A 57671-nucleotide genomic window follows, 5' to 3' on the forward strand; every position below is an offset into this window, starting at 1 on the left:
GCCTCAGCCAACTCGGCGCGCGTGTGGACGAGCTGTGTCATGCCGCCACCTCCCGACCGCTGTCGGCCAAAACGCCCAGCAGCGACTGCGCGTCCACCGGCCGCAGCCGGCCGGCGGCGATCGCCCGGTCGGCGGTACGTCGGGCCAATGCCAGGTACGCGGGAACGGACTCCGGTGCGGTGGCGGCCAACCGGGCCAGGTGCTGCTGGACGGTCCCCGCGTCGCCACGGGACACCGGGCCGGTCAACGCGTCGTCACCCAGCCGCAGCGCGTTCTCCAGGGCGGCCCGCAGCAGCGGAGCGAGCACCTTCTCCGGCCGGTCCACCCCGGCGTCGCGCAGCCGGTCCGTCGCCTCGTTCACCAGGGTCACCAGGTGGTTCGCGCCGTGGGCCAGCGCGGCGTGGTACAGCGGGCGGTCCGACTCGGCCACCCACTCGGGCACGCCGCCCAGGTCGGCGACCAGCCGGGCAGCAAACGGGCGCAGCTCCGCCGGGGCGGTCACGCCGTACGAGATGCCGACCAGCCGGGCCAGGTCGTCCGGCGTACCGGTGAAGGTCATCGCGGGATGCAGGGCGAGCGGCCGGGCACCGACCTCGGCGGCCGGCCCCAGCACGGCCAGGCCATGCGCACCGGAGGTGTGCGCGACCACCTGGCCCGGGCGCAGCGCGCCCCGATCGGCGAGGTCGGCCACCACACCGGCCAGCGCGTCGTCCGGCACAGCGATCAGCAGCAGGTCGGCGGCGGCGTGAGCCACGGCGGCGACCGGGCGACGGGGCACCTCGGGCAGGAGCAGCGCGAGTCGAGCGCTGCTGGCTCCGGAACCGCCGGTGACCGCGACCACCCGATGCCCGGCGGCGGCGAGTGCGGCCCCCAGCACGGCTCCGACCCGACCGGCACCAATGACACCGACGGTGAGCAGACGGGGGGCGACGAAGGCGCCGATGTCGGCGCGATCCCGCGAGGCGGCGGGCCCGTGCGGGGCGGCCGGACGCGGGCGCAGCGGTGCGCTCATGACGACGATCCAGTCCTCGAGAAGGGGTACCGGTCGATCGCAAGTATGCGCCCGGCCTACCGAACCGGGACAAGCATGTGTGAAAACGTTCACCACCGAAGGAAGGGCCTCGTGTCAACGTCTCCCTGGGGCCGACGTGATCGCGCGTAGCTCGGTGGCCACCTCGGCGATCAGGTCGGCGAGCGAGGCGTCGAGCGCGGGGATCACGAGTCGTCTCACAACCGGTGACCGTAGGGTCGGCACGGTGACGCACCCTGAGCTCGGAGTGAACTGATGTCGATCCTGTGGCGGGACGCGATGAGCCGGGCCCTCTACGGGCCGGGCGGCTTCTTCGTCGCCGGTACGGGGCCGGCCGACCACTTCCGAACCAGCGTGCACGCCTCGCCAGCCTTCGCCACCGCGCTCCTACGCCTTGTCGCAGAGGTGGACACAGCCCTGGGCCACCCGTCGCGGCTCGACGTGGTCGACGTCGGGGCTGGGCGGGGGGAGCTGTTACGTGCCCTGCTCGGGCTCGTCGCGCCCGCCGACACCGCGCCCGCCGGCGCCGTCGGGCTTGCGGAACGGGTGCGGTTCACTGCAGTCGAGTACGCGACGCGCCCCGAAAACCTGCCTCCGGAGATTGGGTGGGTGTCCGAGATTCCTGCGGGGATCAACGGGGTGTTGCTGGCGACCGAGTGGTTGGACAACGTTCCGTTGGACCTGGCGGTACATACCGAGGACGGCTGGCGATACGTGTTGGTCGATCCCGCGAGCGGTTCGGAGACCGTTGGTGAGCTGGTCGGTCGTGCTGATCTCGACTGGCTGACGACCTGGTGGCCCAGCTTCACAAACGCTCGCAGCGCGGACCACGACCCGGGCCGGAGGCCGACCTGGACTGACGCGACCAGCGGGAGCGACTCGGGTTTCCGGGCAGCCCCCCACAGCGACCACATACGAGCCGAGATCGGCCGGACCAGGGACGAAGCGTGGGGGGCCGCGGTGCAGAAGATCGAGCGGGGCATGGCGGTGGCCGTGGACTACGGGCATCTGCGGGACGGGAGACCTGTCGACGGCACGTTGACCGGGTATCGGGGTGGGCGGCAGGTGCCGGCGGTGCCGGACGGATCGAGTGATGTGACCGCGCACGTTGCCATGGACTCGGTCGCCTCCGCTGGTGCGGCGGTCGCCCGGTGCGCGTACTCCCTGGGCTTGCAGCGGGAGGCACTGCGGGCGCTCGGGGCCGACGGCGGCCGACCGCCGCTGAGCCTGGCCGGCACGGACCCGGCGGGGTACGTGCGGGCGCTGGCCGCTGCGTCGGCGGTGGCCGAGCTGACCGACCCGGCCGGGCTCGGTGGGCACTGGTGGCTGCGCCAACCGGTCGGCATCCCGCTCGGGCCGGCCGTGGCACGATGACGGGCATGACCACCGACGCCGGGGACCTCCGCGAACTGACCGTCGGCACCGGGGCGGGCCTGGTCCCCGGCACCGGCGACCAGCAGCTCGGCACGGACATGGTGCTGAACATCGGTCCGCAGCACCCCTCCACGCACGGCGTGCTGCGACTGAAGCTGGTGCTCGACGGCGAGCGGGTGGTCACCTGCGAGCCGATCATCGGTTATATGCATCGAGGCGCGGAGAAGCTCTTCGAGGTGCGCGACTACCGGCAGATCATCGTGCTGGCCAACCGGCACGACTGGCTCTCGGCGTTCTCCAACGAGCTGGGTGTGGTGCTCGCCGTGGAACGCCTGATGGGCATGGAGGTGCCGGAGCGGGCCACCTGGCTGCGAATGGCCCTGGCCGAGCTGAACCGGGTGCTCAACCACCTGATGTTCCTCGGCTCGTATCCGCTGGAGATCGGGGCGATCACGCCGATCTTCTACGCCTTCCGGGAACGGGAGACGATCCAGGCGGTGATGGAGGAGGTCTCCGGCGGCCGGATCCACTACATGTTCAACCGGGTGGGCGGCCTCAAGGAAGAGGTGCCGTACGGGTGGACCGGCCGGGCCCGCGCGGCGATCGGCGAGGTACGCCGGCGGTTGCCCGACCTGGACCACCTGATCCGACGCAACGAGATCTTCCTGGCTCGGACCGTGGGCGTGGGTGTGCTCTCCGCCGCGGACGCCGCCGCGTTCGGCGCGTCCGGGCCGGTGGCTCGCGCCTCCGGGCTCGACCTGGACCTGCGCCGCGACGACCCCTACCTGGCGTACGACGAGCTGGACGTGCCGGTCGTCACCCGGACCGCCGGGGACTGCCACGCCCGCTTCGAGGTGCTGCTCGACCAGGTGTACGCGTCACTGGACCTCGCAGAGCAGTGCCTGGACCGGGTGGATCAGCTGACCGGGCCGATCAACACCCGACTGCCGAAGGTGCTCAAGGCGCCGGAGGGGCACACCTACGCCTGGACCGAGAATCCGCTCGGCATCAACGGCTACTACCTGGTGTCCCGGGGCGAGAAGACGCCGTGGCGGTTGAAGCTGCGCACGGCCTCGTACGCGAATGTGCAGGCGCTGGCCACCCTGCTTCCCGGCTGCCTGGTCCCGGACCTGATCGCGATCCTCGGCTCGATGTTCTTCGTGGTCGGCGACATCGACAAGTGACGCGGGCGGCCTGACGCGTCAGCGCCAGCGGTCGCCGGGCGGCGTGCCGCCAGCGCGCGGTCCATCGTCCTGCGGCGGGTAGCCGTAGCGCTCGTCGACCCGGCGCCGACCGGCCCGCTCCGGTGCGGGTTCCGCCTCGTGACCGCGCTGGCGGGGTGGGCGCCACTCGTCCGGCACCGGGACGCCGCCCATCGGCAGCGCCGGCCGGTCCGCCGGCTCGGCCCGCCAGCCGCCGTCGCGATCGTGCCGGCGCGCCGGCTCGTCCCGGTGGTACGACTCGCGCTCCTCGTGGCGGCGCGGCTCCTCGTGGCGGCGCGGCTCCTCGTGGCGGACGGCTGCCCAGCGGTCGGCCACCCGGTACTCGGTGCCGGTGGCGTCGGCGTGCACCTCGGCCCGGCGTTCGCCGACCCGCAGCTCACGGCCGTTCTCGTCGTCGCGGACGGCGGCCCACCGGTCGCCGGCCCGCAACTGTGACCAGTACTCGCCGGTGTCATCGGCCCGCAGGGGCGGCCCAGGCTGCGGCGCGGCGGCGCTCGCCCGGTCGCGCTGCTCCGACCAACCGCGATCGTCCGGGCTGTCCCAGGAGCCCGAGGCCGACCTCTCCGGCGTGCGCTGCGACCGGGCCGCCGAGCCGCGCTCGTCGGGCTGGGCGTAAGCGTCGCGCGGATCGGTCCACTCCGGCTCGTCGCGGCGACCCGTCCAGCCCGGCTCGCCCCCATCGAGGTCAGCCTCGTTCCGTTCGGCACCCCAACCCGAACCGTCCCGCGCGCCGCTCCACTCGGGCTCGCCTCGGGTCGCGGGCTGCGCCCCCCGGGTGCGGTTGTCGCCAGAGCGGGCCCGGTCGTCGCCAGAGCGGGCCCGATCGTCACCAGAGCGGGCACGGTCGTCGCCGGGGCGCCGGTCGTCGCCGTACCCGGCACGGGGGCGCTCCTCCGGCTCGCTCCTCGCTCGGCCGGCCGGGCGGGAACGCTCATCCGCACCGCCGTGCCGGGTCCACTCCTGCGCCGGCGCGGTCCACTGGCCGGCGTACCCGCCGCCATAGCGCGCAGCCGGCTCGGCGGGACCGCCGTCCACCACGGTGTGCCGGGTGGTGACGTGCACGGTTTCGGTGTGCCGGACCACGCCGCCCGGTCGGTGCGTCGGTTCCGGGCGGTCGTGCTCACGAGGACGGGCTGAGCCGTACGCGGTGGCGGCCGGCCGATCCGCGCCGTACGTTCCGCGGTCGCCGCCGGCTCGGCGGACTCCCGTGGGTACGCCGGCTCGTCGTCGTCCGCGTGCTCGGAGCGACCCCACCGGGCCGCGTCGTCCGGGCTGGACACCCGGGCGCGACCGGCGGGTGCGTCACCCTGCACCTGGACCCGGCTACGGGCCACCGGGGCGTTGTCCACCGGCGGCTCGACGGCCGGCACGCGCGCCCGGCCAGGTCCGGCGGGCTCGCCAGCGGGGACGGCACCGGCGAGGGCGGCACCGCTGGCGTCGAGACGGCGGCGGACCGCGGCAACGCCCTCCTGGGCCCGTTGCGCCTGGTCGAGCGCCTGGTTACCGCGCTGCGCGGCGGCCACGATCTCGGTGCGCAGCTCCCGACGGAGCTCCTCGATCTCATCCAACAACTCGTCGGCCCGCGCAGAGGCGCCCTCGCCGTCGGGACGAAGCGCGATGGAGAGGCCGATCAGCACCACCGCGAGGATGGCGAGCACCGCGGCGAAACGCAGCGGGCCGTTACCGTCGGCAACCAGCAGAATGAGCGCCGCCACCGGCGCGAGTGCAACGCCCGCCCAGAAGAGCACGGTCAGCAGCGGTGATTGACGCCGCGCGTCAGAGGTGGCCGGGGCTGGCATAGGTGCGGAGCCTACCGAGGTTCTCCACCGGAGGGAACGGGGTCCTGGGATGCGCGAACGCCCCCGCCCGGTCGGGGCGGGGGCGTTCTCGGCAGATCAGTAGAGAGAGATCAGCTGGTGGCGAAGGCGCCGTCCGAGGAGAAGATCAGGCCCACGCTGATCGAGCCGTCGCGCAGCCCGCTCTTGGTCAGCGGTCCGCCCTGGTCCAGCGAGGAGAACTTGCCCACCGACAGCCCGTACGTCTTCTCCAGACCCGGCTTGCAGAACGGACGCTGCTCGCACTCCGGCGGGCCGCCCAGCACCGTCGCACTGCCGGAGCACTTCGCGGCCAACTCGGAGAGGGTCCGCACGCCGTACTTGTCGGCGAAGGCCTGGGTGACGGCGAAGGCGTTCTGGTCCTGTGCGGCGGCCGGGGCACCGAAGGTGATGCCGGCCTTGTCGCCCTCGGCCTTGAGCGCCGTCACCGTCGTGTTGATGTCGGGCGAGGAGACCGGCTGGGCCTTCGCGCCGTTGACCTTGGTGTTGAGGAACTCGGCCATGGTCGCCGCGTACTCCGGGACGACCTGGATCTCGCCCTTCTCCAGCGCCGGCTCGTAGAGCTCCCGGTTGCCGATCTGCTGCACCTTGACCTGGTAGCCGGCGGCCGTGAGGGCAATCTTGTACAGCTCGCCGAGCGTCTGGCTCTCGCTGAAGTTGCCGGCGCCGACCACGATGTCGCCGCCCGGGCCCTTGGCGATGCCCTCGGTGAGGTTGTTGGCGGAGGCGAACTCCTCGGCCGCCACCTTGGGGGTCTTGCGATCCGCGTCGACGGCCTTGTTGAGCTGGACCAGCTTCGGCGTGTCGAGCGCGGCGGAGACCTTGTCCAGTGCGGCGATCAACTGCGGGTTGGCCGCCTTGCTGTTGACCGCCGGGATGACGTTGTCGGAGTTCTGGAGCTTCTTGTCGTCCTGCAGAGCGATGAGCTGCTGGCCGGCGACCGGGGCGCACCCGGCGCCGGAGGCGCCCTGCTGGGGCGCGTCGGTGCCGGACGAGCCGGCGTCACCACACCCGGTGAGGAGTGCTGCCCCGGCGACGGCGCTGACAGCGCCGATAGCCAGACGTGTACGTGCGCGCATGTGCCCGCCTTCCGTGTCCCGGCGCGGCCCGTCCCGGGCCGGCCGCGTGTCCGACGGGCGATCCTGACTGTCGGTCGCCCGCGAATATCCACCCAACATGCTCCGCAACCGACCGACAACTTGGGATGGACTTCGTCACCGCATCGTCACCGATTGGCTCACCGTCGGTCGCCGGCTCGACGGAATGCTCACCCGGATGAGTCGCCCACGAGAACGCGGGTCAGGCGCTCCCGGTGGCGTCGGCGGGCCGCGGTCGCCCCGTGCTCTGCCGCCCGCGCCGTAGCGGACGGGGTGTGACCAGCCGTTCGACGCCACCAAGGACCACCTCGGCGAGCAGCGCGAGCCCGGCCACCAGCACTCCGCCGGCGACGATCTGGCCCCCGCCGGCCGCGATACCGATGCCGAAACCGGTCCGGATGATCTGGCCGAGGCCGCCGCCGTTGACGAACGAGGCCAGTGCGGCGGTCGCGATCACCTGGACCGCGGCGGTGCGGAACCCGGCAGCCAGGTAGGGCACCGCCAACGGCAACTCCACGCGACGCAGCAACTGCCCGCCGGACAGGCCCATCCCCCGCGCCGCGTCGCGGGCCTCCGGGTCGACCTGCCGCACCCCGGTGTACGCGTTGGCCAGCAGTGGCGGGACGGCGAAGACCGCCAGCGCCACCACGACCGGCGTCCGCCCGAAGCCGCTGGCGAAGACCACCGGCAGGATGGTCAGCAGCGCCAGGGTGGGGATGGCCAGGGTGGCGTTGGACACCAGCACCACCAGGCCGCCGCCCCGGCCGACGTGACCCAGCCAGAGACCGAGCGGCCACGCCACCAGGCAGCCGAGCGCCACCGCCAGGGCCGAGATCGTCAGGTGCTCGCCGAGGCGGTCCAGCATGCCCCCGGGGTTGGTCCAGTTCAGTGGGTCGTTGAACCAGACGACTGCCTGGCCGATCGGGTTCTCCGCGACGGTCACCGTGCCCTCCGGGCGGACCAGGGGGTCACCAACCGGGCGACCAGGACGAGCAGCAGGTCGAGCACGACCGCGAGTGCCACGCAGAGCAGAGCGCCGGTCATGATCTCAGCCTTGTAGAGGTTGTTCTGGAAGCCAGCGAAGATCAACTGACCAAGGCCACCATGCCCGACCAGCACCCCGACCGTGACCAACGCCACAGTGGAGACGGTCGCCAACCGCACACCGGTCACGACGCCCGGCAGCGCCAGCGGCAGATCGATCCGGAACAGCCGCCCCCACCGGCCGTACCCCATTCCCTCGGCAGCCTCGCGAACCTCCGGAGGCACCTGGTTGAGGCCGGCCACCACATTGCGCACGATCAGCAGCAGTGCGTAGAGGACCAGCCCGACCAGCACGGTGGTGGCCCCGGTGCCCAGGTAGGGCGCGATGAACGCGAAGAGCGCCAACGACGGGATGGTGTAGACCACCCCGCTGACGGCGAGGATCGGGCCGGCGAGCGGGCGGACCCAGTACGCCAGCACGGACAGCGGCAGGGCGATCAGCACCGCGATCAGCACCGCACGCCCGGTGAGGGAGGCGTGTTCGCGCACCGCGGCGAGGATCGTGTCAGAGTTGTCCCGCACGTACTGCCAGGAGAACCAGGGGTTACCCGGGTCGGCCCGGTAGCTCAGGCGGAAGGACATACGTGGACGTTACCCCGGAGGCCCCCGACGTGGCCCAGTCCCCTCGCGCGGCGTCGATCTCCCTACAGGGCATCCAGAAGCGCTACCCGAACGGCACCGAGGCTGTCCGGGAGCTCAGCCTGGACGTCCGGGCCGGCGAACTGGTGGTGCTGATCGGCCCGTCCGGGTGCGGCAAGTCGACCGTACTGCGCATGATCAATCGCCTGATCGAGCCGACCGCGGGCCGGATCACGCTCGGCGACGAGGACGTCACCGACGTCGACCCGGTGCGGCTGCGCCGCCGAATCGGATATGTGATCCAGAACGTCGGCCTCTTTCCACACCAGACGGTTCGGGCCAACGTGGCCACCGTCCCGGGCTTGCTCAGGTGGCCCAAGGGCCAGACCCGGGCCCGGGTCGACGAACTGCTCGACCTCGTCGGACTGGACCCGGCCCAGTTCGGCGGCCGCTACCCGCACGAGCTGTCGGGTGGCCAGCGGCAGCGGGTCGGGGTGGCCCGCGCACTCGCCGCCGACCCGGTGGTGCTGCTGATGGACGAGCCCTTCTCGGCCGTCGACCCGATCGTCCGGGCACGCCTCCAGGAGGAGTTCCTCCGCCTCCAGGCCGAGGTCCGCAAGACGATCGTGCTGGTCACCCACGACCTCGACGAGGCGGTCCGGCTCGGCGACCGCATCGCGGTGCTCTCCGAGGGCGGGCACCTGGAGCAGTACGACACGCCGGCCGCACTGCTCGGCGCACCCGCCACCCCGTTCGTCCGCGAGTTCGTCGGCGCCGACCGGGGCATCCGCCGACTGGCGGTCACCCCACTCGACCGGGAGTCGCTGGAGCCGGTACCCGGGGACGCCGCCGCGGACCTGCCCACCGTCGCACTGGACGGCTCCGCGTACGACGCGCTGGCGGTGCTGCTCACCTCGGGGCGCGACCAGCTCGTGGTGACCGACGCCGGCCGACCGGTGGGCACGCTCAGCCGACAGCGTCTTCTCGACCTCGGCCGCCCGACGAGCTGACCTGCCCCGGCCGGGTCAGGCGCGACCGCCGAGGCTGGCCGTGCCGATGATCCATCCGGTGAGGAAGCCGTAGCCGGCGCCGGTGCTGGCGTCCTGCAGGGCGCCCAGCAGTGACGGGTCCGGGCCGAGCAGTGCCGCCAGCACGGCGGCGAGCCCCCCGGCCAGCACGTACGCGGCCCAGCCGGAGAAGAACTGACTGACCGGGCCGGGCACCCGGGCCACCTGGGCGGCGGGCAGAAGGTAGAGCAGGGCCACCGCGAGGACCACCAGCAGCACCGCCCGCAGGTCGGCGGCGAACAACCCGCCGGCCTGCCCGTCCGCGTCGAGCCGCCAGGCCGGCCACGCGAGCAGGCGCGCGTAGAAGGCCCCGGCCGACTCCGGGTCGGTCTGCGTGGCGGCCCAGCGGGTGTACGCCGGGCTGCCACAGATGCCGACCAGCAGCAACACGGCGAGCGCGCCGGTGCCGGCCGCCGTGCCGTAGCGGCCGACCGGGCCGGAGCGGTGGACGAGCGATGCGATCCGCCCAGGCCCCGAACCGGTCGTCCGGGCGGACCTGGGCTGCCCCGAGCGGCTCAGTGCTTCATCAGGTAGTCGATGAAGGCGGCCCGCAGCAGCGGCGCCGACTCCTCGTAGCCGTGACCGGTCAGCTCCCGCCACAGCGCGTTGGCCTCGTCGATGGTCGGGCCGATCGAGTTCGGGGCGCCGTCCAGCACCGTGGCCTCGTCCGCGTTCGGAAGGTGCCGCAGCACCGACCAGTAGAACCCCACGTCACGACGCTCCCGGGCCCGGGCGAACGCCCGCTCCCGCAGATCCTCGGTGGACAGCGCGTCAAGCTCCTCGAACGAGGATCCGCCGGGGGTGGCGGCAGGTGTGTCGGTCATGTCGCCGAGCCTAACGGTCGAGATCAGCTCCGGCCCGGCGGACGCGACACGGGTCACCGCTCATCGGCGTCCCACCGACGTGGGCTGTCCTCCCAGCGCGGATCCCGCCACGGGTCGACCGGTTGGGGCGCGGCGGGCGTCGGCAGCGTCGGAGGCCAGTTGTCGACCGACTGCGTCGGCGGCATGCTCCAACCCGCACTGATCGTGCCGTCGCCAACCGGCTCGGGTATGGCGGTGCTGCCCGGTCGGGGCCGCCCGAACGTCTCGACCAGCCGGGTGACCAGCAATCCGACGCCGAGCGCCGCGCCGCCGATCGCCCAGATGCTCAGCGTCCACCCGCGCTCCTGCGCGTACACCTGGAAGACGGTGACCAGGCTGACCGCCAGCACCGTGCCGAACACACCGCCGCGACGGCCGTACGCGCTGGTGCCGGCGAGGAGGGCCACCCCGATCGCCAGGACCGTCCAGTCCAACCCCGAGGTGGGCGCGACCGGCCCAGGGTCGTTGGCGGCGAGCAGCACGCCGGCGAGGGCGGCGAGCACGGTGGAGCCGACCAGCGCGACCGCAGTGACCACGGCGGCCACCGCGCCCCGCCGACGGGCCGGATCGGCGATCGGCCGGTACCGGCCGACCAGTCGGCGGATCGCCCGGATCGCGCCGAACAGCCCGCCGAGGACGGCCACCGCGGCGAAGCCGGCGAAGAAATATCCGGCGCTGCGCCCGGGGTCGTAGTCGCCCTGCACCAGCACCGGGGCCGAACGGCGTTCGATGTACACCACGACGCCGGCCGCGCCGGCCAGGCTGGCAGCCCAGCCCGGCACGTGCAGCACCACCACAGCGAGCGCCAGCACGAGCCCGCCCAGCGCGGCAACCGCCACGGCCGAGCCGACCGACGTTGGCAGACCCCGATCGCCCTGCTCGGCGTAGTGCAGGGCGGCGGCGACCGCGATCGGCCCGACGGCCAGGTTCGGCGCGGCCGTACGCAGGCTCAGCCCGGCGGCCAGGGCGAGCATCCCCAGCCCGACCGCGTCGACCAGCAACGTACGCAGGTTGCCGTCGCGCAGGGCGGCCGGGTTGTCCTGCCAGAGCAGCCAGCCCAGGGTCGCCAGCCCGGCCAGCAGCAGGAACTCCCATCCCAGGTGCACGCCGACCCGATCCCGGCCGGGCTCACCGTGGGTGGGGTCGTCGAAGACGTTCTCCAGAACCGCCGAGGGCACCCCGGACGAGGGCTCGGCAGACCGGTCCCGGCCCGCTTCTTCGTACCCCATGACGCCGCCTCCCCAGTCGCCGGCCGTCCCCAGTCCGGCGCGCGGACGAACGGTGGGCGGCCTTGCTCTCCGATCGCAGGCACCGTACCCGCGCCCGGAGCCGGGCGTAACCCCCTGCTCAGCGCTGGCCGGGGCGGCTCTCCCGTGGGTCCTGCTCGCGCTCGTCGTCCGGGCGATCCGGCACCCGGCAGGAGCGCTCCAGCCACAGCGCGGCGCCGACCAGAGCCAGCGAGGCGAGCAGGCCCCCACCGGCGGCCGGTCGATCGTCGAGCGCGGCGCGGGTGGTCTCCACGAAGAGCCAGCCGGTGAGCCCCGTGTAGAAGCCGGCGAAGAGGGCCGCGGCCAGCGCCGATGCCTTGGCCAGCACCACGAAGCGGGCAACCATCAGCGGGTTGACCGGCTCCCGGCCAGGTTTGCGCTGGATCCGGCCCCGGGTGTCGAAGGCGGCGTACGCCTCGAGCACGGCGAGCCCTACGAGCGTCACCACCGGCAGCCAGGGGAGCCGGGGGATGCCGCTGTAGTAGAGGCTGCTGATCAGCAGCCAGGCCACCGCCGCCGCAGCCAGGGCGGCCACGACCAGGGTCGAGATCCGGGTGGGGCCCATCCGTGACCGATCCGGGCCCGACCCGCCCGGTGGTGGGGACTTCGCCTGCGTCATGCCGGCCAGCTCCGCTCGGTCATGCCGTCGACTCTAACGCCAACTCCGGCCGGGGACGCAGTTCCAACGCCTCGTCCGCCGCAGGGCCGGTGGTCAGCAGGTCGGTCAGCCAGCCGTGACCGGGCAGCCGACCGTACGGCTGGATGTCGATCCACGGCCGCAGCACGAAGGCGCGCAGGTGCGCCCGGGGGTGCGGCAGGGTCAGCTCCGGGTCGTCGCTGAGCACCGGCTCGTCGTCGTCACCCCAGACCGCGATCACGTCCACGTCGAGGGTGCGCGGCCCGAACCGCCGCTCCGGGTCACGGACCCGACCGGCCGCCCGCTCCGCGACGCGGGCCCGCTCCAGCCAGTCGCGCGGGCTCGCGGTCTCGTCCTGGGCGAGCAACACCGCATTGAGGTACGCGGGCTGGTCGGCGTCGCCCCACGGTGGAGTCTCATACACCCCGGAGAGTACGAGCACAGAGTCACCGAACGCGGTCACGGCCGTGCGCAGGTGACCGAGCCGATCGCCCAGGTTGCTGCCGAGCGACAGCACAGCCCTGGTCACCGGTCACGCGTCCGGGTCATGGTGACGGCCACGTCGGTGAAGGTGTGCGGCACCGGAGCCTCCGGCTTGTGCACGGTGATCGTGGCAGCGCCGACCCGCTCGTCGGCCAGGCAGACCGCGAGGAGTCGGTCCGCGAGGGTCTCGATCAGGTTGACCGGCTCACCGGTCACCACCGCGACCAGGCGTTCGGCCAGCTCCCCGTAGTGGACGGTGTCGGTGACGTCGTCGCTGGCGGCGGCCGGGGCCAGGTCCACCTCGAGGACGGCGTCGACCACGAAGTCCTGCCCCTGCGCCCGTTCGAAGTCGTACACCCCGTGCCGACCGCGGGCCCGCAGGCCGGTCAGTTGGATCCGGTCGGTCGTCATCGCTGCACCTTCTGCTCGTGATCGTCGGTCGCAGCCTGCTCGTGATCGTCGGTCGCAGCGGCGTGGCGCGGGCTGCCGGTCGCGGGGGCCAGGCGCGGGCTGCCGGTCGCGGCCCAGACGGCGAGCGCGTCGGCGGTGGCCCGCACGTCGTGCACGCGTACGCCCCAGGCGCCGGCGGCGACCGCCAGCACGCTGGTGGCCACGGTGGCCGCCTCCCGCTGGGCGGTCGGTCGCGGGGTGCCGTCGGGGGCGGCGAGCAACCCGCCGAGGTACGACTTGCGGCTGGCCCCGAAGAGCAGCGGACAGCCGAGGTCCAGCAGCTCCGGCAGGCGGGCGCTGAGCTCCCAGTTGTGCGCGGCCGTCTTGGCGAAGCCGAGGCCGGGGTCGACGATGAGGCGGTCGGCGGCCACCCCGGCGGCCAGCGCCGCGTCGATCCGTTGGGCCAACTCGGCTCGGACGTCGGCCACCACGTCGGTGTAGTTGGCCAGCTCGCGCATCTCCCGCGAGTGGCCACGCCAGTGCATCAGCACCCAGGGGCAGTGCGCGTCGCGCACCACGCGGGCCATGTCCGGATCGGCCAGCCCGCCGGAGACGTCGTTGACCACCGCCGCTCCAGCGGCCAGGGCGGCCTCCGCCACCCGTGCACGGCTGGTGTCGATGCTGACCGCGACACCAGCGGCCGTCAGCTCACGGATGACCGGCAACACGCGGTCGGCCTCGGTCGCGGCGTCGATCCGCTCAGCGCCGGGACGGGTCGACTCGCCGCCGATGTCGACCAGGTGGGCTCCGGCGTCGCGCAGACGGACGCCATGTCCGACGGCCGCGTCGAGGTCGGCGTACCGTCCGCCGTCGGAGAAGGAGTCCGGTGTGACGTTGAGGACGCCCATCACCACCGGGCCCGAGGCCCGCACCAGATCGGTCACGACTAGACGGTACCGGTCGCGGCAGCGGTGCCCACCGACCCGGGTAGGCCACGCATCACCACCCCTGACGTGCCGATTAGAACAGGTGTACGATCGGTCATTCAGGCAGCAACGGGCAGCCCCTTCACGGCTTGTAGCAATCCGGGGCGGCCCGTACGCTTTGGAATTGGCCAGCATCGACATGGCGAAGCTTGGAGGGAGGGCCGAAGCGGGGAAAATCCGCCCAAACCTCGCCACGCTCCGTGGTGAGTAACGAACGCAGGGTCAAAAACGCTGCGCTCTGTGGAGCAATTTCTCGCCAGGCTTGCCTATTGCACCGCCGCGGCACCGCCGGCCGCGCTATGGGGAGGTTCCAGTGATCGCCTTCGAGCTCATGGAGACGGCGTCGTCCGGCGTCACCCACGCGCTCTCCACTCTGGCGTCGGCTCCGCTCGCAGAGCCGGCACCGAAGGGGATCGACACCAACAGTGTCGTCACCTTCTTCGCCAGCAAGATCGCGCCGATCCTGCTCGCCGTCCTGGGCGTCATCTTCATCGGCCGTGCCAGCCGCGGTGAGATCTCCAAGGTGCTGACCAGCTCTGCGATCGCCATCGTCGGGCTGGCCTTCATCGCCGGCGCGGCAACACTCTTCTTCGTCGGCGATTACCTGATCGACCTGATCTTCGAATAGGCGCGTTCACCACATGCGGCTGCGCACCGACGACGACATCTACCGGGCCCGCCTGGTCTACCTCGGGCCGCCCGGTTACACCCTTCCGGTCCACCTGCCCTACGCCCAGTACGGGCTGTTCATGCTGCTGGTCCCCCTCTACATGTTCATCCACTGGCTGTTCACGTTGACGGTCGAGCTCTTCCCGGCCTGGGAGATCGCGCTCGCCATCGTGACCACGTCGTTCATCTTCCGGCACGTCGACCCCGATCGGCCGGCGCGGGTGGTCATCCGCACCGCGCTGACCGACTGGCGACGCACCCGGGAGCCGGCGATCGAGCAGCGCGATCCGCGCCTGGTCGGCAGCCGGATCAGGATTCGGGAGGAGCTGGCATGACCGGGCGTACGCCGATCGGTCCGTCGCACGGAGCAGGCAAGAGTCTGCCGGCCGTCTCTGAGGCGGTGGCATGAGCCGCTCTTCCACGCCGGGTTCCCCGGCCGGCCGTCCGGCCGTACCGGCAGGTCACCGTGTGCACTCGTTCGACTACACCGAGGACGAGGACGAGGTGGCGCTCGATCCTGCGCTGGTGACCTCGCCCGGCCACGGTGCCGTCGGCGTGTTCCAGGCACCCCGGCCGATCCCCCGCCGGACGCCACCCGCCGAGCCCAGCGCGGTGTCGGCCGGCGAGAACGCCGACATCGACTCCCCGTTCCTGGACCTCTTCGGCGGGGCGCGGCCCGGCGCGACACGAGCCGTCACGGCCGGCCCGAGCACCCGGGAGCAGCCGGCGATCCCCCAGCAGCCGCCGTCCGTCGCCGGCCCGCCACCAACCCGCCCGGTTCCCGAGTTGGAACCACCGTGGACGCCCGCCGAGCAGCCCGCCAGCGGCGGCCGGCCGGCCGAGCCACGACACGGAGGGGGCCACCCGGCCAGCGAGTCCCGGGTGCCGCACCAGGCCGGCGACCGACGGCCGATGCTCCGTCCACCGGACGAGCCCGACCCGACCGCTGGCGGCGCGTCGGCAGCGGCCACCGGTCCCGCCAGCCGGCCAGCCAACACCGTGTCGGGCAGCCGCCCCACGGCTACGCCCGCAGCCCGGCCGACGCCTCAAGGCAGCCAACCAACGGCCCTGGCAGAGCAGCCGGCCAGCACCGCGCCCGCGAATCGGCCGGCTCTGGAGCGCGCGGCGCGCCGCACCACTGACTCCGATCGGCCCAGGGGCCCCGGCACCGAGCCGACCGGGCGGGAAGTCGCCCCACCCCGACAGCGTGCCGCGAGCCGACCAGACCGACCGACCAAACCGACCCGGGTCCGCGCCCCGAAGATCAAATTTGGAGATCGGGACCCGTCGGTCGAGCTGGCCATCACCGAGATCGCCGGTCACCTGACCTTCACCCCCAACACCGTCACCGCCTGGTATTGGCTGCCCGAGGTCCGCTGGGCGTTCCGGCCGGACGCGGAACGCGAAGCGTTGTTGTCGGCGATCTCCGAGCAGTACGCCGGCTTGGCCGGCTTCCGGCTGCACCTGCGCCGCACCACCCGGCCGTTCCCCGCCGACGAGTGGGCGCGCACCATCGACGCGCACACCCCCGCACCGCTCGCCGACGTGCCCGGCACCACCGGCTGGGCCGATCACCTGGTCGCCGCCCAGCGGCACCTGATGGCGGTCAACCACGCCGAGGGGCAGACCTACCTGGGCGTCACCTTCGCCCGCCGGTCCCTCGGTGACTCGCTCACCGAACGGTTGCTGCGCACCTTCGGCAGGGGCACCGCCGAGGGCGAACGCCGCAAGCTGGGCCGCACCGTGGAGCAGTTCGACGAGGTGCTCGGCGCCTTCGGCATGCGCGGCCGGCGGGTCACCGCACAGGAGCTGGAATGGCTGCTCTACCGCTCGGTGGCGCTGTGCATGTCGCCGCCGAGCACCCTCTCCCCCGTCACCGACGGGCGCTGGGAGCGCGGAGACCTGCTCGCCATGACCGAGCAGGTGGAGCGCTACCGCACCCCGTACGGCTCAACGGTCAAGCTGGTCAACCGGATGACCGGCGAGGAACGGCACGTGGCCGTGCTCGCGGTCGGCCGAATGGAGCCGCTGGAGATCCCGGAACGGCACGAGCCCTGGCTGCACTTCCACGAGCGGCTGCCCTGGCCGATGGAAATCTCCACCCGGGTCGACATCCTCGGCTCCGGTGACTCCTTCCGTAATCTCGAACACCGGCTGCGGATGATCCGCTCGCAGCAGCTCGACTACGCCGAGCACGGCATCGACGCGCCCCCGGAGCTGGAACGACTGGCCAAGCGCGCCCTGGTGATCGGCGACGAGATGACCACCGGTCTGCCGGTCGACTCGGCCCGCGCGCACGGCTGGCACCGGGTCGCAGTCGGCGGCCGGACCAGGGAGGAATGCCTGGAGCGGGCCCGCCGGCTCATCCAGCTCTACTCCCGGGAGCTGCGCATCTCGCTACAGCACCCGAAGAACCAGGACTGGCTGGCCCGCGAGTTCATCCCCGGCGAGCCGATCGCCAACACCGGCTACGTCCGCCGGATGCCGGTGCCGCTACTCGCCGCCGCTCTCCCCCAGGCCGCCTCGAACGTGGGCGACCGCCGGGGCGACCTGATCGGCCGTACCGCCGGCACCTGCCGCCGGCCGGTCTTCCTCGACCTGCACTTCCCCATGGAGGTCCGGGAACGCTCCGGACTCGCGGTCTTCGTTGCCGAACCGGGCGGTGGCAAGTCGACCCTGCTCGGCGCACTGGGCTACCTGGCCGCCCGCAGAGGTGTCCAGGTGACCCTGCTCGACCCGTCCGGGCCACTGGCCCGACTCTGCGCGATGCCCGAGCTGCGGCCGTACTCCCGGGTGTTGAACCTGACCGGCTCGGAGCACGGCACCCTGGCGCCCTACTCGCTCATCCCGACGCCGCTGCGCACCGAGTTCGGCGCCGGCGCCTCCGGTGACCGGGAGTTCGAGATCGCGGTCTCCAATGCCCGGGCCGAGCGCCGGATGCTGGTCCAGGACATCTGCATGATGCTCGTTCCGCCGCAGGTGGCCCGGGAGGCGTCAACCGCCACCCTGTTCCGGCACGCGGTCCGCCAGGTCCCCGCCGAGGAGACGTCCACCCTGGACGACGTGGTGAGCTGCCTTGGGCGGCTCGACGACGACGCCGGCAAGGAACTGGCCAACCTCCTGCTGGACACCGCCGAGATGCCGCTGGCCATGCTCTTCTTCGGCCGGCCACCGGAGGGGCTGCTCGGCGCCGACGCCGCACTCACCGTGATCACCATGGCCGGGCTGCGGTTGCCCGACCTCAAGATCGAACGCGAGTACTGGTCCGCCGAGGAAGCGCTGGCCCTGCCGATGCTGCACACCGCGCACCGGCTCGCCGTCCGCCGCTGCTACGGCGGCTCCATGTCGTCCCGCAAACTCGTCGGCCTGGACGAGGCGCACTTCATGGAGGGCTGGCGGTCCGGGCGTTCGTTCCTGGTCCGGCTCGCCCGCGACTCCCGCAAGTGGAACCTCGCCGCGCTGGTCGCCTCGCAGAACCCCCGCGACATCCTCGGCCTCGACGTGCAGAACCTCGTCTCCACCGTCTTCGTCGGCCGGATCGCCGAGGATGCAGAGATCGCCTCCGAAGCGCTGCGACTACTGCGGGTGCCGGTAAATGACGGCTACGAGGCCACCCTCGCCTCGCTCTCCGCCGCCGACACCAGTTCGTCCAACCGGCTCGGCTTCCGCGAGTTCGTGATGCGCGACGTCGACGGCCGGGTGCAGAAGGTCCGAGTCGACGTCTCGTACGTCGAAGGGCTGCTGGACTACCTCGACACGACGCCCGCCGCGATCGCCGCGGCGGCCGGCGTACTGCCGAGCATCCCCCTGCCGGATCTGGAGGCGTGACATGGCGAGGGCCCGGGCAAGGATCACGTCGCTCCTGCTCGCCCTCGGCGTACTGGCCGGGGCAACCCTCTCCTGGCCGCTGATCGGTGCGGAAGCCGCAGCCGCCGCACCGCCCGCCGCCCAGGCCCGCGCCGACCTCTGCACGACCCCTGAGTGGCAGGCCGACTTCCGCGCCTGCGTGGGAAAGCTCAAGGAAGTCAGTGAGACCGAGGTGACCTGCCGCAACGCGCCGACTCCGGGTACACCGGATTCGGGACTCGCCGGCTGGTTCGCCGGCCGCCCAGACTCCGCCAAGGAGCTTGGGCCGAAAGGGCTCTACAGCGACTACGGCTACGCCGGCTACAGCTACCCCACATATGACATTCCGGGCGGCTGTGCGTCGTCGGTCCTGCATCCGGACTACAAGTTCACCACCACCGTGGCGAACGGGGAGTTCATGGTCGCCACCGCGATCGTGGGGGCCTCGAACGCGCTGCGGGAGCGGGCCTGGGACCCGAGCTCGATGTGGGGCTGGGCCGACCCGCTGGTCGAGCAGGCAACCAAGGCCGTGTATCAGAAGGTGTTCAGCGTCTTTGGCATCGTCACTCTGTGCGTGGTCGGGCTCTATCTGCTCTGGAGGTCCCGCCAGTCGGACATGAGCAACGCGATGACCACCGCGGGCTGGGCACTGCTGGTGATGGTCGCAGTCACGGCACTGGCCGCATGGCCGGTCAAGTCGGCGAACATCGCAGACGGGACGCTGGTCACCACCTTGGGTGTGGTGCACGACGCCGTGGGTCCTGCAGCCCGGGACACCCCGCCGGACCAGTGCGACGATCCGAACCCCCAGGCATGTAAGGACAACCGCCCGCCTGCCGTTCGGGCCAGTGACACGGCCACCGAGGCGATGCTCTACCGGAACTGGCTCCGAGGTGTGCTCGGCTCGGCTGACAGCGAGACCGCCCGCAAGTACGGCCCGGCCCTCTACGACGCCAAGGCACTCTCGTGGGAGGAGGTCGAGAAGCTGCGCGCCAACCCGGCCACCCGGCCAGGCACGATCAAGGCCAAGCAGCAGCAGTGGGCGCGGGTTGCCGAGCAGATAAAGACCGAGGACCCGGAGGCGTACGAGTACCTCCAGGGTGTGCGAGACATGGACCGGGTGGGCGCCGGGTTCATCGCGGTGCTGGCGTCGGTGCTGTTCGCCATGTTCGACCTGACCGCGTCGCTGCTGGTCCTGCTGGGCTTCCTGATCTTCCGGTGGGCGGTGATCGCGGCACCCATCCTGGGCACCGTCGGACTGATGCGACCAGCCAGCGCCGGGCTGCGGCGGCTGGCCAATGCGGTCGTTGCCGCGGTGTTTAACATCGCGATCTTTGGCACCGGTGCCGCGATCTACCTGTTCGCAGTAGATCTGATCATGAGCACACCCACCCTGGCAGGTTGGCTCCAGGTGGTGCTGGTCTGGCTCTGCGGGGTGGTCGGCTGGCTGCTGCTGCGGCCCTACCGCCGGATCACCCAACTCGGTGGCAAGGACAGCAGCGAGGCCGTCGGCTCGGCCGGGTCCTGGCACCGTCGGTTCTTCCGTGACATGCGCGTCGCAGCGCGGCTGGACGTGACGGAGCCGGGCGGCACGGTCGAGCCGGTGGGCGGACGTCGACGGTCACCCGACGCGGCGCAGACCCGGCTGCGCCCGGAGGCACGGCGGGAGGATCCGGTCTCGGCGCCGACCCCTGCGGCCGAGGGCGGGCGTGCAAGTGCGGGGCGCCCCGACGGTAAGGAACGCTCCGACGAGGCACCGGCGGAGGAGACCAGAGGCCGGGGCCGCCCGGTCGCCCCCCAGCCTCGACGCCGGCAGCCGGCGACCTGGACCGAGCCGGACGTGCCGGCGGAGAACCCGTCATTCGTGGTCTACCGACCCGGATCCACTGAGCGTGCACCGGATCGCACCGGACCTCGGGTGCGCTCCGAGGCGAGGTGACAGCGATGCGGCGGGCACTGGAGTTCCTCTTCAACCGGGCGTTGCGGTCCCGGCTGGGAGTGGCACTGGTGATCGCGGTGCTCGTCTTCGGCGTGATCGGGGCGGCCAGGCTGATTTCCGGTCCGATCAACCCGGCGGAAGGGTTGAGTAGCCGGCCGAACCAACCGATCACCACCGTCGACCCGACGGCTGGCGACGACGGCGTGCTCTCCACCGAGCCACCGCCGTCGCCGGTGACCCGGCCCGGTGCCCGCACACCCGAGCAGACCGCCGACCGGTTCACCGCCGCCTGGCTCGGCCGCCCAGGAATCACCGCCGAGCAGTGGCAGGATGGCCTGCGGCCGCTCTCCACCCCGGCGTTGACCGAGAAGCTGGCTGGCGCCGACCCGGCGGGGGTTCCGGCAGCGGAAGCCGCCGGGCCGCCGGCGGTGCAGTCGCGCACCGAAACGTTCGTCGAGGTGTTGTTGCCCCTCGACACCGGTCGGCTCCGACTGGAACTTATCGCCACCAACGGCGGTTGGCTGGTCGACGTTTTGGACTGGGAGCGCTCATGAACGACGGCAGCGGCTCCGCCGCCCTCCGCCGGCCGCTACGGCTCGGCGTTCTCGCTTCGGTGCTGACCGGGGTGCTGCTCCTGCTCTGTTGTACCGGCGGTACCGCCGCCTTCTTCCTCAGCGGGCTCGGCGGCGACGCGGAGGACGGAGATATGCTGGCCAACGAGGACTGCGGCCCTGTGCGGCCTGTGAACGTCACCGGCAAGTTGCCACGGTTCACCGAGTACGGCGACGCCCAGGTCCGCAACGCCGCGATCATCATCAAGGTCGGCCAGGACATGGGCGTGCCTTCGCGGGGATGGGTGATCGCCCTCGCCACCGCGATGCAGGAGTCCGGTCTGCGCAACCTGGCTAACAGCGGCGTGCCGGCGTCCCTGGCCCTGCCGCACGAGGGCGTCGGCGCGGACCACGACTCGCTGGGCCTGTTCCAGCAGCGGCCGGGGTGGGGATCGGTCGCCGAGCGGTTGAACCCCGCGTACACGGCCCGCAAGTTCTACGAGAAGCTCGTCGGGGTGCAGGGCTGGGAACGTCGACCGCTGACCGCAGTCGCGCAACGGGTCCAGATCAGCGCCTATCCGGACGCGTACGCCAAGCACGAGGAGCTGGCCAGCCGGATCGTGAACGCGTTGTCCGGCGGCGCGGCCCGCACCATCGAAATCAACGGTAAGGCGGTGTGCGATGCGGCCGAGCGTGGTCAGATCGCCGCCTCCGGCTGGACCGCCCCGATCCCTGGCGGCGTCGGCTCCGGGTTCCGGACCGCCAGTCGACCCAGCCACAACGGCGTCGACATCGGAGCGGCCAAGGGCACCGAGATTCGCGCAGCGGCGACCGGCCGGGTGCTCGTCGCTCGTTGCGATCCGGACAGCAGGGGCCGGCTCGACTGCAACGTGGACGGGTACCCCGGTAAGGGCGGCTGTGGCTGGTTCGTCGACCTGCTGCACGCTGGCGGCTACATCACGCGGTACTGCCACATGGTGGTCCAGCCCCGCGTGCGGCCCGATCAGATGGTGGCGGCCGGCGAGGTGATCGGTCAGGTGGGCAGCAGCGGCAACTCCTCCGGCCCGCACCTGCACTTTGAAGTGCATCTACGCAACGACCGGTCCAGCCAGGGAGCCATCGACCCGAACCAGTTCATGCGCGGGCGGGGCGCCCCGCTGCGTCGCCCGGCATGAGGTCACCGAAGGCATGAGCGGCCCCCTGCCGGACCCGTTCGCCGACCAGCCTGACTGGGCGCCTCGGCCACCCCGGCCACTGGCGATCGTGCCCGCCACCGACCGGGTGGAGCTGCGCGGGGGGCGGGTGCTGGTCGGTCTGCCAGGGCTGGGCTGGCGGGGCGACCTGCGGGCCGACGACCGGGTGGTGCAGGGCGCCCGGACGTACGTGCCCGTGATCCCCGAGCACGAGTGGTACCGGGCCGAGGCTGAGCAGGTCGAGGTGTTCGCACCACTGGTACCGGTGGATCGAGTCTGGGTGGAGACGGTCGGCAGCGGACCAGGGTCGGAGGGTGCCCGCGACACCGGCCTCCGGTTGGTCTCGCTGGACGGCCCGGCTCACCGGACCCCCACGCCCGTCATCGAGGCGGACGCCGTCACCGGGCGCAGGGTGGTGCACGTCGAGGGCGGTGTGGAGCACCGCGACCTACGAGCTGTCACTGAGACCTACTCGGGTGCCGAGGGGGACATCTGCGTTCGGATCACACCCGAGGTGGAGTGGTACCGCTGGGCCTGGCGCGGCCAGTCACCTACGACCCTGGAAGTTCCGGTGCATCTCTTATGGATCGAGTGACATCAGCTAGCCCAGTGTGCCGCCGCAGACTCGCCAGCCATCGCTATCCTCGACGACGCTGAACGTCCAGTCCTCTCGCCGACTGCTTCGAGGGACACCATCGGCTGACCCGGCAATGGTCAGCGTCGTGCCTACGGATTCTCCGTCACCAGACGGCGTGCGAGTAAGTGGGCCCCAACTGACTCGCACAGTGACGCCAAACTTCGATTCTCGCTGCTCAGTCTCAACTCGGAGATCCCGAACGGCCTGAAGGTCGGCGCCACCCTCACAGGTGAAGAGGTCCGCTCTCGCGTCGTTGCGATCCACCAGAAATGCGCGGAGATAGTTGTCCACCACTACGTCGGGTGCGCTGCGATCCGGGGCTGCCGCGCGGTTGTACAGCACGTAGCCGGTGATGGCAGCGCCGATGCTGAGTAGAGCGAGCACCCCCGCGACGACGGTGAGCACGGTCCGAAACCGGCGGCGCGGCGGCTGTGGCGCCGGCGTTACCGGGGCCGGCGGTAGCTGCTCGTCGGGTGTCCGTTGGGCCGGTACGCGGGAGACCTGGGAACCGGCGGAGGGCTGCACTGATTCCACCTCCTGAAGTTATCCGCTGGACGCCCCGGAGCCAATGCCTCAGATCCAGCGGATCGTGACGGACCCCTCCCCACCGGTGAGATCCACGACAACACCGGCGCATTGCCGAGGCGCCTACCGGAGGAGCGGACTCGGCTGGGATACCGTCTTGCTCGGGGAGGGGTTGCCAACCTCGGGCAGAGGGGGTGGACGCGGTGGCCGGTCCGAAGGCACGCACGAACCGCGCCGCAGCCCTGCATCGTCGCGCCGCGGCCGTTGCGACCGCCGCCGCTGGGATCCTCGACGAGACCCGGCCGGCTCCGGCCGATCAGCGCCGTCAGTACGAGGTGGCCGACCGCTTGCGGGCGGTTGCGGCACGGCTGGCTCCGGGTTGGTCGGGCGCGACACTGGACTCGCTCACCGTGGGCTCGCCGGCGGGTGATGGCCCTCCGCCGTTCGTCCGGGTCGGCACGGCGGCGCCGTTGGATGACGCCCGTTTCCCCGCATTGGTGCCACTGCTCGGCACCGGTCATCTGAGTGTGGACGCTGACGCCCGGGAGCCACGGGTGGCGGGGTTGCTCCGGGCCGTACTTCTGCGGTTGCTGGGTGCGACGCCGGCGGGCGCGCTGCTGGTTCGCGCGGTGGATGCCACCGGCGCCGTGTTGACGCCGTTCGGCGCGCTCGGTGATGCTGGCCTGCTGCCGCCGCCCGCGGTGGACGTGGCGGGTCTGCGCGCGGTGCTGACCGAGGCGGAGCAGTGGGTCACGCCGGGCGCGAGCGGGCGGCGCCGCCACGACCGTACGTTGTTGCTGGTGATCGCCGCACTGCCGGAGCCGACCGGCACGACCGATCTGGCGCGCATTGAGGCGTTGGCCGAGCAGGGGCCGGCCGCAGGGCTGCACCTGGTGGTGGCCGGTTGGCCTCCCGCCGGCCCGTACGCGGCCCGGGCGCCGTTGCCGAACACCACGCCTCTGGCGCTGCGCAACGCGTACGCGCTGCTCGGTGACCCGCCGGGGGCGTCCTTCGCCAGCCCGGGCGCCGATCCGCCGGGCGGGTTGAACTCACCGGTCTTCGTCGAGTCGGACCCACCGGCCGAGTTGGTCGACGCGGTCTGTCGGCGGCTCGCTGAGCAGGTGGAGGCGGGTTCCCGGTTGGCGTTGGCGGCTCTGCTGCCGCCGACGGGTGAGCGGCTGTGGGAGTCGGATTCCGCGGAGGGGCTGACCACGACGGTTGGTGATGCCGGGGGACGGTCGGTGCCGCTGGGCTTCACCGAGCTGACCCCGCACTGGCTGGTCAGCGGCCGGTCGGCGGCGGGCCGCGCGGCGTTCCTGACCACCGCGCTGCTCAGCCTGGCCGCCCGGTACGGCCCGGACGAGCTGGCGTTCTACCTGGTGGATCTCGGCGATGGTGAGTCCTTCGTGGAGTTCCTGCAGACGGAGCGGGACCGGTCGTGGATTCCGCAGGTGCGCGCGGCCGCGATGGCCGCCGACCGGGAGTACGTCCGGGACCTGCTCGACGAGTTGACGGCCGAGGTGCAGCGCCGGACGGAGGCCGGGGCGCGGGCTGGCGGGCAACGCTTCGCTGAGCTGCGTCAGCACCAGCCGCTGCCGCGGATCGTCTGTGTGTTGGACAATGTGCCGCTGCTCTTCGCCGAGCGGGACCGGCTGGCCACTGAGGTTGCCGCCCAGTTGGACGGGCTGGCTCGGGCCGGTCGGGCGTACGGCGTGCACCTGGTGTTGGCCGGTGCGGGCGAGCTGGGCCTGAGTGCGCGCGCGGATGCCGGTCATCGGGATTCGGTGCTGGGGCAGTTCCCGGTGCGGGTGGCGCTGCCGGGCGGCAGCCCGGTGCTGGAGCCGACGAACGACTCGGCCGCCGGCCTGCCGGTGGGCAGCGCGGTGGTGAACACCGCTGGCGGGCTCGGCGGCCCCCGGGGTGCGACCCGAGGTCACGAACGGCTGATCCGTCACCCCGACCCGCAGGACCACCCGGAGGTGGTGGAGGAGCTGCGGCACGAGCTGTGGGCGGCCCGGCCGGCCGGTTCGGTGCCGCCGGTGGTCTTCGCCGGGTACGCCCGGCCGCTGCTGGGCAACGATCCGCGACACCGGGCGGCGCTGGCGGGGCAGGCACATGGGCCGGCGGCCCTACTGGGCCGGGCGGTGGACGTGGCCCGCTCGACGGTCGCCGTGCCGTTGGGGCCGGCGGCCGGGCGCAACCTCGCGGTGCTGGGGTCCTGCGCTGCGGCGGGCGGGCTGCTGGCGACGGCGGCCCGGAGCACAGCGGACCACCATTCGCCGGGCACCGCCCGCTTCCTGGTGGCGGCACCGGACCCGGGCTCACGAGCGCTCGCGGAGGCGTTGACGGCGGAGTTGGCGACCCGCCATTCGGCCGAGATGGTGGATCTTCCGACGCTGCTCGCGGACACCTCCGACGAGCTGCCGACCTATCTGGTGGTCTTCGGGCTGGACCGGCCGGGCCCTCGGGAGCTGGCGGTGGACCAGCTGCGCGCGTTGCTGCGGGACGGCCCGCCGGCGGGGAGACACCTGCTGGGCTGGTGGCGGGCGGTGCCGCCGTTCGCCGCGCTGCTCGATCCTGCGGGCGAGGTCGACAAGCTGACCGCCGTGGCCGTGCTGGACGTGCCGGTCGCGCAACTGGCCGCGGTCTTCGGTCGGCCGGTGGAGTGGCGGGTTCGCCCCGACCGCGCGGTGCTCTGGGACGGTCCGGACGAGCGGGGCACGGTCCTGGTGCCGTTCGCCGACGAGGCCGGGTGATCCGGTGGTGCGGGCGGTGGGTGACGAGATGAGTCCGAACGCGACGGTGACCGGGCCGGGGCGGCAGCGGGCCGCTGCGGCGAGCGAGGGCGCTCCGCCAGCGGCGGTCGAGCCCAGCACGGCCTGGGCGGAGTACCTCGCCGCGGCTCGTCAGTTGGACGGGGTTCGCCGCAGCGCGGCTGCCGCAGCTGGTGAGCAGGCCCGGTCGGCGGAGGCCGCCCGGGAGGAGCTGACGGTGGTCCGCACCGGGCTGGCGAGCCAGCAGGAACGGCTGCGTGAGTTGGGCGTACCGGCGATCTCTCTGGTGCCGTCGCCGCCGGAGCTGACCGAGGCGGCCCGGTCGATGGCGGGCGGCCCGGCGGCCGTGCTGGCGGCGCTGCGGGCCGCGCGGGGCCGGGCCGAGGCGGCGGACGCGGCCTTGGCGGCGCGCCGCCGGTTCCGGCCGGGATCCTGGCCCGCGCCGGCGCGCAACCTCCTGGTGTACGGGCCGTTTGCGCTGCTGGTGCCGCTGATCCAGGTCGCGGTGTACGCGGCGACGGGGGTGGGGCCGGCCAGTGTGGCGGCGCTGATCTGCGGGCTGCCGATGCCGGCGGTCGCGTTCGTCGCCGGTTGGGTGGCCATCGGGCGGTTGTTCCGCGTCAGCCCTGCCGAGCGGCTCGACCGGACGGTGCGCTTCGGCGCGCTGGTGTGCCTGGTGCCGGCGGTGCTGGTCACGGCTGGCCTGCTGCTGGCCCTGCTCGCTGGGTGACCAGCCCTGGGAGGACGGGTGCGCGAACGGGACGGCCGGCCGTCCCGCAAGGGTGTCGGCCGGCCGTGGTGCATCGAAGTGTCAGCGGGGGATGATCAGCGCCATCGCCTCGGCCCGCGACTTGGAGTCCGTCTGCAGGATGCCGCGTACCGCTGACGTGATGGTCCTGGCACCGGATTTCTGGATGCCGCGCATCGCCATGCACATGTGCTCGCAGTTGAGCACGACGACGACGCCGCGCGGTGCGAGTTTGCTCATCAGCAGGTCGGCGACCTGCGAGGTGAGCCGCTCCTGCACCTGGGGCCGGCGGGCGAAGACCTCGACCAGTCGCGCCAGCTTGGACAGGCCGGTGATCCGCCCGTCCGGGCCGGGGATGTAGCCGATGTGCGCGCTGCCGCGGAACGGCAGCAGGTGGTGCTCACAGAGGCTCATCACGTCGATGTCGCGGACGATCACCAGCTCTTCGTGGTTGGCCTCGAAGGTGGTGCTGAGCACCTGGGCCGGGTCGACCCGCAGACCGGCGAAGAGCTCGGCGTACGCGCGGGCGACCCGGGCCGGGGTCTGCTGGAGCCCGTCGCGGTCCGGGTCCTCGCCGACCGCGATCAGGATCTCGCGGACGGCCTTCTCGATCCGGCCGAGGTCGACGGCGTCCTCGACGGGGCGGCCGGTCAGCTTGCCGCTGATCAGCCGCGCGGCCACGTAGTCCAGCTCGTCGTCGCCGTCGGGTTCGGTCGCGGAGACGGCCAGCTCCCGATGTGGGGAGCTGGCCGTCGGGTCGTTGCTCAGTGCGTGCCGTCCGAGTTGTTGGACGGCGCGCCGCCGCCGACCGACGCCTGCGCGCCGTCGGCTTCGGCCTGCGCCTTGAGCTTGTCCTTCTCCGCAGGGGTGAGCACGGGCGGCTCGGTGGAGGGCTGGCGCTTGCCGAAGCCGTTGTACGGCGCCAGCGGCGGGCGCTTGACCACCCGGGAGCAGATCCGCGCCATGTCGGCCGTGGAGAGGGTTTCCTTCTCCATCAGCTCGAGCACGATGTTGTCCAGGACGTCCCGGTATTCCACCAGGATCTCCCAGGCCTCGTCGTGCGCCAGCTCGACCAGTGCCCGCATCTCGCCGTCGATCTCGGCGGCCACCGAGTCCGAGTAGTCCCGCTCGTGGCCCATGTTGCGGCCGAGGAACGGCTCGTCTCCGCTGGTGCCGTACTTGATCGCGCCGAGCTTGGAGCTCATGCCGTACTGGGTGATCATCGCGCGGGCCAGTTGGGTGGCCTTCTCGATGTCATTGCCGGCACCGGTGGTGGGCTCGTGGAAGACGAGTTCCTCGGCGGCCCGACCGCCCAGCGCGTACGCCAGGGTGTCGATCATCTCGGCGCGCGTCTGGGTGTACTTGTCTTCGGTCGGGAGCACCAGGGTGTGGCCCAGCGAGCGACCACGGGACAGGATCGTCACCTTGTGCACCGGCGCGGCGTGCGGCAGCGCCCAGGCGACCAGCGCGTGCCCACCCTCGTGGTACGCGGTGATCTTCTTTTCCTGGTCGCTCATCACGCGGGTCCGTCGCTGCGGACCTGCGATCACCCGGTCGATCGACTCTTCCAGCGAGTCGTTGGTGATCGCCCGCTGGTCCTTGCGGGCGGTGAGCAGGGCCGACTCGTTGATCACGTTGGCCAGGTCGGCGCCGCTGAAGCCCGGGGTCCGTCGCGCCACCGCGTCGAGGTCGACGTCGGGGGTGAACGGCTTGCCCTTGGCGTGCACCCGCAGGATGGCCTTGCGACCCTCCATGTCGGGGGCGTCCACCGGGATCTGCCGGTCGAACCGGCCCGGGCGCAGCAGCGCCGGGTCGAGGATGTCCGGCCGGTTGGTGGCCGCGATCAGGATGACCCCGCCCTTGGTGTCGAAGCCGTCCATCTCGACGAGCAGCTGGTTGAGCGTCTGCTCGCGCTCGTCGTGACCGCCGCCCATGCCGGCACCTCGGTGCCGGCCGACGGCGTCGATCTCGTCGACGAAGACGATCGCCGGGGCGTTCGCCTTGGCCTGCTCGAACAGGTCACGGACCCGACTGGCGCCGACACCGACGAACATCTCCACGAAGTCGGAGCCGGAGATGGAGTAGAACGGCACCCCGGCCTCGCCGGCGACCGCGCGGGCCAGCAGCGTCTTGCCGGTACCGGGAGGGCCGAAGAGCAGTACGCCCTTCGGAATCTTGGCGCCCAGAGCCTGGTACTTCGCAGGGTTCTGCAGGAAGTCCTTGATCTCGTACAGCTCCTCGACGGCCTCCTCGGCACCCGCGACGTCCGCGAAGGTCGTCTTCGGAGTGTCCTTGGTGATCATCTTCGCCTTGGACTTGCCGAAGTTGAGCACCCGGGAGCCGCCGCCCTGCATCTGCGACATGAAGAACAGCAGCAGGAGGACGAGCAGCGCGATCGGCAGCAGGTTGACCAGCAGGCTCACCCAGATGCTGTCCGACGAGACCTTGGCGTCGGCCGGGCCGGTGACCCGGTTGGCCGCCTTGGCGTCCAGCACCTCGTTCCAGACCTGGTCGCCAGCCTGGTACGGGAATTGGGCCTCGATCTTGTTGGTCTCGGTCTTACCGAACTTGGTCTTCTCGGCCAGGTCGAGCTGGAGCGTCTGCTCCTTGTCCTGGAAGACGACCTTGTTGATCTTGGCAGTGTGCAGCTGATCGAGCGCAACGGAAGTGTCCACGCGGTGGTAGCTGGGACCAGCGGTGAACAGCTGACTGAGCACAACGGCGCCGAGGATGACCAGGATGATCCAGACCACCGGTCGGCGGAAGAAACGCGTACGTTCCATACTGTTGTCGAGCGCCGGAGCGCCCGCATCCTCCTGATCGACGTCCTGACCGTCTGATGGTGTCGCCGCATGAGCGGCGGTCGGAGCCGCCGTGCGGGCCGGCCTCGACCCCGAAGCGCGAAAACTGCCGCGCCGCGGTCATTCGACGGTACACCGTGCACGCGAGGCGCGAGCTTGCGAGCCCCGCACTCGGCACACCTTCGACATCGACGGCGCGCACCGTGGGCAGGCCCACCAGCCCCGCAACGACGTGCGCGGGTCCGGGTAGAAACCGGCGTGGCGGGGAGTCCGGCACGGCCACCTGACCGCCCGGTCACGCGGTCGAGGGGGTCGAGCGCAGAGTAACCTCCGAGCCACCGGGGTCCACGTTAACCGCAACAGCTGAGAGCGCGCTGAACGTCGGCTTGATGAATGCCGATGCGAGTCGGCCTCACACCGCCACCGGATCGCCCCGACAGGTCGGGTCCGGCGTCAGGAGCGGGCGTAGACCTCGGGCTTCAGCACCCCGACGTACGGCAGCTCCCGGTAGCGCTCAGCGAAGTCCAGGCCGTACCCGACCACGAACTCGGTGGGGATGTCGAAGCCGACGTACTTCACCGGGACCGGCACCTTGACCGCGTCCGGCTTACGGAACAGCGCGACCACCTCGACGCTCGCCGCGGAGCGCGACTCCAGGTAGCGCAGCAGCCAGGAGAGGGTGAGCCCGGAGTCGACGATGTCCTCGACGACCATGACGTGCCGACCGGCGATGTCCCGGTCCAGGTCCTTCAGGATGCGGACCACCCCGGAGGAGGTGGTGCCCTGGCCGTAGGAGGAGATGGCCATGAAGTCGAGCTCGGCCGGCGGGCCGTTGCGGCCCAACGCCCTGGCGAAGTCGGCCATGAACATCACCGCGCCCTTGAGTACGCACACCAGCAGCAGTCCGTCGGTCACGTGGGCGTAGTCGGCGGAGATCTGCTTGGCCAGCTCCGCCGTCTTCTCGCGAATCTGTGCCTCGGAGATGATCACGTGGTCGATGTCGGCGTCGTACCAGGAGCCATCAGCCATGACTCCTAGCCTGCCGTACGTCGGATGGCCTTCGTCGGCGGGGCCGCACCTTTTGGCGCGGTCCCGCCGAGGATTTTCCTCGCAAATTACCCTAACCACATCAGTTGGTGCGTGACCGCCAACGGCGGCCGTCGTCGCTGGGCTTCCAGTCGGCCGAATCGCGGCTGTCGAGGGTGAGGCCGGCCGCCGAGGCGACGGCGAGCAGGACGAGGAACAGGAGGAAGAGCAGGAACTCCATGGCGGCGCTCACTTTCGCATGATTGCTGTCGGTTTCGCCGCCGGTGCGCACCGGACTGAGACCAGTCTGCGACCACTCGCGCCGACCGGACAGTGGCAGGAATGCCATTGCCCATCGATTTACTGCCACCTGTCGGGTTACCCTCGTCACATGCTCAGGTCCATCGCCGTTCTCGCCCTCGACCAGGTCGCCCCCTTCGAGCTCGGCGTGCTCGCGGAGGTGTTCGGCACCGACCGGACAGCCGACGGATTCCCCGGCTACCGCTTCCAGGTGTGCAGCCCCGACGGCGCTCCCGTGCGTACCTCGTCCGGCTTCCACCTCACCCCGCACGCCGACCTCGGCCCGGTGGACGAGGCCGACCTGGTGGCCATCCCCGCGCACAGCCAGGGCACGACCGTTCCCGGCCCGGTGCTCGACGCACTGCGCCGCGCCGACGCTCGCGGAGCCCACCTCTTCAGCGTCTGCTCCGGCGCCTTCCTGCTCGGCGAGGCCGGGCTGCTCGACGACCGCGAGTGCACGACCCACTGGCGGTACGTGGACGAGCTGCAACGCCGGCACCCGCGCGCCCGGGTGCGCTGCAACTCGCTCTACGTCCAGGACGGTCGGCTGCTCACCAGCGCCGGCACGGCGGCCGGCATCGACGCCTGCCTGCACCTGATCCGCCAGGAGCACGGCTCGGCCACCGCGACCCGGCTGGCCCGGCGGATGGTGGTCCCGCCGCACCGCGACGGCGGCCAGTCACAGTACGTCGAGGCGCCCATCCCGAAGGCCCCCGAGGCGTCCACCCTGGAGCCGGTGCTGGAGTGGCTGATGGGTCACCTGGATCGGACGATCACCGTGGAGGAACTGGCCGCCCGCGCCGGTATGGCACCGCGTACCTTCGCCCGCCGGTTCCGCGCCGAGACCGGCACCACCCCGCACGACTGGCTCACCAACCAGCGGGTGCTGCTCGCCCGGCGGCTGCTGGAGGAGACCCCGTTGAGCGTGGAGGCGGTCGCCGACCAGTCCGGCTTCGGCGACGCGGCTGCCCTGCGCCACCACTTCAGCCGCCGAGTCGGCGCCACCCCACACAGTTACCGGACCACCTTCCGGGACCGGGCGGTCAGCGGCTGAGGCCAGCCGACCCGACGCACCACCCGAAGCAGCTGGTCAGGTCGGCTCCACCGACGCCAGTCGATCGGCGCGGCGAAGCACCCGGATGCCTCCGGGGAGGTCGGCAGGGCCCTGACCGCGCCAGCCTGTGACCAGGGCGTCCAGAGCAGCGACGTGCCGGTACGACAGGGCGCCCGGCGAAGCGCCCAGCTCACGCGCCCAGGTGTGCAGCACCCGGCCACGTACTGCGGGGACCAGGGCGACCAGCGCCGGCACGGAGAGCCCTCCGTCGGAACATCGAGCCGCCGCCAGCGCCGTTCCCGCCAACTCGTCGAGCGCGGCGTTGTCGGCCGCCACCAGCCGGGCGGTACGCGCGAGGTTGTCCACCACACCGGGCCCGAGCGCCCGCACCAGCGCCGGCAGCAGATCGGCCCGTACGCGGGACCGGGCGTACGACGGGTCGGTGTTGTGCGGGTCCTGCCACGGGCTCAGCCCGAGCACGGCGCACGCGGCGCGCGTCTGCTCCCGACCGATCTCCAGCAGCGGACGCAGCAGCGGCACCCCGTCCAGCTCCCGCCGGGCGGGCATCCCGGCCAGCCCGCGTGGGCCGGCGCCCCGGGCGAGCGCGAGCAGCACCGTCTCCGCCTGGTCGTCGCGGGTGTGCCCGGTGAGCACCGCGGCCGCGTTCTGCTGGCGGGCCACCTCGGCCAACGCCTGGTAACGGGCCTCCCGGGCGGCTGCCTCCGGCCCGCCGGGTCGCCCGGCCACCTCCACCCGGACCACGGTCGCCGACGCGAAGCCGACCCCACGCGCCCAGGTGGCCACCGTCTCGGCGCGCTGCGCGGAGCCGTCCTGCAAGCCGTGGTCGACGGTCACCAGCACCGCGGAGCCGCCCAGCCGAGGTGCCACGAACACGGTGGCCGCCGCAAGAGCGAGCGAGTCGGCGCCGCCGGAGCAGGCGACCAGGACCGGCCCGCCGGACGGCAGACCGGTCAGGGCTCGGCGGACCGCCACCCTGATCGCGGCCACCGGCGGGGCGAGCGCGGCCACCGGCGGGTGATCAGCCAGCGGCCGGGAAGGTGCCGGCCGGGCCGTGCACCCGGGTGACCCAGGCATCGGGGTCGCCCAACTCCGACAGCCGAGGCAGGGTGAGCGGCGAGTTGAAGATCGAGTTGAACCCGTCCATACCGACCCGTTCCACCACACCGTGCACGAACTTGCGTCCCTCGGCGTACTGGCGCATCTTGACGTCCACGCCGAGCAGCCGGCGGATCGCCTTCTCCAGCGGGTTGCCCGCCTCCCGGCGCCGGTTGAACGACGCCCGGATCCGCTCCACGCTCGGGATCACCTGCGGGCCGACGCCGTCCATGACGAACTCGGCGTGCCCCTCCAGCAGGGTCATCAACGCGGTGAGCCGGTCCAGCACGGCCCGCTGCGCCGGGGTCTGCACGATGTCCAGCACGCTGGTGCGGCTCTCCGGGTCCCGGACCGCCTCGGACAGGGTGGCCACCCCGCGCCGCAGCCGCTCGACCATCTGCTCGCTCCCGCTGGACGAGGCGTCGACGAACGCCTGCACCTCGCTGAGGAAGTAGGCCCGCATCCACGGCACGGCGGTGAACTGGGTCCGGTGGGTGACCTCGTGCAGGCACACCCAGAGCCGGAAGTCCCGTGGGTCGGCGCCGAGCTTGCGCTCCACCTCGACGATGTTCGGTGCGACCAGCAGCAGTTGGCCCGGGTCGGCCGAGAAGACCTCGTACTGGCCGAGCACCCGGCCGGAGAGGTACGCCAGCACGGTCCCGGCCTGCACCCCGGTCAGCCGGGACCCGATCGCCTCGGTCAACGCCCCCGGCTGCTTGTCGCCGGAGAGCCGGCTCACCAGCGGAGTGATCACCTCGCGAAGACCGGCGATGTTCGTCGCGGCCCAGTCGCGGCGGTCGACCACCCGAACCGGCGGATGCGCCACCTGCGCCCGCAGCCCCGTGTAGTCGGCCACGTGCCCGGCCGCCTCATCGGTCAGCCGGCGCAGGTCGCCGACCACGTCAGTGGCCTCGGCGTACGACACCCGGGGGCCCGACTTGCTCAGAGCCCCCGCGGTGGCGGCGGCCAGATCCCAGTCCACGAACTGCGCCATGGACCCACCGTACCCGCGCCGCGACACCCCGGCCCGGCCTCGCGCCCTCGATCGACGCCGACGGCGCCTCCGGCCGGGGCCGACAACTCCCGAACGGCGACGGTCAGCGGCAGCCGCATCCGGCCAGCGCGGCGGCGATCCGGTCCAGCGCGGGCTGGGCGGTTTCCTTCCCACCGGGCACCTTGTCGGTGAGCACCGCGAAGGTGAGCAGCCGACCGTCGGCCGTGGTGACCAGGCCCGCGATGGAGTGCACCCCGGTCAGCGTGCCGGTCTTGGCCCGCACCGTGCCCGCCCCGGCTCCGGTGCCGGGGGCGTTGCGGTAGCGGTCGTTTAGGGTCCCGGACCAGCCACCCACCGGCAGGCCACCGAAGACACCGGCCAACTCCGGATGGTCCGGGCTGGCCGCCAGTCGCACCAGGTCGGTCAGCAACGACGGGCTGATCCGGTTGCGTCGGGACAGGCCGCTGCCGTCGGAGAGGGTGATCTCGTCGGCGGGCAGGCCGAGCCCGGCCACCTCCGCGTCCATCGCGGCGGCGCCCCCGTCGAACGAGGCCGGCTGGTTGCGGGCCAACGCGACCTGGCGGGCGAGCGCCTCGGCCACCAGGTTGTCGCTCTCGCTGATCATGATGTCGACCAGACGGATCAGCGGCGGAGACTGCACCACGCCAAGCTCGGTGCCCGGTGCCGGGATGGTGCCACCGGCGGCGGCTGGCACCGGTGCCGTTCCACGCTTCACGGCACTGGCCGGCACGCCGAGCAGCCGGGCGAACGACTTGCCGGCGGCCAGGTCCGGCTCGGCGAACCGCGCGGCGGACCCGTGCTCGACGCCCGGGTCCCTGCGCGCGCCGTCGGTCATCAACGCGGTCACCGCGCCGCCAGACCCGCCGGTGGGGATGTCGTCGTCCCAGCCCGGGCCGTAGACCGGGCCGGAGTAGACCGAGCCGTCGACCGTGACACTGGTCGGGGTGGCTCCGCCGAGTGCGGTGCGCACCTGGGCAGCCAGGTCGTCGAGGCGCGCCGCCCCCGGGTAGTAACCCTTCTTGTCGATCGCGAGAGTGGGGTCGCCGCCACCGACGATCACCACCTCGCCGGCCTGCGCGCCGGCAACCGCCCGGGTGGGAATCCGGTAGCCGGGTTCGCGGGCCGCCAGCACGGTCACCGCGGTCGCCAGCTTGGTCACCGAGGCGGGCACCGTGCCGTCGTCCGCCCCTTTGGCGAACAGCGTCTGGCCGGAGATCACGTCGGCCACCGAGACGTTCACCCGGTCGCCCAGGTCGGCGGCACCGACCAGCGGATCAAGTGCGGCACGAACCCCGTCGGGGGTGGGCACCGGGGCGTTCGGATCCGGGCCGGCCAGCACGTCCGACGGGTCGGGCTCCGGCGTCAGGGCAGCGGCGCTCGGCGCTGACCCGGCGTCGTCGCCCAGCCATCCGGCGACCGGGCCCGGTCGGGTGACGACGACTCCGACCCCGGCGAGCACCAGCAGCAGCACGACGGCCAGCACCACCGGCAGCCGCCGCCGACGGCGCGGTGCGACGGGCGCGGGTGCCGGTGCCGGTGCGGCACCGGCGGGCGCGGGCAGTGCGGAGATCGGCGGACCCAGCGGTGGCACGCCGGTCGGGTCGGGAGTGGTTGGCGCATGGCCGGACGGCGGGCTGACCGGCGCCGGACTGACCGGGACCGCAGCGCTCCCGCGCGGCGGCGGGCTGACCGGGACCGCGGCGTTCTCGCGCGGCGGGCCGCTCACCGGTCGCTCACCGCCGACGACCGGGAAGCGACCGGTGTTCGGGCTGGGCGACACCGTCCCGGCCGGCGGGCGCCAGGGCAGCGGCGGAGGCCGCTCGGGCACCGTCTCCGGCGCCGAGGGCACTGGCTCGGGAGCCCGTGGAAGGTGTGCCTCGGGGACCGGAACCCGCCCCGTGGCACCACCGGAGCCGGATCGTCCGGTACCGTGCGCGGAGCCCCCGTCCGGGCGGTAGTGTGAATCTTCCCTCCCCACGACCCCCTCCTCCCCCAGCGAAAAACGGCTTGGGTGACACTACTTCGGTCCGAAGACTATGCGGCGGCCGGAGTCGGCGGGTGGGCATTCACCCGTCCGGAGGGCCGCCAGTGGTTCCGTTAGCCAGCGTGGGCAGACGAGGGAGCGTGCAGATGGATTTCGACGTGACGGTTGAGATCCCCAAGGGTCACCGGAACAAGTACGAGGTGGACCACAAGACCGGCCGGATCCGGTTGGACCGCACCCTCTTCACCTCCACCCAGTACCCGGCCGACTACGGGTTCATCGAGGGCACGTTGGGCGAGGACGGCGATCCGCTGGACGCGCTGGTGCTGGTCCCGGAGCCGACCTTCCCGGGTTGCCTGATCCGCTGCCGCACCATCGGCATGTTCCGGATGACCGACGAAAAGGGCGGGGACGACAAGGTCCTCTGCGTGCCCTACGAGGACCCGCGCCAGGAGCACCTGCGCGACATCCACCACCTGGGCGAGTTCGACCGGCTGGAGATCCAGCACTTCTTCGAGGTGTACAAGGACCTCGAGCCCGGCAAGTCGGTGGAGGGCGCGACCTGGGTCGGCCGCACCGAGGCCGAGGCCGAGATCCACAACTCCTACCAGCGGGCCAGGGACGCCGAGGCGCGCGGCGAATCCGCCCACTGACGACAGCTGACGCACCGGGCCCGGGGGCCGCTCAACCGAGCAGCCCCCGGGCTCGGTCGTACAGGTCGAGAACCGCGCAGGCGATCGGCACCACGGCGACCACCAGTGCCGTGTCGGTCAGGTCCGCGACTCGCCCGAGGTACGGCGAGACCGGCCGGCGGGCGTACCCGGTGCCACCGGCGACGGCCAGCAGGGCCAGCGCCGCACCTCCCAGGATCAGCGCCAACCGCCCGGCGTCGTCGGCCCGGCCGACCAGCACCGCGCCCAGCACCGCGTAGCCGGCCAGCCCGGCGAGCACCGTCGGCACCCGGTGCCGCAGCGCCACGAACAGCCTCGACCGCAGCAGCAGCACGGCCGAGGTGACCGCCACCAGCACCCGACCGGCCGTTCCGCCGGCAACCCCGAGGACGACCGCCGCCGCCACCGCCAGCAGGGCGTGCCCGATCAACATCCCGGTCAGCATCTCCTCGGTGCGGGTCACCGCGGCGTGGACCCGGCTCCGGTCCGGCAGGTCCCGGACCCGTTCCGGCTCTTCCGCGCCGGTCGAGGTCGGCAGGGTGATGGGCGGCAAAGGAAGCTTGCCCAGCCGGATGGCCAGCAGCGGAATCACGCCGACGGCGAAGACCAGTGCGCTGAGCAGCACCGCCGCCGTACCGGCCGGGGTCAGCAGCAGCCCACCGAGCGCGGCCCCGGCGCCGATCAGGCCGACCGTGACACCGGCCACGAAGACCCGCAGCCGGCTGGCCACCCCGAGCAGGCCGATCAGCGCCACCAGCAGCAGCGCCACCGAGCCGGCCAGCAGCTCGGGAGCGCCCACCCAGCGGGCCGGCCCGAACGGCCCGACCGGGTCGCCGGAGCCGACCGCGAGGGCGCCGGCCGTGAACGCGTACGGCAGCGCGTAGCCGCCGAGCGTCGCCCCGGCGGTGCCGTCGCCGTTGGCGCGGGAGCCCACCGTGCCGGCCACCGTGAGCACCAGCGCCACCACAGCGGCCGCCAGCCAGCCAGCACGGTGCGTCGGGCCGCCTGCGAGCAGGGCGAGCAAACCGACGGAGAGCGGCACCGCGGCACCGGCCAGACCGGCGGCCCGGGTGGCGGTGGGCGACCAGGCCCCGCCCCGGCGGCGGGCACCATCGGCGATCGCCTCGACCACGTCGTCGTACTCCAACTCGGGCCAGTGCGCGCGAGCCGGCACGAGGTGCAGCACCTCACCGTCGCGGACCCCCTGCGGCAGCAGCGCCTGGGCGGTCGCCAGCAGCGCGCCGTCGGTGCGGCGTAGAACCCAACCACCGTGCTGCTCGCCGTCGTCGGCCAGCCCGACACCGGCGTGCCGGAGCACGTCGGGCAGCAGCTCGGTCAGGGGCACCTGCTCCGGCAGGGCGACGTCCACCCGTCGTTGCGGCGCGCTGATGGTGACGCGGGCCAGCCCGGTAGTCATCGACTGGTCTCCATATCGATAGGGATCAGAGGCTGCGCGGACGACAGGACTTTACCTACCATGAGCCAGGCTCGGGTTACCCAGCGCTGTCAGGAGGCCGAGTGTCCACCGTCGTCATCAAGCGTCCGCCGCGTCGACCAGCGCCGGAGATCCCCGCCGGGGAACTGCCGGTCGACGCGCCGCCGGAGATCCCCGTGGTGGCCGGCGGGCGGTGGCAGCAGATGTTCATGCTGCTGCCCATGCTCGGCGGCACGGTGGCGATGGCGATGATGTTCGGCCGAGGCGGCGGCGCCTACTCGTACGTGGTGGGCGGAATGTTCGGGCTCTCCTCGTTGGCGATGCTGGTGACCTCCTGGGGCAGCGCCTCCGGCACCCCGAAGAAGTCCGAGATGATGGCCGCCCGCAGGGAATACCTGCGCCACCTGGCCACGCTGCGGCGCCGGGTCCGACGGACCGCTGGACAGCAGCGTGCCGGCCTCTACTACCGGCACCCGGACCCGGGCGGGCTCTGGTCGACCGTGGACAGCCACCGGGTCTGGGAGCGGCGCCCCGCCGACCCGGACTTCGCCGTGGTGCGGGTCGCCGTCGGGCCACAGACCCTGGCCACTCCGCTCGTCCCGCCGGTCACCCGGCCGCTGGAGGAGCTGGAACCGATGACCGCCGGCGCGCTGCGCCGCTTCCTGGACGCGTACTCCGTGGTGCCCGACCTGCCGGTGGCGCTGTCGTTGCGCAGCTTCGCCCGGGTGCACGTCCGGCCCGCCGGCCGTCCCGGGGGTGGCACCCCGACCACCAGCGGACCACCCACCGGCGACCCGGCGGCGCAGGCGCTGGTCCGGGCCGTGCTGACCCAACTCGCGGTCTTCCACGCCCCCGACGAACTGCTCGTCGCGGTCTGCGCCGGACCGGAACGCCGCACCTGCTGGGAGTGGGTGAAATGGCTCCCGCACGCCCACCATCCCGGCCGCACCGACGCGCTCGGCCCGGTACGGCTGGTCACCAGCTCCGCCGCCGAACTGGAAGGGCTGCTGGCCGACGTGCTGGCCAGCCGGTCCCGGTTCAGCCCGGCCGGTGCGGCCACCGACGGCCCACACGTCGTGGTGGTCCTCGACGGCGGCGACCTCACCGGCGCCAGCGACCTGACCGGTGACGGCGGCATCGACGCGGTCACCGTGCTGGACCTGGACACCCCACCGCCTCGGCTGCTGGACCGGTACGCGCTGCTGCTGGAGTTGCACGGCCGGCGGCTGCACTCGTGGTCGTCCGATGGGCACGCCGAGGTGGGCACCGCCGACCAGCTGGACCTCGTCGACGCCGAGGCGATCGCCCGACGGTTGGCGCCGCTCCGGCTCGCCGGTGCGGCACGCGGACCGGACGCCCCGCTCCAGGCCGACCTGGGCCTTCCCGAGCTACTCGGTCTCGGCGACCCGGAGAGCTTCACGGCCGAGCAGGGCTGGCTGCCCCGCTCGGCACGGGACCGGCTGCGGGTGCCGATCGGGGTGGGCGCGGACGGCGGTGCCATCGAGCTGGACCTCAAGGAGTCCGCCCAGGACGGGATGGGCCCGCACGGCCTGCTCATCGGGGCGACCGGTTCCGGCAAGTCCGAGCTGCTCCGCACGCTGGTGCTGGGGCTGGCCGCCACGCACAGCTCCGAGCAGCTCAACTTCGTGCTGGTCGACTTCAAAGGCGGCGCCACCTTCGCCTCCTTCGACCGGCTGCCGCACACCGCAGCCGTGATCACCAATTTGGCCGACGCGTTGCCCCTGGTCGACCGGATGGTCGACGCGATCAACGGGGAGCTGGTCCGCCGCCAGGAGCTGCTGCGGCGCGCCGGCAACTTCGCCAGCGTGCGCGACTACGAGCGGGCCCGGGCGGCCGGCAGCCCGCTGGCCCCGCTGCCGTCGCTGCTGCTGATCTGCGACGAATTCTCCGAACTACTCTCCGCCAAGCCCGACTTCATCGACCTGTTCGTGCAGATCGGCCGGCTGGGCCGGTCGCTCGGCGTGCACCTGCTGCTCGCCAGCCAGCGCCTGGAGGAGGGCCGGTTGCGCGGGCTCGACACCCACCTGTCGTACCGGATCGGGTTGCGTACCTTCTCCGCGCTGGAGTCCCGCACCGTGCTCGGGGTACCGGACGCGCACGAGTTGCCCCGGTCGCCGGGCCATGGCTACCTGCGCGCCGGCACCGACCCGCTGGCCCGGTTCAAGGCCGCGTACGTCTCCGGTGCCGTCCGCCGCCGGGCCGCGTCGGCGGGGGCGGCAGCCGGCGCGGGTGCTCGGCTGCTCACCTTCACCACCCACACGGTGCCGCTGCCCGAGCCGGCCACCCCGGCCCTGCCGTCGGTGGCCGAGGACGAGAGCAGCCGGGAAACCCTGCTCGACCTGCTGGTGGACCGGCTCGTCGGGCAGGGCCCGCCGGCTCACCAGGTCTGGCTCCCACCGCTCGGTCAACCACCGGCCCTGGACGAGTTGGTCGGCCCGCTGGAGGTGGACCCGAAGCGCGGGCTCACCGTGGGCAACCCGGAGCTGCACGGCGCACTCGGAGTGCCACTGGCCGTCGTGGACAAGCCGTTGGAGCAGCGCCGGGACCTGCTCTGGCTGGCGCTGGACGGCGCGGCCGGGCATGTCGCGGTGGTCGGGGCACCGCAGAGCGGCAAGTCCACCGCGCTCCGCACGCTGATCTGCGCGCTGGCGCTCACCCACACCCCGGCCGAGGTGCAGGTCTACTGCCTCGACTTCGGTGGTGGCGGGCTGGCCGCGTTGCGCGACCTCCCGCACGTGGGCGGGGTGACCGGACGTGCCGACCCGACCGCCGTGCGGCGCACCGTCGGCGAGATGACCACTCTGCTGGCCGATCGGGAACGCCGCTTCGGGGAGTTGGGCGTCGAGTCGATGGCCGCGTACCGGCAGCGCCGCTCCGCGGCGGGGGCGATCAGTCAGCCGGGCGCCGATCCGTTCGGCGACGTGTTCCTGGTGATCGACGGTTGGAGCAGCATCCGAGGCGAGTACGACGACCTGGAGCCACTGGTCACCGACCTGGCCACCCGGGGCCTGTCGTACGGGCTGCACGTGGTCGCCAGCGCGCTGCGCTGGCTGGACTTCCGCCCGGCGATCCGGGACCTGTTCGGCTCCCGGCTGGAGTTGCGCCTCGGCGACCCGGCCGACTCGCTGGTGGCCCGGCGGGCGGCCGCGAACGTGCCGGAGCGCTCCGGCCGAGGGGTGACGGCGGAGGGCCTGCACTTCCTCACCGCGCTGCCCCAGCTCGCTGCCGCCAACGGGGACACCGCCGATCTGGTCAAGCGGGTCGCCGACGGGTGGGCGGGCCCACCGGCGCCCCGGATCCGGCTGCTCCCGCCGGTGCTGCCGTACGCCGACCTGGACCTCGCCGCGACGACCGGACTGCGGTTACCGATCGGGATCGCGGAGGCGGACCTGCGGCCGGTGCTGCTCGACTTCGCCGCCGAGCCACACTTCGTCGTCTTCGGGGACTCGGAGTGCGGCAAATCGTCGTTCCTGCGCGCGCTGGCGACGTCGATCATCACCCGGTTCACTCCCGAGCAGGCCCGGGTGATCCTGGTCGACTACCGGCGCAGCCTGCTCGGTGTCATCGAGACACCGCACCTGATCGGGTACGGCACCGCGGCGGCGCACACCGCCGACCTGGTCGAGTCGGCCGCCGGCTACCTGGAGCGGCGGGCCCCGGGGCCGGAGGTCACCCCGCAGCAGTTGCGGGATCGGTCCTGGTGGTCCGGGCCGGAGCTGTTCGTGCTGGTGGACGACTACGACCTGGTGGCGGCTGGGCCGGCGAACCCGTTGCGGGCGCTGGAGGAGCACCTGCCGCACGCCCGGGACGTCGGGCTGCACCTGGTGCTGGCCCGCCGATCCGGTGGCGCGGGTCGCGCCCAGTACGAGCCGATCGTGCAGCGGCTGCGGGAGCTGTCCACCGCGGGGCTGGTGATGGCGGGCAGCCCGGATGAGGGCGCACTCGTCGGGCCGGTGAGGCCTGGACCGCTGCCGCCGGGGCGTGGCCGACTGGTCACCCGACGAGAGGGCGTACGCCTCGTTCAGCTCGCACAATTGCCGCCGCCGTGACCTGACTCGCCGGTTCTTCCCGTGACGGGTGGGGAAACCGGTAATCTCCGAGCGTCATGGTTCCGTCGGGATGAATGGCTGGGGATGTGACTGGGGTGCGGCACAGCGGTCCGTCGGCGGCCCAACGGGCGACCGTTCGGGCGCTGCTCGGTGTGGCCGCGGCGTTCGCCGTCGTGGCCCCGACCGCGGCAGCCGTGCCCGTCGCCACGCCCACCAACGGGGGACAGCTCGGCGGCGCGCCGATGACGTTCGCCCCCGGCGACACCGTCGCTCGCACCGACCAGGTCCGCGACGAGCAGTGGCAGCTCGACGAGTTGCAGGCCGAAACGGCGTGGCGGACCTCGACCGGTCGGGGCGTGACCGTCGCGGTGATCGACTCCGGAGTGGACGGCACCCATCCCGATCTGGTCGGCCAGGTGCTGCGCGGCGTGGACCTGGTTGGTCCCGGTGGTGGTGCGGGCCCGGATCCGGTGGGGCACGGCACGACGGTCGCCGGCCTGATCGCCGGGCGCAACGACGACAAGCGGGGCGCGGTCGGCCTCGCGCCGGACGCCCGGATCCTGCCGGTCCGGGTGCTCGACGACCAGAACCGCTACGACGACGCGTTGATCGTCGCCCAGGGGGTTCGCTGGGCGGTCGACCATGGTGCCCGTGTGATCAACCTGTCGTTGGGCGGCAGCGGCGACAGCCCGGCCCTGGCCGCGGCCCTGGACTACGCGTTCGTCCGGGACGTGGTCGTGATCGCCTGCACCGGCAACCTGGCCACCTCCAGCGACACCAAGGTCTGGTATCCGGCTCGTGAGCCGGGTGTGATCGCGGTCGCCGGCCTCGAGCGCAGCAGCGACAACCTGTGGTCCGGGTCGATCACCGGCCGGGCGACGGTGCTGACCGCTCCCGCGAGCGGGCTGGTCGGCCCGAAGCCCCCCAGTGGGTACTGGCGGGTGCAGGGCACCAGCTTCGCCGCACCACTGGTGACGGCCACCGCCGCGCTGGTCCGGTCCCGCTATCCGCAGATGCCCGCGGGTGAGGTCGTCAACCGCTTGCTGGCCACCGCCCGGGACCTCGGCCCGACCGGGCGGGACGACCGCTTCGGGTACGGCGTGGTCGACCCGGTGGCCGCACTGACCGCCCAGGTGCCACCGGTGACCGCCAACCCGCTGGACGATCAGAAGTCGCCGGGTGTGACTGGTTTCGGCCCGGCTCCCGGCTCGGCCGACGACGACCCGGTCGCCGGTGCCGGCAGTGATCCGCTCGGTCTCACCGCACCCCGCCAGCAGACCAGGTGGACGGCCCGGGCGGCGGGCGGCCAGGACACATCGGCACCGGAGCAACTGTGGACCGGGGTCGTGCTCCTCGTCGCCCTGGTCGGCGGCGCCGCTCTGCTGGTGCGCCGGCTCCGTCGACGGGTCCGTTGATCGCGGCCCACCAGCAGGCCTGACCGGTCGCCCGGTCGGGTAGAACCGACCCATGAGTACGCATCGGCCGCCCACCCTCGCTCCCATCGGCCAGCCGTCCTGGCGGCACCGCCGACTCGACCCGGACAATTCGCTGGGTCTGCGGCTGACCCTGGCCGCGACGGCGGCGTTCCTGGTGCTGGTGCCTTTCGCGCTGCTCGCGCTGCTGGTGCTCGGCGCCTGGGCACCGCTGCACCGGCTGGACACGGCGGTCACCGACGCGCTGCACGGCTACGCGCTCGACCACCCAGCCTGGGTCACACTGATGCGGATCTGGACCGAGGTGTTCGCGCCGATGCCGCTGCGCGTAGTCGTCCTGCTCCTGGTGATCTGGCTGCTGCGCCGGGGAGCCCGCCGGCTGGCCCTCTGGGCGACCACCACCATGGTGGTCGGCGGGTTGTTCGGTCCACTGCTCAAGCTGCTCGTTGGCCGGGACCGGCCGGAGTTGCTGGAACCGGTGGCACGGGCCGCCGGCTACTCGTTCCCCTCCGGGCACGCGCTGAACGCCACCCTGGCCGCCGGGGTGCTGCTGCTGGTGCTCCTGCCGTACGCCGAGCGGGGGGCCGCGCGGGCCGCGCTCTGGGTCGCCGCGGTGCTGTTAACCGTGGTGACCGGGCTGAGCAGGGTGGCGCTCGGCGTGCACTTCGTCAGCGACGTGCTGGGCGGCTGCCTGCTCGGTGTGGCGGTGGTCGCGGCGACCACCGCGGCGTTCACCAGTTGGCGGGCGCACACCGGACTCCGGCCGGTTCGGCCGGCCCGTGACGGTGTCGCTCCAGAGGTCGAGCGCCATCCCGGAGAGGCCTGAGTGTGACGGAGAGGTCGGCCGGGTACTGGCCGACGCATGTCCGACACCGTGGTCCAGATCATCCGGCGGGTGCTGCTGCCAGTGTCTCTCCTACTCGGCGTCATGGTGCTGCTCGGGGTGCTGGTCACCCGGGTGTTTGCCCGGACCTGGCCGTTCACCGTGGAGGACGCGGTGAACCGGGAGTTCGCCGCCGACCGCACCGGCGGCTGGAACGACGTTTCGCTGGTGTTCAGCACGCTGGCCAGCACCCAGATGATCGTCGTGGTCACCGTGCTGGTGGCGTTGGCGCTGCGCCTCTGGCTGAAGCGCTGGCGGGAGCCGCTGTTCCTGTGCGCGGCGGTGACCGCCCAGGCGCTGGTGTTCCTGCTGACCACGCTGGCGATCGACCGACGACGGCCGGCGGTGGAGCACATGGACGTCTCACCGCCCACGTCGAGCTTCCCGTCCGGGCACACCTCGGCGGCGGTGGCACTCTACGTCGGTATTGCGGTGCTGATGGCGCTGCGGGTGCGGAGCACCGGGGCGAAGGTCGCCTGGTGGACGCTGTTGCTGACGGTGCCGCTGGGGGTAGCGCTGACCCGGATGTATCGGGGAATGCACCACCCGAGCGACGTGCTGGCGTCCTTCCTCAACGGCGGCACCTGTGTCGCCATCATGGCCCGCGCGGTGTTGGACCGAGGGCTGCGGTGGGGGCGGGCCAAGCTGCCGACGGTGGGGCGACCGACCGCGGCGGCCCGGAGCTGACCCTGCCCGGCGCTCAGGTGCACTCGCCGGTGGCGACCTGCCGGTTGCGTTCGGCGCCGGCCAACGCCACCGGGCGGGCCTCGGCCGCGGTCACCGCGAAGCCGGTGTTCGGGTCATCGGCCGCCGCCGCGAAGATCACCCCGAGCACCAGGCCGTTGGCGGAGAGCAGCGGACCGCCGGAGTTGCCGCTGCGGACCAGCGCACGGATCGTGTAGACCTCCCGGGTGACGTCGCCGGAGGAGTAGATGTCCGGCCCTTTGATCCGGTCGACGTCGCGGATCCGCGCCGACTGCGCGTTGTAGGGGCCGTCGAGCGGAAAGCCGAGCACGATGGCGTCGGAGCCACTGCCCGCGTTGCCGGCGGCGAACCGCAGGGACGGACCGGGCAGCCCGGGCACGAGCAGCACGGCCAGGTCCCGGTCCGGGTCGTAGACCACCACCTTGCCGTCGTACCGCTCGCCGCCCAGCTCCACAGCCACCGAGCGGGTGCCGGCGACGACGTGTGCGTTGGTCATCACCCGGTCGTCGGCGTACACGAAGCCGGATCCCTCGATGCGGCGTGAGCAGCTGGGCGCGGAGCCGAGCACCTTGACGACCGACCGTTGACCGCTGACCACCACCGGCGAACCGGCCAGCGCCGGGTCGGGCGGGTCGACCTGCCGGGCCCGCGTGGGCGCGAGGTCACCGAAGACGTCCGGGAACCCGTCGGTGTCGACGGTGTCCTCCAGCGCGGTGGACAACTGGTGGGCCTGCTCCGGCAGGACCCGGTTGACCACCGTGATCAACGCGCTGTTGCGCACCGAGGCGGCGAGCCAGGGCACCGAGGACGAGCCGAGCGGCACGGCGACCAGCCAGGCGAGCAGGAGCACCGCGAACAGCGAGACGAATGCCCCGCCGACGTCGTCGATCCGTTTGCCCACGTCGCTGGTGATCGTCTTGCGCAGGTGCGAGCCGAGCCAGCCAGCGAGCGCCTGCCCCACCACCGCCAGCCCGAAGATCGCCACGAGCGAGATCAGCACGCGGGTGCCGGCGTCCACGAACTGCCGGGCGAACAGCGGCCCGAGCTGGAGGCCCAGCAGCAGACCCAGGAAGAAGCCGGACAGCGACGTGATGCCGATGACGAAGCCTTGACGGTATCCGCTGATCGCGAACACGAGCATGAGCAGCAGCAGGACGAGATCCACGACGGACACGGGTCAAGCGTACGGGCAGTGCGCCCGCCAGATGACCATCGCTTGCGGAAGGTGACCGTGCGGTCAGCGCAGGGCGGTCTCGTCGGCGTCGTCGGTGCCGGCCGACGGCGCCGGGGTCGCCCCGGTCGGCGGCAGCTCCACCACCCGGCCGTGCGACCACGGGCGGGCCCAGCCGCCCATCTCGAGCAGGGTGGCCAGCACCCCGGCGGTGAAGCCCCAGACGAGCATCCCGCGCGCCGAGAACGCCGGCCCGATCCAGCCACTCGGGTGGCGGACCCGCAGCCGGTTGGCCGGGTCGACCAGCTCGCTGACCGGCAGACGGGCGACGTGCGCCACCTCGGCCGGCTCCCGGGAGTGCACCGGGTGCGGATCGTGCCACCAGGCCAGCACAGGTGTGACCACGAAGTCGCTGACCGGGATCCACAGTTTCGGCAGCTCGGCCAGCACGGTCACGCTGGTCGGGTCGAGGCCGACCTCCTCGTTCGCCTCGCGCAGGGCGGTGGCGCGGACGTCGGCGTCCTCCGGGTCGGCCGCGCCGCCGGGGAAGGCCGGCTGGCCGGCGTGGTTGCGCAGGGTGGCGGCCCGTTGCAGGACGAGCACGTCGGGGCCGGCGCCGGGCTGCTCACCGAGCAGCACCAGCACCGCGCTCTCCCGGCCACCCTCGGCCGGGGTGGTCAGCCGGGTGAAGTCCTCGGCGCGGGCGGTGCCCAGCCGGGTCAGCAACGGCTCGATCCACTCGGGTGGTCGGCGGGTCACGCCGGCACCGCCAGGCCGAGGTGCTGGCGGACCAGCTCGGCGAGCCGGGTGTCGTCGAGCGCACCGGTGGCATCGATGTGCCGGACCCGACCGTCGGGGCCGACGAAGAGGGTCAGTGGGATGGCGTTGCGCTTCAGGTCGCGCTGTAGCGCCTCACCCTGGTCCACCAGGACCGGGAACCGGACGCCGAAGTCCTCACCGATGGACTGGGCGCCGCTGCGGCTGTCCCGGCTGTTGACCCCGACCACCTGGAGCTGACCGGCGGCCCGCTCGCTGAGGCGTTGGAAGGCGGGCAGCTCCTTGCGGCACGGCGGGCACCAGGAGGCCCATACGTTGATCACAGCCGGCCCGGCCACGCCCCGTAGCGCGACGGGGGCGCCGCCGTTGAAGCAGGCCAGGGTCAGCTCCGGAAGGAGCTCTCCACCCGTGGCTGCCGCGGTGCCGGCCGGCTCGGCCGTGGGTGCCGTGCTCAGGCCGGTGCAGTCCTTGAATGGCGACGGACGCTCGGCGGCGGCCGGGCGGGGCGCGGGGTCGTCGGTCGCGCCGCTGGTGCAACCGGCGGCGGCCAGCAGCAGCGGCAGGACCAGGAGGGCAAGGCGCCTGTTCACGGCACCTCCGCGGCGACCGCCTGCGCGGGCACCAACTCCGGGTCGACCCCGGCAGCCACTGCGAGGTCTCGCGCCCGGGGGCCCTTGAGCAGCTTGGCGGCGGCGGCCGGCTCGGTCGGCCCGGTGCCGTACGAGGGGCAGAGCTTCGCGAGGGTGCACGCACCGCAGGCCGGCTTGCGGGCGTGGCAGACCCGCCGCCCGTGGAAGATGATCCGGTGCGACAGCATGGTCCAGTCGCGCTTGTCGTACAGCGCGCCGATCGCGTGCTCGATCTTGACCGGGTCGGTCTCGGTGGTGAGCTGCCACCGGTGGACCAGCCGTTGGAAATGCGTGTCGACCGTGATGCCCGGGACGTCGAAGGCGTTGCCGAGGATCACGTTGGCGGTCTTGCGGCCGATACCGGGCAGCGTCACCAGGTCGACGAGCCGGCCGGGGACCTCGCCGTCGTACCGATCGAGGAGGGCCTGGCCGAGCTTGAGCAGCGAGTCGGTCTTGTTGCGGTAGAAGCCGGTGGGCCGGATCAGCTCCTCCATCTCGCCCCGGTCGGCCCCCGCGTAGGCGGCGGCGCTCGGATAGCGGGCGAAGAGCTTGGGAGTGACCTCGTTGACCTTCTTGTCCGTGCACTGCGCGGAAAGGATGGTGGCGACGGCCAGCTCCAATGCATTGGAGTGGTCCAGCTCACAATGCGCGTCGGGGTGTGTCTCGGCCAGCACCCGGCCGATCTTGCGGGCACGACGTTTGCGCCCGAGGTCGGTCTCGCTGGCACCGGGAGGACTACTGGTCACGCCGGTCAGCCTACGTCGCTCCCCGGACGTTCCTCCTCGGGTCAACCGGTGGTCGGCGGGGAGATCTTGCCCTGCCCGTCGAACCGCGCGCCTTCCTTCGGGAAGTCGCTGCGGCTCAACTCGGTGACCAGACCCAGGCCCCGGTCGTCCGGGTCCATCGTCGGCTTGCCGGCGGAGTTCATGTACGTCGAGGTGAACGAGCCACCGCCCCAGCTGCCGTCCGGCTTGAGCGACACCTTCAGCACGCCGCCCCAGCCGAGCCGGCCGGTGTTGCTCAGCGAGTTGCCGCCGCCAGCGAAGTTGCCCAGGCTGTAGGCGATCAGCCGGCCCTTGTAGAACTCCATGCCGCGCAGCACGTGCGGCCCGTGCCCGACGATCAGGTCCGCACCGGCGTCGATCATCGCGCGCGAGAACTTCACCGGGTCACCCCGGTTCTCGCCGAGGAACATCTCGGTGCCGGGTTTCACCCGGGTCTTGTCCGCTCCCTCGCCGCCCATGTGCACCTGCACCACGACCAGATCGGCCATGGTGGCGGCCTTGGCGACCACCGTCTTCGCCTTGTCGATGTCGACCAGGCTGTTGGACCAGACGTACGACGAGAAGCCGGCCACGGCGACCTTGACGCCCTTGACGTCGACCACGGTGATCTCGTCCGGCGCCCCGGTGTGCTCCAGGTCGTACTTCTCCAGCGCCTTCTGGGTGTTCTCGTAGCCCTTCGGGCCGTAGTCGTAGCCGTGGTTGTTGGCCTGGTTGAGCACGTCGAAGCCGGCGTCGCGCAGGTGTGCGGCGTACTCCGGCGGGGCCCGGAACTGGAAGCAGCGGGTGGAGTTGGCCCCGCACTTGCCGGTGCCGGTGTCCACCGTCAGCGGCTCCTCCAGGTTGCCCATGACCAGGTCGGCCTTGAGCGCCTCGGTGACCGAGGCGAAGAAGCCCTTACCCCCGCCAGCGGGTAGCCGGCTCGGCGCGTTACCCATGATGATGTCGCCGGTGGCGGAGAGCGAGATCGCGCCGCCACCGCCGGAGGCCGCGGCCCGGTGGCCTTCGGGCCGCCCGTGGAAACCGGCGCGCCGGTGCCACCGCCGCCGGCGCCGGGCTGCCAGACGGGTGCCTCACCACCGGGGTCGGCACAGCCGGCGACGAGCAGGGTGGCCAGCAGCGCGGCGAGGCCGAGGGCGACGCGGCGGCGCGGGCGGGACGCGGGAGGGGCGGGAGCATACATCGGTCGCGACCCTACCGGGCCGAAAACGCGCCGACGACAGCCGATCGGGTGGAAGTTAGCCGGTGAGCTGCTCGGACCAGGGCACGACCGCCCGTGCGCCCCCGGCGAGCACCGCGGCGTGCACCGCTCGGGCGAGCGGAGCGCCCCAGGTGGAGCGCGGCCCGGCGTACGCGGCCTCCGGCCCGGCGACCGGGCAGAGCACGGTGACCGCGTCGGTCGGGGTGCCGGTCCCCGGCAACCCCAGCTCGGTGATCGCCTGGGTCTTCGCCTCGGTCGCGGTGGCCACCGCGTTGACCAGTGCCGAGTCGGCGAGCCGGGCCGGCACGTACACCACGATGTTGACCGTGCCGACGCGCTGGGCGAGCCCGGCCGGAGCTGGCGCGGCCGCGAGCACCGGTGTGCCGAGCCCGACCGTCGCCCAGGCCCGCACCCCGGTGTCGGTCCGCGCCACCACCTCTTTCACCGCGACGCCGGTCAGCAGACCAACCCCCGGCCCGTCGAGGGCCAGGTCGGCGGCGAGCTCCGCCAGGTGCGTGGCGGGGTCGTTCCGGTCGTACGACATGGGCACGGTCGCGTTCAGCACCCACTGCCGGACCCCGATGCCGCCGCCCAGTGGGCCGCTGCTGACTGCCCGCAGAGGCACGTCCGCGCGCCAGACGAGCAGCGGAATGTCCCGGCCATTCTCGGCCCGGCTGGTCAGAATCGGCTCGCTCAGCACGTCGGGCAGGTTACGCCCACCGATCACGATTCCAGGGGCGACCTCTGATTCATGCTCACGTGCGCCTAGACTTGGCGGCGCGCGAGGGGATCAGCGGACGGCGGACCCGGCCGACGGACGGCACGCGTAAGCGGAGGTGCGCGATGGACGAGGTACTGGCCCGCAGCGGGATCTTCCAGGGTGTTGACCCGGAAGCTGCCGAGGCGCTCGCCAAGGAGATGGAGACGATCGAGGTCCGCAAGGGCGAGATCGTCTTCAATGAGGGCGAGCCCGGTGACAGCCTCTATATCCTGCTGTCCGGGAAGATCAAGGTTGGTCGCCGCGCAGCGGACGGCCGACAGAACCTGATCGCGGTGATGGGGCCGTCGGACATGGTCGGTGAGCTGTCGCTCTTTGACCCTGGTCCGCGTACGGCGACCGCCACCGCGGTGACCGACACCCGGCTGGTGCGACTGCGCAAGCAGGCGCTGCGGCCGTGGCTGAACAACCGCCCGGAGATCGCCGAGCAGTTGCTCCGGGTGCTCGCCCGACGGCTGCGCCGGACCAACGACTCGCTCGCCGACCTGATCTTCACGGACGTGCCGGGCCGGGTCGCCAAGAACCTGCTCCAGATGGCTGGCCGGTTCGGCACCCGCGACGGCGGCGTCCTGCGGGTGACCCACGACCTCACCCAGGAGGAGATCGCGCAGCTCGTTGGCGCCTCCCGGGAGACGGTCAACAAGGCGCTGGCCGACTTCGCCTCGCGCGGTTGGCTACGGCTGGACGGCAAGAGCATCATCATCCTGGACCCGGAGCGCCTGGCCCGCCGCGCCCGCGTCTGAGCAGCACGTCACGTCCCCGCCTCCGTCACCGACGGTAGGCGGGGACGTTTGCTATCTGCCCGGCGCAGAATCGCTGGCCTCAGGGCGATGCCAGCGGTGAGGGTGGGGCCATGGTGAATCGTGTTGCTGTGCTCTCCGACATCCATGGCGTCCTACCGGCGCTGGAGGCCGTGTTGGCTGAGCCGGACGTCGCCGCCGCCGATCTGCTCGTGCTCACCGGTGACATCGCCGCAGGTCCGCAACCGGTCGAGGTGCTGGACGTGCTCGCCGGCCTGGGCGACCGGGTGTGCTGGGTCGGGGGCAACGCGGATCGCGAGCTGGTCGAGGCCCGCGGTGGGCACCCCGCGTCGATCGAGGTGTCGAACTGGGCCGCCGGGCAACTGCGCGACGACCAACTGGCCCGGCTCGCCGCGCTGCCGGCGACGGTGACGCTGGAGATCGATGGCCTCGGGCCGACGCTGTTCTGCCACGCGACACCGCGCGACGACGAGGAGGTCGTGCTCGTCGACTCCCGGATGGCACGCTGGGTGGAGGTGTTCGCGGGTCTTCCCGCCGACGTCTCCACGGTGGTCTGCGGCCACACGCACATGCCCTTCACCCGGCTGGTCGACCGGCGCCTGGTGGTCAACCCGGGCAGCATCGGCATGCCGTACGGGGGCGCGGGGGCGTGGTGGGCGCTGCTCGGGCCGGGCGTCCAGCTGCGCCGCACCGCCTTCGACGTGGACGCGGCGTGCGCCCGGGTGGCAGCGGAGTCGACCTTCCCCGACGCCGCCGCCTGGGCCGACGAGTACCTGCGCTCCCAGCACAGCGACGCCGACGCGCTGGCCGTCTTCGGCCCCCGCGACGGCCGCTGACGCGGCACGCCGTTGGACGGCGGCGCGCTCCACGTCCGCGACGCCGGCCCTAAAAAAAGTCAGTCTTGACTGTTTGTTTCTCAGGCCGCAGGCTGTTCCCGTGTCCACCGCATCGACGCGTGTCCCCCAGCAGGAGCGCAGCCGCGCCACCCAGGCCCGGCTGCTGGAAGCGACCGTCGACTGCCTGATCGAGCACGGCTGGTCCGGCACCACGACCACCGTCGTCGCCGCACGGGCCGGGGTCTCGCGTGGGGCCCAGTTGCACCACTACCCCACGAAGGCCGCCCTGGTGACGGCCGCCGTGGCCCATCTCGCCGAGCGGCGGGCCTCCGAGTTGCGCACCGAGGCCGAGGCGTTGCCGGCCGGCCCCCAGCGGCTCGACCGGGTGATCGACCTGCTCGGCGTGGCGTTCACCGGGCCGCTGTTCGTGGCCGCCCTCGAGCTCTGGGTCGCCGCCCGCACCGATCGGGAGCTTCGGGACGCGCTGGTGCCGCTGGAGGCGACTGTCGGCCGGGAGATGCATCGCCTCACCGTCGCCCTGCTCGGCGTCGACGAGCGGCGACCTGGAGTCCGCGAAGCGGTGCAGGCCACCCTCGACCTGCTCCGCGGGCTCGGGGTGGCCAACCTGCTCAGCGACGACTCGGCCCGCCGCACCGCCCTGTTGACCACCTGGAAGCGCCAGCTCGCCACCCTGCTCACGCCCTGACCGCCGGCCGCAGCGGCCACCACCGACCGGAGGCACCATGGTCGACCTCAACGACCTGCTCGCGGATCTGGCCGCGGAGTCCGCCCAACTGGATGCCCTGGTGGCACCGCTGTCGGCGGCCGACTGGTCTCGGCCGACCCCTGCGCCAGGCTGGAGCATCGGCCACCAGATCGCCCACCTCGCCTGGACCGATCATGTGGCGCTGCTGGCCGCCACCGATCCCGAGGCGTTCTTTGCGACGGTGACCGCAGCGCCGGACCCGACCAGGATGGTCGACCAGGGCGCCGAGGACTTCCTCGCCCCGCCGGTTGAACTGCTCGCCCGCTGGCGGGCCGGCCGGGTGGCGCTCGCCGACGCACTGGCCGCCGTCCCGGCCGGCGAGAAGCTGCCCTGGTACGGCACCCGGATGTCGGCCACCTCGATGGCGACCGCACGGATCATGGAGACCTGGGCACACGGTGCGGACGTGGCCGACGCGCTCGGCGTCGTCCGCCCCGCCAGCGACCGAATCCGGCACGTCGCGCACCTTGGTGTGCGTACCCTCGGGCACGGCTTCGCCGCGCACGGCCGGGTGGCACCGACGACGCCGGTCCGGGTTGAGTTGGTCGGGCCCGGCGGTGACACGTGGAGCTGGGGCCCGGCGGACGCCGCCGACCGGCTGACCGGCCCGGCTCTGGATTTCTGCCTGCTGGTCACCCAGCGCCGAAACCGCGCGGACCTCGCGCTGGCCGCCAGCGGCCCGGTCGCGGACGAGTGGCTCGACGTGGCGCAGGCGTTCGCCGGCCCGCCGGGTGCCGGCCGCGAGCCGGCCGGCACGGACGGGGTACGGGCATGATCCGGATCGGAAACGCCTCCGGCTTCTACGGCGACCGGTTCAGTGCCTGGCGGGAGATGCTCGACGGGGGCGAGCTGGACGTACTGACCGGGGACTACCTGGCCGAGTTGACCATGCTGATCCTCGCTCGGGACCGCCTGCGCGACCCCGACCTGGGCTACGCGAAGACGTTCCTGCGTCAACTGGAGACGTGCCTCGGCACCGCCCTGGACCGGGGGGTGCGGATCGTGACCAACGCCGGCGGGCTGAACCCGGCCGGACTGGCCGCCGCCATCGACGCCCTCGCAGGCCGTCTGGGCCTGCCAGTCCAGGTCGGGTACGTCAAGGGCGACACGATCCAGCGTCCGGACGCGTTGAGCGCGAACGCCTACCTCGGCGCGTTCGGGATCGCCGCGTGCCTCGACGGCGGTGCGGACGTGGTGGTCACGGGCCGGGTCACCGACGCGTCGCTGGTGGTCGGCCCGGCCATCGCGCGGTACGGGTGGGGCCGCGACGACCTCGACGAGCTGGCCGGGGCGACCGTCGCGGGGCACCTCGTCGAGTGCGGCGCACAGGTCACCGGCGGCAACTTCAGTTTCTTCACCGAGCTGCCCGACGGCGGGCGTCGGCCCGGATTCCCGATCGCCGAGGTGCACGCCGATGGCTCGACGGTGCTCACCAAGCATGCGGGTACCGGCGGCGCGGTCACCGTGGAGACGGTCACCGCCCAACTGCTCTACGAGATCGGTGGGCCGGCGTACCTGGGTCCGGACGTGGTCACCCGACTGGACACGGTGACGTTGCGACCCGACGGGCCGGACCGGGTCCGGGTCTCCGGTGTCCGGGGCACGCCGCCGCCGGCCACGCTCAAGGTGGGCGTCAACAACCTCGGCGGATTCCGTAACTCGATGACATTCGTCCTCTGTGGGCTGGACATCGAGGCGAAGGCGTCTCTGGTCCGGGGGCAGGTCGAGGAGGCGGTGGGCAAGGACGGGCTGGAGTTCGTGCTGGCCCGGACCGACCACCCGGATGCCGCCGACACCGAGGCTGCCAGCGCACTGCTCCACGTCCACCTGCGCGACGGCGACAAGGCGCGGGCCGGACGTGCCTTCTCGGCCGCCGCGGTGGAGCTGGCACTGGCCTCGTACCCGGGCTGCACGCTGACCACCCTGCCGGGCGACGCGACACCGTATGGCGTGTTCACCGCCGACGCGGTGCCGCAGGACGCGGTGGCGCATGTCGCGGTGCTGCCCGGCGGTGAGCCGGTGCCGATCGCCCCGCCGATCCGTACCGCCCTCGCTCCCGCCCCGGAGACCGAGACAGTCCCGGGGGGTGACGCGGTGGTCGACGGCCCGACCCGGCGCGGGGCGCTCGGCGAGTTGGTCGGTGCGCGCTCCGGAGACAAGGGTGGGGATGCCAACCTCGGTGTCTGGGCGCGAACCGAAGCCGGGTACGCGTGGCTGCGCGCCTGGTTGACGGTGGAGCGGTTGGCCGAGCTGCTGCCGGAGACCGCGCCGCTGTCGGTGCGGCGCTACGAGCTGGCGAACCTGCGGGCGATCAACTTCGTGATCGAGGGCCTGCTCGGGGCGGGGGTGGCCGCGTCCACCCGCTTCGACCCGCAGGCCAAGGCGCTCGGCGAGTTGCTGCGCGCCCGGATCGTCGACCTACCGGCCGACGTGCCGACGGGAGTGACCCAATGAGCATCGTGGACACCCCGGAGCGACGGCAGCTGCGTGAGCTGGCCCGTGGCTTCATGACGCGTGAGGTGCTGCCGCACCTGGACGACTGGGAGCGGGCCGGTGAGGTGCCCCGGGCGCTGCACGCCACCGCGGCGAAGCTCGGCCTGCTCGGCATCGGCTTCCCCGAGTCGGTTGGTGGCAGCGGCGGTGACCTGCTCGACTCGATCATCGTGACCGAGGAGCTGATCCGCTCCGGTGGCTCGTCCGGGCTGGTGGCGGCCCTGTTCACGCACGGCATCGCGTTGCCGCACATGGTCGCGGCGGCCGGCGCCCGTACCGGCGGGTCCCTGGGCGGCCGGCTCGGCGTCGCCGCGACGCCCGGCGACGGCGACCTGATCGAACGGTACGTCCGGCCCACCCTGGCCGGCACGATGATCGGCGCGCTGGCGATCACCGAACCGGACGGCGGCTCGGACGTGGCCGCCATCCGCACGACCGCGCGCCGGGACGGCGACCACTACGTGGTGAACGGGTCGAAGACCTACATCACCAGCGGGCACCGGGCCGACTTCGTGACCACGGCGGTCTGCACCGACTTCCCCGGGAGCGGCGAACTCACCCTGTTGGTCATCGACAAGGGGTTGCCCGGGTTCACCGTGGGGCGCCGGTTGGAGAAGTTGGGCTGGCACTGCTCGGACACGGCGGAGCTGTCGTTCGTCGACGTGCGGGTGCCGGTGACCAACCGGATCGGCGCGGAGGACACCGGCTTCCTGGCGATCATGCAGAACTTCGCCGCCGAGCGGCTCTCGCTGGCCACCCAGGCGTACGCCACCGCGCAGCGCTGCGTCGAGCTGACGATGCGCTGGTGCCGGGACCGGGAAACCTTCGGGCGTCCGCTGGCCAGCCGACAGCTGGTCCGGCACCGGTTGGCCGAGATGCACACCCGGACCGAGGCGGCCCGGTCGTACGTGCACGAGGTGGCCACCCGGGTGGCGGCCGGGGAACCGGTGGTGACCGAGGTGGCGATGGCCAAGAACGTGGCGGTGGCCGCCTGCGACCAGGTCGTCGACCAGGCATTGCAGCTGCACGGCGGCTTCGGCTACCTGCGCGACGCGGAGGTGGAGCGGCACTACCGCGACGCGCGGATCCTCGGCATCGGCGGCGGCACGACCGAGATCATGAATGAGATCATCGCGAAGGGAATGGGGCTGTGAGCACCCTGGACACCGCGGTCGACCCGTCCGCACCCGCGTACGCGGCGAACCGGGCGGCTCTGCTGGACCGACTGGCCGAGTTGGACGGGGCGCTGGACCAGGCCCGGTCCGGCGGTGGCGAGAAGTACGTGACCCGGCACCACGCACGCGGCAAGCTGCTCCCCCGGGAGCGGATCGAGCTGCTGGTGGACCCCGACAGCCCGTTCCTGGAGTTGTCGCCGGTCGCCGCGTACGGCACGGATTTCCCGGTCGGGGCCAGCGTGGTCGCCGGCATCGGGGTGATCGAGGGCGTGGAGTGCCTGATCGTCGCCAACGACCCGACGGTACGCGGCGGCGCGGTCAACCCGTGGTCCCTCGCCAAGACCCGACGGGCCGGCGAGATCGCCCTGGCCAACCGGCTGCCGATGGTCAATCTGGTCGAGTCGGCCGGGGCGGACCTGCCCACCCAGGCGGACATCTTCATCCCGGGTGGTCGGGTGTTCCGTGACCTGACCCGGCTCTCGGCGGCCGGCATCCCCACGGTCAGCGTGGTCTTCGGCAACGCCACGGCTGGTGGCGCGTACGTGCCGGGGATGTCCGACCACGTGATCATGATTCGGGAGCGGTCGCAGGTCTACCTGGCGGGGCCGCCGCTCGTGAAGATGGCGACCGGCGAGGTCACCGACGACGAGTCGCTGGGCGGCGCCGCGATGCACGCGGCCACGTCCGGGCTCGCCGACTACCTGGCCGAGGACGAGCGGGACGGCATTCGGCTGGCCCGGCAGTGCGTACGCCGGTTGAACTGGCGCAAGCAGGGCCCGTCGCCGCGTACGGCGGTGCCGCAACCACCGAAGTACGACCCGGAGGAGTTGCTCGGCATCACCAGCGCCGACCTGAAGGTGCCGTTCGACCCGCGTGAGGTGCTGGCCCGGATCCTGGACGGCAGCGACTTCGACGAGTTCAAGCCGGCGTACGGGGACGCGCTGGTCACCGGCTGGGGCGAGCTGCACGGGTACCCGGTGGGCGTGCTGGCCAATGCCCGCGGGGTGCTGTTCAGCGAGGAGGCGCAGAAGGCGGCTCAGTTCATCCAGCT

Annotated in this window: 52 protein-coding genes and 2 pseudogenes (2 of these 54 running past the window's edge); 25 read left to right on the top strand and 29 right to left on the bottom strand. The window is 72.5% G+C overall.

Features of this window, described 5'->3' with window-relative positions; translation table 11 throughout:
* Both panC and PCA76_RS30890 read right to left on the bottom strand, forming a co-directional pair.
* Positions 1-41, bottom strand: partial view of a pantoate--beta-alanine ligase gene (gene panC, locus PCA76_RS30885; RefSeq protein WP_272613978.1) — the 5' portion only. The gene continues 808 nt to the left of window position 1, outside the view; the window shows 41 of its 849 coding nt (coding positions 1-41); the start codon lies at positions 39-41; its stop codon lies beyond the left edge, outside the window.
* Entirely contained in the window at positions 38-1012 is a 975-nt protein-coding gene (locus PCA76_RS30890; RefSeq protein WP_272613979.1) for a Rossmann-like and DUF2520 domain-containing protein, read from the bottom strand. Before PCA76_RS30890 ends, panC begins: the two co-directional genes overlap by 4 nt.
* Positions 1013-1285: 273 nt before the next feature.
* Between PCA76_RS30890 and PCA76_RS30895 the strand changes: the two genes are divergently transcribed.
* Both PCA76_RS30895 and PCA76_RS30900 read left to right on the top strand, forming a co-directional pair.
* Positions 1286-2404, top strand: a complete 1119-nt coding sequence (locus tag PCA76_RS30895; RefSeq protein ID WP_272613980.1) for an SAM-dependent methyltransferase — start codon at positions 1286-1288, stop codon at positions 2402-2404.
* Positions 2401-3588 carry an NADH-quinone oxidoreductase subunit D gene (locus PCA76_RS30900; RefSeq protein WP_272613981.1) on the top strand — a complete coding sequence of 396 codons (1188 nt, stop codon included), beginning with the start codon at positions 2401-2403 and terminating at the stop codon, positions 3586-3588. The genes PCA76_RS30895 and PCA76_RS30900 overlap by 4 nt, the downstream gene beginning before the upstream one ends.
* Positions 3589-3606: 18 nt before the next feature.
* Here the strand turns inward: PCA76_RS30900 and PCA76_RS30905 are convergent, their stop codons facing one another.
* The 5 genes and pseudogenes from PCA76_RS30905 to PCA76_RS30925 form a co-directional block, all read right to left on the bottom strand.
* Positions 3607-4689, bottom strand: a complete 1083-nt coding sequence (locus PCA76_RS30905; protein WP_272613982.1) for a hypothetical protein — start codon at positions 4687-4689, stop codon at positions 3607-3609.
* A gap of 353 nt (positions 4690-5042) precedes the next feature.
* Positions 5043-5426, bottom strand: a pseudogene (locus PCA76_RS32925) (hypothetical protein); the annotation flags it as partial.
* Between the two features lie 110 nt (positions 5427-5536).
* Positions 5537-6541 carry a glycine betaine ABC transporter substrate-binding protein gene (locus PCA76_RS30915; protein WP_272613985.1) on the bottom strand — a complete coding sequence of 335 codons (1005 nt, stop codon included), beginning with the start codon at positions 6539-6541 and terminating at the stop codon, positions 5537-5539.
* A gap of 220 nt (positions 6542-6761) precedes the next feature.
* Complete coding sequence (locus PCA76_RS30920) at positions 6762-7502, bottom strand: ABC transporter permease (protein WP_272613986.1); 741 nt, start codon at positions 7500-7502, stop codon at positions 6762-6764.
* On the bottom strand, positions 7499-8185 hold the full coding sequence (locus PCA76_RS30925) for an ABC transporter permease (RefSeq protein WP_272613987.1): 687 nt from the start codon (positions 8183-8185) through the stop codon (positions 7499-7501). Before PCA76_RS30925 ends, PCA76_RS30920 begins: the two co-directional genes overlap by 4 nt.
* A gap of 2 nt (positions 8186-8187) precedes the next feature.
* Between PCA76_RS30925 and PCA76_RS30930 the strand changes: the two genes are divergently transcribed.
* On the top strand, positions 8188-9192 hold the full coding sequence (locus PCA76_RS30930) for an ABC transporter ATP-binding protein (RefSeq protein WP_442930176.1): 1005 nt from the start codon (positions 8188-8190) through the stop codon (positions 9190-9192).
* Positions 9193-9207: 15 nt separating this feature from the next.
* On the opposite strand, the gene PCA76_RS30935 is transcribed toward PCA76_RS30930, so the two are convergent.
* From PCA76_RS30935 to folP, 7 genes are all read right to left on the bottom strand, one after another.
* Positions 9208-9639, bottom strand: coding sequence for a hypothetical protein (locus PCA76_RS30935; protein WP_442930177.1), 432 nt, complete (start codon positions 9637-9639; stop codon positions 9208-9210).
* Positions 9640-9764: 125 nt separating this feature from the next.
* Entirely contained in the window at positions 9765-10073 is a 309-nt protein-coding gene (locus PCA76_RS30940) for a hypothetical protein (RefSeq protein ID WP_272613988.1), read from the bottom strand.
* Positions 10074-10126: 53 nt separating this feature from the next.
* A complete protein-coding gene (locus PCA76_RS30945; RefSeq protein WP_272613989.1) occupies positions 10127-11341 on the bottom strand; it encodes an ABC transporter permease in 1215 nt (404 codons plus the stop codon).
* A 118-nt stretch (positions 11342-11459) separates the two neighbouring features.
* Positions 11460-11999 (bottom strand): DUF3180 domain-containing protein, encoded by a 540-nt coding sequence (locus PCA76_RS30950; protein WP_272613990.1) that lies wholly within the window; start codon positions 11997-11999, stop codon positions 11460-11462.
* A gap of 19 nt (positions 12000-12018) precedes the next feature.
* Positions 12019-12546 (bottom strand): 2-amino-4-hydroxy-6-hydroxymethyldihydropteridine diphosphokinase, encoded by a 528-nt coding sequence (folK, locus tag PCA76_RS30955; protein WP_272613991.1) that lies wholly within the window; start codon positions 12544-12546, stop codon positions 12019-12021.
* Positions 12543-12911 (bottom strand): dihydroneopterin aldolase, encoded by a 369-nt coding sequence (gene folB, locus PCA76_RS30960; protein ID WP_272613992.1) that lies wholly within the window; start codon positions 12909-12911, stop codon positions 12543-12545. Before folB ends, folK begins: the two co-directional genes overlap by 4 nt.
* Positions 12908-13834, bottom strand: coding sequence for a dihydropteroate synthase (gene folP, locus PCA76_RS30965; RefSeq protein ID WP_272613994.1), 927 nt, complete (start codon positions 13832-13834; stop codon positions 12908-12910). The genes folB and folP overlap by 4 nt, the downstream gene beginning before the upstream one ends.
* Before the next feature lie 355 nt (positions 13835-14189).
* Here folP and PCA76_RS30970 point away from each other — a divergent pair, with 355 nt between their 5' ends.
* The 7 genes from PCA76_RS30970 to PCA76_RS31000 all read left to right on the top strand — a co-directional run bounded on the left by PCA76_RS30970 (position 14190) and on the right by PCA76_RS31000 (position 22669).
* A complete protein-coding gene (locus tag PCA76_RS30970; RefSeq protein ID WP_272613996.1) occupies positions 14190-14504 on the top strand; it encodes a hypothetical protein in 315 nt (104 codons plus the stop codon).
* 13 nt (positions 14505-14517) lie between these two features.
* Positions 14518-14880, top strand: a complete 363-nt coding sequence (locus PCA76_RS30975; RefSeq protein WP_007466101.1) for a hypothetical protein — start codon at positions 14518-14520, stop codon at positions 14878-14880.
* Positions 14881-14950: 70 nt separating this feature from the next.
* Positions 14951-18373, top strand: coding sequence for an ATP-binding protein (locus PCA76_RS30980; RefSeq protein ID WP_272613999.1), 3423 nt, complete (start codon positions 14951-14953; stop codon positions 18371-18373).
* Between the two features lies 1 nt (position 18374).
* Positions 18375-20330, top strand: coding sequence for an MFS transporter (locus PCA76_RS30985; protein ID WP_272614000.1), 1956 nt, complete (start codon positions 18375-18377; stop codon positions 20328-20330).
* The gene (locus PCA76_RS30990) at positions 20327-20884 is read left to right on the top strand and encodes a hypothetical protein (RefSeq protein WP_272614002.1); all 558 of its coding nucleotides are present in this window, start codon (positions 20327-20329) and stop codon (positions 20882-20884) included. Before PCA76_RS30985 ends, PCA76_RS30990 begins: the two co-directional genes overlap by 4 nt.
* Positions 20881-22056, top strand: a complete 1176-nt coding sequence (locus tag PCA76_RS30995) for a M23 family metallopeptidase (RefSeq protein ID WP_272614004.1) — start codon at positions 20881-20883, stop codon at positions 22054-22056. The genes PCA76_RS30990 and PCA76_RS30995 overlap by 4 nt, the downstream gene beginning before the upstream one ends.
* Before the next feature lie 13 nt (positions 22057-22069).
* Positions 22070-22669, top strand: a complete 600-nt coding sequence (locus PCA76_RS31000) for a hypothetical protein (RefSeq protein WP_272614005.1) — start codon at positions 22070-22072, stop codon at positions 22667-22669.
* 6 nt (positions 22670-22675) lie between these two features.
* Here PCA76_RS31000 and PCA76_RS31005 read toward each other — a convergent pair whose 3' ends face one another.
* Positions 22676-23236, bottom strand: a complete 561-nt coding sequence (locus PCA76_RS31005) for a hypothetical protein (protein ID WP_272619755.1) — start codon at positions 23234-23236, stop codon at positions 22676-22678.
* Between the two features lie 194 nt (positions 23237-23430).
* On the opposite strand from PCA76_RS31005, the gene PCA76_RS31010 reads away from it, so the two are divergent.
* Together PCA76_RS31010 and PCA76_RS31015 are read left to right on the top strand one after the other, a co-directional pair.
* Positions 23431-25992, top strand: a complete 2562-nt coding sequence (locus PCA76_RS31010) for an FtsK/SpoIIIE domain-containing protein (protein ID WP_272614007.1) — start codon at positions 23431-23433, stop codon at positions 25990-25992.
* A gap of 28 nt (positions 25993-26020) precedes the next feature.
* The gene (locus tag PCA76_RS31015) at positions 26021-26740 is read left to right on the top strand and encodes a hypothetical protein (protein WP_272614008.1); all 720 of its coding nucleotides are present in this window, start codon (positions 26021-26023) and stop codon (positions 26738-26740) included.
* A gap of 81 nt (positions 26741-26821) precedes the next feature.
* On the opposite strand, the gene folE is transcribed toward PCA76_RS31015, so the two are convergent.
* The 4 genes from folE to PCA76_RS31035 all read right to left on the bottom strand — a co-directional run bounded on the left by folE (position 26822) and on the right by PCA76_RS31035 (position 30838).
* On the bottom strand, positions 26822-27487 hold the full coding sequence (folE, locus tag PCA76_RS31020; protein ID WP_272619757.1) for a GTP cyclohydrolase I FolE: 666 nt from the start codon (positions 27485-27487) through the stop codon (positions 26822-26824).
* Positions 27488-27522: 35 nt separating this feature from the next.
* Complete coding sequence (ftsH, locus tag PCA76_RS31025) at positions 27523-29541, bottom strand: ATP-dependent zinc metalloprotease FtsH (protein WP_272614009.1); 2019 nt, start codon at positions 29539-29541, stop codon at positions 27523-27525.
* A 471-nt stretch (positions 29542-30012) separates the two neighbouring features.
* Entirely contained in the window at positions 30013-30588 is a 576-nt protein-coding gene (gene hpt / locus PCA76_RS31030; protein ID WP_272614011.1) for a hypoxanthine phosphoribosyltransferase, read from the bottom strand.
* Between the two features lie 100 nt (positions 30589-30688).
* Positions 30689-30838, bottom strand: coding sequence for a hypothetical protein (locus tag PCA76_RS31035; protein WP_272614012.1), 150 nt, complete (start codon positions 30836-30838; stop codon positions 30689-30691).
* Between the two features lie 138 nt (positions 30839-30976).
* On the opposite strand from PCA76_RS31035, the gene PCA76_RS31040 reads away from it, so the two are divergent.
* Complete coding sequence (locus PCA76_RS31040; protein ID WP_272614013.1) at positions 30977-31939, top strand: GlxA family transcriptional regulator; 963 nt, start codon at positions 30977-30979, stop codon at positions 31937-31939.
* Between the two features lie 36 nt (positions 31940-31975).
* On the opposite strand, the gene tilS is transcribed toward PCA76_RS31040, so the two are convergent.
* The 3 genes from tilS to dacB form a co-directional block, all read right to left on the bottom strand.
* Complete coding sequence (gene tilS, locus PCA76_RS31045; RefSeq protein WP_272614014.1) at positions 31976-32968, bottom strand: tRNA lysidine(34) synthetase TilS; 993 nt, start codon at positions 32966-32968, stop codon at positions 31976-31978.
* 10 nt (positions 32969-32978) lie between these two features.
* On the bottom strand, positions 32979-34049 hold the full coding sequence (locus tag PCA76_RS31050) for a zinc-dependent metalloprotease (protein ID WP_272614016.1): 1071 nt from the start codon (positions 34047-34049) through the stop codon (positions 32979-32981).
* A gap of 103 nt (positions 34050-34152) precedes the next feature.
* Positions 34153-35631, bottom strand: a complete 1479-nt coding sequence (dacB, locus tag PCA76_RS31055; RefSeq protein ID WP_272619759.1) for a D-alanyl-D-alanine carboxypeptidase/D-alanyl-D-alanine endopeptidase — start codon at positions 35629-35631, stop codon at positions 34153-34155.
* A gap of 569 nt (positions 35632-36200) precedes the next feature.
* Between dacB and PCA76_RS31060 the strand changes: the two genes are divergently transcribed.
* Positions 36201-36707, top strand: coding sequence for an inorganic diphosphatase (locus PCA76_RS31060; RefSeq protein ID WP_272614018.1), 507 nt, complete (start codon positions 36201-36203; stop codon positions 36705-36707).
* Between the two features lie 31 nt (positions 36708-36738).
* Here the strand turns inward: PCA76_RS31060 and eccD are convergent, their stop codons facing one another.
* Positions 36739-38142 (bottom strand): type VII secretion integral membrane protein EccD, encoded by a 1404-nt coding sequence (gene eccD / locus PCA76_RS31065; RefSeq protein WP_272614019.1) that lies wholly within the window; start codon positions 38140-38142, stop codon positions 36739-36741.
* A gap of 101 nt (positions 38143-38243) precedes the next feature.
* Here eccD and eccCa point away from each other — a divergent pair, with 101 nt between their 5' ends.
* From eccCa to PCA76_RS31085, 4 genes are all read left to right on the top strand, one after another.
* The gene (eccCa, locus tag PCA76_RS31070) at positions 38244-42230 is read left to right on the top strand and encodes a type VII secretion protein EccCa (RefSeq protein WP_272614020.1); all 3987 of its coding nucleotides are present in this window, start codon (positions 38244-38246) and stop codon (positions 42228-42230) included.
* Between the two features lie 74 nt (positions 42231-42304).
* On the top strand, positions 42305-43645 hold the full coding sequence (mycP, locus tag PCA76_RS31075; RefSeq protein WP_272614022.1) for a type VII secretion-associated serine protease mycosin: 1341 nt from the start codon (positions 42305-42307) through the stop codon (positions 43643-43645).
* 52 nt (positions 43646-43697) lie between these two features.
* Positions 43698-44489: a phosphatase PAP2 family protein gene (locus tag PCA76_RS31080; protein WP_272614023.1), complete on the top strand. Its 792-nt coding sequence runs from the start codon at positions 43698-43700 to the stop codon at positions 44487-44489.
* A gap of 36 nt (positions 44490-44525) precedes the next feature.
* Positions 44526-45233 (top strand): phosphatase PAP2 family protein, encoded by a 708-nt coding sequence (locus PCA76_RS31085; RefSeq protein ID WP_272614024.1) that lies wholly within the window; start codon positions 44526-44528, stop codon positions 45231-45233.
* Between the two features lie 13 nt (positions 45234-45246).
* Here PCA76_RS31085 and PCA76_RS31090 read toward each other — a convergent pair whose 3' ends face one another.
* The 6 genes and pseudogenes from PCA76_RS31090 to PCA76_RS31115 form a co-directional block, all read right to left on the bottom strand.
* Positions 45247-46425, bottom strand: coding sequence for a MarP family serine protease (locus tag PCA76_RS31090; protein WP_272614025.1), 1179 nt, complete (start codon positions 46423-46425; stop codon positions 45247-45249).
* A gap of 63 nt (positions 46426-46488) precedes the next feature.
* Positions 46489-47181: an NUDIX hydrolase gene (locus PCA76_RS31095; protein ID WP_272614026.1), complete on the bottom strand. Its 693-nt coding sequence runs from the start codon at positions 47179-47181 to the stop codon at positions 46489-46491.
* Positions 47178-47789 (bottom strand): TlpA family protein disulfide reductase, encoded by a 612-nt coding sequence (locus PCA76_RS31100; protein ID WP_272614028.1) that lies wholly within the window; start codon positions 47787-47789, stop codon positions 47178-47180. Before PCA76_RS31100 ends, PCA76_RS31095 begins: the two co-directional genes overlap by 4 nt.
* Positions 47786-48574 carry an endonuclease III gene (gene nth / locus PCA76_RS31105; protein ID WP_336298034.1) on the bottom strand — a complete coding sequence of 263 codons (789 nt, stop codon included), beginning with the start codon at positions 48572-48574 and terminating at the stop codon, positions 47786-47788. The genes PCA76_RS31100 and nth overlap by 4 nt, the downstream gene beginning before the upstream one ends.
* Positions 48575-48615: 41 nt before the next feature.
* Positions 48616-49793: pseudogene (locus PCA76_RS31110) on the bottom strand (CapA family protein).
* A 55-nt stretch (positions 49794-49848) separates the two neighbouring features.
* Positions 49849-50511 (bottom strand): adenosylcobinamide amidohydrolase, encoded by a 663-nt coding sequence (locus PCA76_RS31115; RefSeq protein ID WP_272614029.1) that lies wholly within the window; start codon positions 50509-50511, stop codon positions 49849-49851.
* Between the two features lie 143 nt (positions 50512-50654).
* Between PCA76_RS31115 and PCA76_RS31120 the strand changes: the two genes are divergently transcribed.
* From PCA76_RS31120 to PCA76_RS31150, 7 genes are all read left to right on the top strand, one after another.
* Positions 50655-51332 (top strand): Crp/Fnr family transcriptional regulator, encoded by a 678-nt coding sequence (locus tag PCA76_RS31120; RefSeq protein ID WP_007466162.1) that lies wholly within the window; start codon positions 50655-50657, stop codon positions 51330-51332.
* Positions 51333-51442: 110 nt separating this feature from the next.
* A complete protein-coding gene (locus tag PCA76_RS31125) occupies positions 51443-52186 on the top strand; it encodes a metallophosphoesterase family protein (protein WP_272614034.1) in 744 nt (247 codons plus the stop codon).
* A 100-nt stretch (positions 52187-52286) separates the two neighbouring features.
* Entirely contained in the window at positions 52287-52892 is a 606-nt protein-coding gene (locus PCA76_RS31130; RefSeq protein ID WP_272614036.1) for a TetR/AcrR family transcriptional regulator, read from the top strand.
* A gap of 37 nt (positions 52893-52929) precedes the next feature.
* Positions 52930-53727 carry a TIGR03084 family metal-binding protein gene (locus PCA76_RS31135; protein ID WP_272614038.1) on the top strand — a complete coding sequence of 266 codons (798 nt, stop codon included), beginning with the start codon at positions 52930-52932 and terminating at the stop codon, positions 53725-53727.
* Positions 53724-55406, top strand: coding sequence for an acyclic terpene utilization AtuA family protein (locus tag PCA76_RS31140; protein WP_272614039.1), 1683 nt, complete (start codon positions 53724-53726; stop codon positions 55404-55406). Before PCA76_RS31135 ends, PCA76_RS31140 begins: the two co-directional genes overlap by 4 nt.
* Positions 55403-56599 carry an acyl-CoA dehydrogenase family protein gene (locus PCA76_RS31145; RefSeq protein ID WP_272614040.1) on the top strand — a complete coding sequence of 399 codons (1197 nt, stop codon included), beginning with the start codon at positions 55403-55405 and terminating at the stop codon, positions 56597-56599. The genes PCA76_RS31140 and PCA76_RS31145 overlap by 4 nt, the downstream gene beginning before the upstream one ends.
* Positions 56596-57671: the 5' portion of an acyl-CoA carboxylase subunit beta gene (locus PCA76_RS31150; RefSeq protein WP_272614041.1), read on the top strand. Its footprint extends 526 nt past the window's final position; the window shows 1076 of its 1602 coding nt (coding positions 1-1076); its start codon is at positions 56596-56598; its stop codon lies beyond the right edge, outside the window. Before PCA76_RS31145 ends, PCA76_RS31150 begins: the two co-directional genes overlap by 4 nt.

Source organism: Micromonospora sp. LH3U1 (assembly GCF_028475105.1).
Lineage (GTDB): Bacteria > Actinomycetota > Actinomycetes > Mycobacteriales > Micromonosporaceae > Micromonospora.

Bases quoted from the DNA above. Each gene is read 5' to 3' on its own strand.
- PCA76_RS30975 (WP_007466101.1), top strand. From the start codon at position 14,518: ATGCGGCTGCGCACCGACGACGACATCTACCGGGCCCGCCTGGTCTAC.
- PCA76_RS30940 (WP_272613988.1), bottom strand. From the start codon at position 10,073: ATGACCGACACACCTGCCGCCACCCCCGGCGGATCCTCGTTCGAGGAG.
- PCA76_RS30900 (WP_272613981.1), top strand. From the start codon at position 2,401: ATGACGGGCATGACCACCGACGCCGGGGACCTCCGCGAACTGACCGTC.
- PCA76_RS30890 (WP_272613979.1), bottom strand. From the start codon at position 1,012: ATGAGCGCACCGCTGCGCCCGCGTCCGGCCGCCCCGCACGGGCCCGCC.
- PCA76_RS30895 (WP_272613980.1), top strand. From the start codon at position 1,286: ATGTCGATCCTGTGGCGGGACGCGATGAGCCGGGCCCTCTACGGGCCG.
- PCA76_RS30925 (WP_272613987.1), bottom strand. From the start codon at position 8,185: ATGTCCTTCCGCCTGAGCTACCGGGCCGACCCGGGTAACCCCTGGTTC.
- PCA76_RS30945 (WP_272613989.1), bottom strand. From the start codon at position 11,341: ATGGGGTACGAAGAAGCGGGCCGGGACCGGTCTGCCGAGCCCTCGTCC.
- PCA76_RS31145 (WP_272614040.1), top strand. From the start codon at position 55,403: ATGAGCATCGTGGACACCCCGGAGCGACGGCAGCTGCGTGAGCTGGCC.
- PCA76_RS31125 (WP_272614034.1), top strand. From the start codon at position 51,443: ATGGTGAATCGTGTTGCTGTGCTCTCCGACATCCATGGCGTCCTACCG.
- PCA76_RS31135 (WP_272614038.1), top strand. From the start codon at position 52,930: ATGGTCGACCTCAACGACCTGCTCGCGGATCTGGCCGCGGAGTCCGCC.
- mycP (WP_272614022.1), top strand. From the start codon at position 42,305: ATGGCTGGGGATGTGACTGGGGTGCGGCACAGCGGTCCGTCGGCGGCC.
- PCA76_RS31050 (WP_272614016.1), bottom strand. From the start codon at position 34,049: ATGGCGCAGTTCGTGGACTGGGATCTGGCCGCCGCCACCGCGGGGGCT.
- PCA76_RS31140 (WP_272614039.1), top strand. From the start codon at position 53,724: ATGATCCGGATCGGAAACGCCTCCGGCTTCTACGGCGACCGGTTCAGT.
- PCA76_RS30980 (WP_272613999.1), top strand. From the start codon at position 14,951: ATGAGCCGCTCTTCCACGCCGGGTTCCCCGGCCGGCCGTCCGGCCGTA.
- PCA76_RS31085 (WP_272614024.1), top strand. From the start codon at position 44,526: ATGTCCGACACCGTGGTCCAGATCATCCGGCGGGTGCTGCTGCCAGTG.
- PCA76_RS30985 (WP_272614000.1), top strand. From the start codon at position 18,375: ATGGCGAGGGCCCGGGCAAGGATCACGTCGCTCCTGCTCGCCCTCGGC.
- ftsH (WP_272614009.1), bottom strand. From the start codon at position 29,541: ATGGAACGTACGCGTTTCTTCCGCCGACCGGTGGTCTGGATCATCCTG.
- PCA76_RS30950 (WP_272613990.1), bottom strand. From the start codon at position 11,999: ATGACGCAGGCGAAGTCCCCACCACCGGGCGGGTCGGGCCCGGATCGG.
- PCA76_RS31060 (WP_272614018.1), top strand. From the start codon at position 36,201: ATGGATTTCGACGTGACGGTTGAGATCCCCAAGGGTCACCGGAACAAG.
- PCA76_RS31000 (WP_272614005.1), top strand. From the start codon at position 22,070: ATGAGCGGCCCCCTGCCGGACCCGTTCGCCGACCAGCCTGACTGGGCG.
- PCA76_RS31120 (WP_007466162.1), top strand. From the start codon at position 50,655: ATGGACGAGGTACTGGCCCGCAGCGGGATCTTCCAGGGTGTTGACCCG.
- folB (WP_272613992.1), bottom strand. From the start codon at position 12,911: ATGACGACCGACCGGATCCAACTGACCGGCCTGCGGGCCCGCGGTCGG.
- PCA76_RS31080 (WP_272614023.1), top strand. From the start codon at position 43,698: ATGAGTACGCATCGGCCGCCCACCCTCGCTCCCATCGGCCAGCCGTCC.
- PCA76_RS31040 (WP_272614013.1), top strand. From the start codon at position 30,977: ATGCTCAGGTCCATCGCCGTTCTCGCCCTCGACCAGGTCGCCCCCTTC.
- PCA76_RS30995 (WP_272614004.1), top strand. From the start codon at position 20,881: ATGAACGACGGCAGCGGCTCCGCCGCCCTCCGCCGGCCGCTACGGCTC.
- hpt (WP_272614011.1), bottom strand. From the start codon at position 30,588: ATGGCTGATGGCTCCTGGTACGACGCCGACATCGACCACGTGATCATC.
- PCA76_RS30915 (WP_272613985.1), bottom strand. From the start codon at position 6,541: ATGCGCGCACGTACACGTCTGGCTATCGGCGCTGTCAGCGCCGTCGCC.
- eccD (WP_272614019.1), bottom strand. From the start codon at position 38,142: ATGACTACCGGGCTGGCCCGCGTCACCATCAGCGCGCCGCAACGACGG.
- PCA76_RS31015 (WP_272614008.1), top strand. From the start codon at position 26,021: ATGAGTCCGAACGCGACGGTGACCGGGCCGGGGCGGCAGCGGGCCGCT.